The 56311-nt window shown below is 56.6% G+C and carries 57 protein-coding genes, 2 tRNA genes, 1 other RNA gene and 1 pseudogene (2 of these 61 cut by a window edge); 50 read left to right on the top strand and 11 right to left on the bottom strand.

All coding sequences use genetic code 11. From position 1 onward, the window contains the following. The 6 genes from V7747_RS15045 to V7747_RS15020 all read left to right on the top strand — a co-directional run. Positions 1-584, top strand: the 3' portion of a protein-coding gene (locus V7747_RS15045) for an efflux RND transporter periplasmic adaptor subunit (protein ID WP_335616832.1). Its footprint begins 571 nt before the window's first position; only the last 584 of its 1155 coding nucleotides appear in the window; its start codon lies beyond the left edge, outside the window; its stop codon occupies positions 582-584. A 16-nt stretch (positions 585-600) separates the two neighbouring features. After that, a complete protein-coding gene (locus tag V7747_RS15040) occupies positions 601-3735 on the top strand; it encodes a multidrug efflux RND transporter permease subunit (RefSeq protein WP_335616831.1) in 3135 nt (1044 codons plus the stop codon). After that, positions 3735-5171 carry an efflux transporter outer membrane subunit gene (locus V7747_RS15035; RefSeq protein ID WP_335616830.1) on the top strand — a complete coding sequence of 479 codons (1437 nt, stop codon included), beginning with the start codon at positions 3735-3737 and terminating at the stop codon, positions 5169-5171. Before V7747_RS15040 ends, V7747_RS15035 begins: the two co-directional genes overlap by 1 nt. Positions 5172-5991: 820 nt before the next feature. Then, positions 5992-6642, top strand: coding sequence for a GNAT family N-acetyltransferase (locus V7747_RS15030; protein WP_335616829.1), 651 nt, complete (start codon positions 5992-5994; stop codon positions 6640-6642). Further along, entirely contained in the window at positions 6642-7499 is an 858-nt protein-coding gene (locus V7747_RS15025) for an ImmA/IrrE family metallo-endopeptidase (RefSeq protein ID WP_335616828.1), read from the top strand. The genes V7747_RS15030 and V7747_RS15025 overlap by 1 nt, the downstream gene beginning before the upstream one ends. Next, positions 7499-8563, top strand: a complete 1065-nt coding sequence (locus tag V7747_RS15020; protein ID WP_335616827.1) for a beta family protein — start codon at positions 7499-7501, stop codon at positions 8561-8563. The genes V7747_RS15025 and V7747_RS15020 overlap by 1 nt, the downstream gene beginning before the upstream one ends. On the opposite strand, the gene V7747_RS15015 is transcribed toward V7747_RS15020, so the two are convergent. After that, on the bottom strand, positions 8556-9167 hold the full coding sequence (locus tag V7747_RS15015; protein ID WP_335616826.1) for a sce7726 family protein: 612 nt from the start codon (positions 9165-9167) through the stop codon (positions 8556-8558). The genes V7747_RS15020 and V7747_RS15015 overlap by 8 nt on opposite strands. A gap of 638 nt (positions 9168-9805) precedes the next feature. Here V7747_RS15015 and V7747_RS15010 point away from each other — a divergent pair. The 3 genes from V7747_RS15010 to V7747_RS15000 are packed head-to-tail and all read left to right on the top strand — an operon-like array spanning position 9806 to position 10414. Beyond that, a complete protein-coding gene (locus tag V7747_RS15010; RefSeq protein WP_335616825.1) occupies positions 9806-9964 on the top strand; it encodes a DNA-binding protein in 159 nt (52 codons plus the stop codon). 4 nt (positions 9965-9968) lie between these two features. Continuing rightward, positions 9969-10187: a hypothetical protein gene (locus V7747_RS15005; RefSeq protein WP_335616824.1), complete on the top strand. Its 219-nt coding sequence runs from the start codon at positions 9969-9971 to the stop codon at positions 10185-10187. Then, positions 10184-10414 (top strand): hypothetical protein, encoded by a 231-nt coding sequence (locus V7747_RS15000; protein ID WP_335616823.1) that lies wholly within the window; start codon positions 10184-10186, stop codon positions 10412-10414. Before V7747_RS15005 ends, V7747_RS15000 begins: the two co-directional genes overlap by 4 nt. Positions 10415-10440: 26 nt before the next feature. On the opposite strand, the gene V7747_RS14995 is transcribed toward V7747_RS15000, so the two are convergent. Beyond that, the gene (locus V7747_RS14995; RefSeq protein WP_335616822.1) at positions 10441-10602 is read right to left on the bottom strand and encodes a hypothetical protein; all 162 of its coding nucleotides are present in this window, start codon (positions 10600-10602) and stop codon (positions 10441-10443) included. 27 nt (positions 10603-10629) lie between these two features. Here V7747_RS14995 and V7747_RS14990 point away from each other — a divergent pair, with 27 nt between their 5' ends. The 10 genes from V7747_RS14990 (at position 10630) to V7747_RS14945 (ending at position 18209) form a co-directional block, all read left to right on the top strand. Then, positions 10630-11079: a hypothetical protein gene (locus V7747_RS14990; protein WP_335616821.1), complete on the top strand. Its 450-nt coding sequence runs from the start codon at positions 10630-10632 to the stop codon at positions 11077-11079. A gap of 151 nt (positions 11080-11230) precedes the next feature. Further along, positions 11231-11584, top strand: coding sequence for a hypothetical protein (locus tag V7747_RS14985; protein WP_335616886.1), 354 nt, complete (start codon positions 11231-11233; stop codon positions 11582-11584). A 20-nt stretch (positions 11585-11604) separates the two neighbouring features. Next, a complete protein-coding gene (locus tag V7747_RS14980) occupies positions 11605-11835 on the top strand; it encodes a hypothetical protein (protein ID WP_335616820.1) in 231 nt (76 codons plus the stop codon). Positions 11836-11861: 26 nt separating this feature from the next. After that, a complete protein-coding gene (locus V7747_RS14975) occupies positions 11862-12104 on the top strand; it encodes a major capsid protein (RefSeq protein ID WP_335616819.1) in 243 nt (80 codons plus the stop codon). 123 nt (positions 12105-12227) lie between these two features. Beyond that, positions 12228-13505 (top strand): attachment protein, encoded by a 1278-nt coding sequence (locus tag V7747_RS14970; protein WP_335616818.1) that lies wholly within the window; start codon positions 12228-12230, stop codon positions 13503-13505. Next, positions 13505-13855 carry a DUF2523 family protein gene (locus tag V7747_RS14965; RefSeq protein ID WP_335616817.1) on the top strand — a complete coding sequence of 117 codons (351 nt, stop codon included), beginning with the start codon at positions 13505-13507 and terminating at the stop codon, positions 13853-13855. The genes V7747_RS14970 and V7747_RS14965 overlap by 1 nt, the downstream gene beginning before the upstream one ends. A 1-nt stretch (position 13856) precedes the next feature. After that, positions 13857-15128: a zonular occludens toxin domain-containing protein gene (locus V7747_RS14960; RefSeq protein ID WP_335616816.1), complete on the top strand. Its 1272-nt coding sequence runs from the start codon at positions 13857-13859 to the stop codon at positions 15126-15128. 26 nt (positions 15129-15154) lie between these two features. Further along, the gene (locus V7747_RS14955) at positions 15155-16441 is read left to right on the top strand and encodes a hypothetical protein (RefSeq protein WP_335616815.1); all 1287 of its coding nucleotides are present in this window, start codon (positions 15155-15157) and stop codon (positions 16439-16441) included. Further along, positions 16441-17424 (top strand): phage integrase, encoded by a 984-nt coding sequence (locus V7747_RS14950; protein WP_335616814.1) that lies wholly within the window; start codon positions 16441-16443, stop codon positions 17422-17424. The genes V7747_RS14955 and V7747_RS14950 overlap by 1 nt, the downstream gene beginning before the upstream one ends. A gap of 152 nt (positions 17425-17576) precedes the next feature. Then, positions 17577-18209, top strand: a complete 633-nt coding sequence (locus tag V7747_RS14945; RefSeq protein ID WP_335616813.1) for a hypothetical protein — start codon at positions 17577-17579, stop codon at positions 18207-18209. Between the two features lie 93 nt (positions 18210-18302). Here V7747_RS14945 and ssrA read toward each other — a convergent pair. Together ssrA and smpB are read right to left on the bottom strand one after the other, a co-directional pair. Then, positions 18303-18691: a transfer-messenger RNA gene (ssrA, locus tag V7747_RS14940) on the bottom strand. A gap of 213 nt (positions 18692-18904) precedes the next feature. After that, a complete protein-coding gene (smpB, locus tag V7747_RS14935) occupies positions 18905-19387 on the bottom strand; it encodes an SsrA-binding protein SmpB (RefSeq protein WP_335616812.1) in 483 nt (160 codons plus the stop codon). A 183-nt stretch (positions 19388-19570) separates the two neighbouring features. Between smpB and V7747_RS14930 the strand changes: the two genes are divergently transcribed. Genes V7747_RS14930 through V7747_RS14920 form a run of 3 tightly spaced genes read left to right on the top strand, consistent with a single transcriptional unit; the run spans position 19571 to position 21723 of the window. Continuing rightward, positions 19571-20974, top strand: coding sequence for a sodium-dependent transporter (locus tag V7747_RS14930; protein ID WP_335616811.1), 1404 nt, complete (start codon positions 19571-19573; stop codon positions 20972-20974). 7 nt (positions 20975-20981) lie between these two features. Next, positions 20982-21416, top strand: a complete 435-nt coding sequence (locus V7747_RS14925) for a type II toxin-antitoxin system RatA family toxin (protein ID WP_335616810.1) — start codon at positions 20982-20984, stop codon at positions 21414-21416. Beyond that, the gene (locus V7747_RS14920) at positions 21409-21723 is read left to right on the top strand and encodes an RnfH family protein (RefSeq protein ID WP_335616809.1); all 315 of its coding nucleotides are present in this window, start codon (positions 21409-21411) and stop codon (positions 21721-21723) included. Before V7747_RS14925 ends, V7747_RS14920 begins: the two co-directional genes overlap by 8 nt. A gap of 108 nt (positions 21724-21831) precedes the next feature. Here the strand turns inward: V7747_RS14920 and V7747_RS14915 are convergent. Further along, positions 21832-22203: pseudogene (locus V7747_RS14915) on the bottom strand (outer membrane protein assembly factor BamE); the annotation flags it as partial. Between the two features lie 106 nt (positions 22204-22309). On the opposite strand from V7747_RS14915, the gene fur reads away from it, so the two are divergent. After that, the gene (gene fur, locus V7747_RS14910; protein ID WP_092288516.1) at positions 22310-22720 is read left to right on the top strand and encodes a ferric iron uptake transcriptional regulator; all 411 of its coding nucleotides are present in this window, start codon (positions 22310-22312) and stop codon (positions 22718-22720) included. A gap of 71 nt (positions 22721-22791) precedes the next feature. Here the strand turns inward: fur and recN are convergent, their stop codons facing one another. Then, complete coding sequence (gene recN, locus V7747_RS14905; protein ID WP_335616808.1) at positions 22792-24465, bottom strand: DNA repair protein RecN; 1674 nt, start codon at positions 24463-24465, stop codon at positions 22792-22794. A gap of 223 nt (positions 24466-24688) precedes the next feature. Between recN and grpE the strand changes: the two genes are divergently transcribed. The 4 genes from grpE (at position 24689) to dapB (ending at position 29366) form a co-directional block, all read left to right on the top strand. Further along, entirely contained in the window at positions 24689-25261 is a 573-nt protein-coding gene (gene grpE / locus V7747_RS14900; protein ID WP_092287687.1) for a nucleotide exchange factor GrpE, read from the top strand. Between the two features lie 89 nt (positions 25262-25350). Further along, positions 25351-27273 (top strand): molecular chaperone DnaK, encoded by a 1923-nt coding sequence (gene dnaK, locus V7747_RS14895; protein ID WP_335616807.1) that lies wholly within the window; start codon positions 25351-25353, stop codon positions 27271-27273. A 132-nt stretch (positions 27274-27405) separates the two neighbouring features. Continuing rightward, positions 27406-28545 (top strand): molecular chaperone DnaJ, encoded by a 1140-nt coding sequence (gene dnaJ / locus V7747_RS14890; protein WP_335616806.1) that lies wholly within the window; start codon positions 27406-27408, stop codon positions 28543-28545. 14 nt (positions 28546-28559) lie between these two features. After that, positions 28560-29366 carry a 4-hydroxy-tetrahydrodipicolinate reductase gene (dapB, locus tag V7747_RS14885; RefSeq protein ID WP_335616805.1) on the top strand — a complete coding sequence of 269 codons (807 nt, stop codon included), beginning with the start codon at positions 28560-28562 and terminating at the stop codon, positions 29364-29366. 65 nt (positions 29367-29431) lie between these two features. On the opposite strand, the gene V7747_RS14880 is transcribed toward dapB, so the two are convergent. Continuing rightward, positions 29432-30193, bottom strand: coding sequence for a hypothetical protein (locus tag V7747_RS14880; protein WP_335616804.1), 762 nt, complete (start codon positions 30191-30193; stop codon positions 29432-29434). A 384-nt stretch (positions 30194-30577) separates the two neighbouring features. On the opposite strand from V7747_RS14880, the gene carA reads away from it, so the two are divergent. The 4 genes from carA to V7747_RS14860 are packed head-to-tail and all read left to right on the top strand — an operon-like array spanning position 30578 to position 35845. Continuing rightward, positions 30578-31714 (top strand): glutamine-hydrolyzing carbamoyl-phosphate synthase small subunit, encoded by a 1137-nt coding sequence (gene carA, locus V7747_RS14875; protein WP_335616803.1) that lies wholly within the window; start codon positions 30578-30580, stop codon positions 31712-31714. A 34-nt stretch (positions 31715-31748) separates the two neighbouring features. Next, positions 31749-34964, top strand: a complete 3216-nt coding sequence (carB, locus tag V7747_RS14870) for a carbamoyl-phosphate synthase large subunit (protein ID WP_335616802.1) — start codon at positions 31749-31751, stop codon at positions 34962-34964. Between the two features lie 3 nt (positions 34965-34967). Next, on the top strand, positions 34968-35441 hold the full coding sequence (greA, locus tag V7747_RS14865; RefSeq protein WP_335616801.1) for a transcription elongation factor GreA: 474 nt from the start codon (positions 34968-34970) through the stop codon (positions 35439-35441). Further along, complete coding sequence (locus tag V7747_RS14860; protein WP_335616800.1) at positions 35438-35845, top strand: hypothetical protein; 408 nt, start codon at positions 35438-35440, stop codon at positions 35843-35845. Before greA ends, V7747_RS14860 begins: the two co-directional genes overlap by 4 nt. A gap of 32 nt (positions 35846-35877) precedes the next feature. Here the strand turns inward: V7747_RS14860 and yhbY are convergent, their stop codons facing one another. Further along, on the bottom strand, positions 35878-36192 hold the full coding sequence (yhbY, locus tag V7747_RS14855; protein ID WP_335616799.1) for a ribosome assembly RNA-binding protein YhbY: 315 nt from the start codon (positions 36190-36192) through the stop codon (positions 35878-35880). 77 nt (positions 36193-36269) lie between these two features. Between yhbY and rlmE the strand changes: the two genes are divergently transcribed. The 15 genes from rlmE (at position 36270) to pnp (ending at position 51545) form a co-directional block, all read left to right on the top strand. Further along, positions 36270-36890: a 23S rRNA (uridine(2552)-2'-O)-methyltransferase RlmE gene (gene rlmE, locus V7747_RS14850; RefSeq protein ID WP_335616798.1), complete on the top strand. Its 621-nt coding sequence runs from the start codon at positions 36270-36272 to the stop codon at positions 36888-36890. Between the two features lie 200 nt (positions 36891-37090). Next, the gene (gene ftsH, locus V7747_RS14845; RefSeq protein ID WP_335616797.1) at positions 37091-39031 is read left to right on the top strand and encodes an ATP-dependent zinc metalloprotease FtsH; all 1941 of its coding nucleotides are present in this window, start codon (positions 37091-37093) and stop codon (positions 39029-39031) included. Between the two features lie 7 nt (positions 39032-39038). Next, the gene (gene folP, locus V7747_RS14840) at positions 39039-39890 is read left to right on the top strand and encodes a dihydropteroate synthase (RefSeq protein ID WP_335616796.1); all 852 of its coding nucleotides are present in this window, start codon (positions 39039-39041) and stop codon (positions 39888-39890) included. A 53-nt stretch (positions 39891-39943) separates the two neighbouring features. After that, positions 39944-41287 (top strand): phosphoglucosamine mutase, encoded by a 1344-nt coding sequence (gene glmM, locus V7747_RS14835; RefSeq protein WP_335616795.1) that lies wholly within the window; start codon positions 39944-39946, stop codon positions 41285-41287. A 67-nt stretch (positions 41288-41354) separates the two neighbouring features. Next, positions 41355-42113, top strand: coding sequence for a triose-phosphate isomerase (gene tpiA, locus V7747_RS14830; protein WP_335616794.1), 759 nt, complete (start codon positions 41355-41357; stop codon positions 42111-42113). After that, positions 42113-42499, top strand: coding sequence for a preprotein translocase subunit SecG (secG, locus tag V7747_RS14825; RefSeq protein ID WP_335616793.1), 387 nt, complete (start codon positions 42113-42115; stop codon positions 42497-42499). Before tpiA ends, secG begins: the two co-directional genes overlap by 1 nt. Before the next feature lie 30 nt (positions 42500-42529). Continuing rightward, positions 42530-42614 (top strand) — tRNA-Leu (locus V7747_RS14820). Between the two features lie 101 nt (positions 42615-42715). Then, positions 42716-42792 (top strand) — tRNA-Met (locus V7747_RS14815). Positions 42793-42935: 143 nt separating this feature from the next. After that, positions 42936-43391 carry a ribosome maturation factor RimP gene (gene rimP, locus V7747_RS14810; protein ID WP_335616792.1) on the top strand — a complete coding sequence of 152 codons (456 nt, stop codon included), beginning with the start codon at positions 42936-42938 and terminating at the stop codon, positions 43389-43391. Between the two features lie 52 nt (positions 43392-43443). Then, the gene (nusA, locus tag V7747_RS14805) at positions 43444-44925 is read left to right on the top strand and encodes a transcription termination factor NusA (RefSeq protein WP_335616791.1); all 1482 of its coding nucleotides are present in this window, start codon (positions 43444-43446) and stop codon (positions 44923-44925) included. 62 nt (positions 44926-44987) lie between these two features. After that, positions 44988-47486 carry a translation initiation factor IF-2 gene (infB, locus tag V7747_RS14800; protein WP_335616790.1) on the top strand — a complete coding sequence of 833 codons (2499 nt, stop codon included), beginning with the start codon at positions 44988-44990 and terminating at the stop codon, positions 47484-47486. A 95-nt stretch (positions 47487-47581) separates the two neighbouring features. Beyond that, on the top strand, positions 47582-47968 hold the full coding sequence (gene rbfA / locus V7747_RS14795; RefSeq protein WP_335616789.1) for a 30S ribosome-binding factor RbfA: 387 nt from the start codon (positions 47582-47584) through the stop codon (positions 47966-47968). 3 nt (positions 47969-47971) lie between these two features. Beyond that, on the top strand, positions 47972-48892 hold the full coding sequence (gene truB / locus V7747_RS14790; RefSeq protein WP_335616788.1) for a tRNA pseudouridine(55) synthase TruB: 921 nt from the start codon (positions 47972-47974) through the stop codon (positions 48890-48892). Positions 48893-49080: 188 nt separating this feature from the next. Continuing rightward, entirely contained in the window at positions 49081-49350 is a 270-nt protein-coding gene (gene rpsO, locus V7747_RS14785) for a 30S ribosomal protein S15 (RefSeq protein WP_335616787.1), read from the top strand. 86 nt (positions 49351-49436) lie between these two features. Next, complete coding sequence (gene pnp, locus V7747_RS14780) at positions 49437-51545, top strand: polyribonucleotide nucleotidyltransferase (RefSeq protein ID WP_335616786.1); 2109 nt, start codon at positions 49437-49439, stop codon at positions 51543-51545. 67 nt (positions 51546-51612) lie between these two features. Here pnp and V7747_RS14775 read toward each other — a convergent pair whose 3' ends face one another. Then, complete coding sequence (locus V7747_RS14775; protein ID WP_335616884.1) at positions 51613-53067, bottom strand: catalase; 1455 nt, start codon at positions 53065-53067, stop codon at positions 51613-51615. 395 nt (positions 53068-53462) lie between these two features. On the opposite strand from V7747_RS14775, the gene V7747_RS14770 reads away from it, so the two are divergent. Continuing rightward, a complete protein-coding gene (locus V7747_RS14770) occupies positions 53463-53687 on the top strand; it encodes a pyridoxamine 5'-phosphate oxidase family protein (protein ID WP_335616785.1) in 225 nt (74 codons plus the stop codon). Between the two features lie 146 nt (positions 53688-53833). On the opposite strand, the gene V7747_RS14765 is transcribed toward V7747_RS14770, so the two are convergent. Next, entirely contained in the window at positions 53834-54022 is a 189-nt protein-coding gene (locus V7747_RS14765) for a hypothetical protein (RefSeq protein WP_335616784.1), read from the bottom strand. A 224-nt stretch (positions 54023-54246) separates the two neighbouring features. Then, on the bottom strand, positions 54247-54429 hold the full coding sequence (locus tag V7747_RS14760) for a hypothetical protein (protein WP_335616783.1): 183 nt from the start codon (positions 54427-54429) through the stop codon (positions 54247-54249). 203 nt (positions 54430-54632) lie between these two features. Between V7747_RS14760 and V7747_RS14755 the strand changes: the two genes are divergently transcribed. The 3 genes from V7747_RS14755 to V7747_RS14745 form a co-directional block, all read left to right on the top strand. Then, a complete protein-coding gene (locus V7747_RS14755; RefSeq protein ID WP_335616782.1) occupies positions 54633-55535 on the top strand; it encodes a LysR family transcriptional regulator in 903 nt (300 codons plus the stop codon). 109 nt (positions 55536-55644) lie between these two features. Then, positions 55645-56127, top strand: coding sequence for an ABZJ_00895 family protein (locus V7747_RS14750; RefSeq protein WP_335616781.1), 483 nt, complete (start codon positions 55645-55647; stop codon positions 56125-56127). Continuing rightward, positions 56124-56311: the beginning of a GNAT family N-acetyltransferase gene (locus V7747_RS14745; protein ID WP_335616780.1), read on the top strand. 412 nt of this gene lie beyond the right edge of the window; 188 of the gene's 600 nt are visible here — the first part of the coding sequence; the start codon lies at positions 56124-56126; the stop codon falls past the right edge of the window. The genes V7747_RS14750 and V7747_RS14745 overlap by 4 nt, the downstream gene beginning before the upstream one ends.

Below are 56311 nucleotides of genomic sequence, written 5' to 3'. Positions count from 1 at the left end.
CGCTGGTTTCGTCGACCGACGCCGCGCCCATGGCGCGGATTCAGCAGATCGACCAAGTGTATGTGGATGTGCGCCAGCCCGCCTCGGTTCTGGAGGTGCTGCGTCGGCAAGCCAGCTCGGAGGCACCGGATATGGTGATAGAGGTGCTGGGTAGCGACGGCACTCCACTTGGCATGCAGGGGCGCATTCTGTTTTCGGGCATTGAGGTCGACGCCGGTACCGGCGACGTGCTGCTGCGCATTCTTGTCGACAATCCGCAACGTCGCTTGCTACCTGGCCTGTACGTGCAGGCGCGGGTGCCGCGTGCGCATTACGCCAATGCCCTTAGCGTGCCCCAGCAGGCGGTGACGCGCATCGCTGGTCAGGCCAGCGTGTGGATAGTGGATGAGCAGGATCAGGTGCAGCAGGTGCCCATTGAGATCGGTGAGCTGGTTGAGCGCCGTTACCGCGTGGTGTCGGGGCTTAGCGCCGGCCAGCAGGTGGTTATTGAGGGGATCGAACGCCTCAGTCCGTCAGCGCAGGTCGCGGCTCGTCCGTGGCAGCCCGCGGTGAACAGCGCACAGCATAGCGCTGCTGCACACTGAACCTGGAGACGTCGAAATGCCCCAATTTTTTATTAATCGCCCGGTGTTTGCGTGGGTTATCGCGCTGTTTATCGTGTTGGTCGGCGTGATTGCCATCCCGCAGTTGCCAATTGCCCGCTATCCGTCGGTTGCGCCGCCTTCCGTGAGCCTCTATGCCTCCTACCCTGGTGCGACGCCGCAGACGCTTAACGACTCGGTAATTAGCCTGGTCGAGCGTGAGCTGTCCGGGGTGAAGAACCTGCTCTATTTTGAATCCTCGGCAGACACCTCGGGTAGCGCGCAGATCACGGCTACCTTCAAGCCAGGGACTGACCCAGAGCTGGCCCAGGTGGATGTGCAGAACCGCATCAAGGCGGTCGAGCCGCGGCTGCCGCAGGCGGTGCGGCAAAATGGCCTGCAGGTGGAGTCGGCTTCCTCGAGCTTTCTGATGATTGTTGGCATGACGTCGCCCAACGGCCAGTTCGATGAGGTCGCGCTGAATGACTACTTCGCACGCAACCTTGTTGAGGAACTGCGCCGTATTGACGGGGTAGGGCGGGTGCAAATGTTCGGTGCCGAGCAGGCCATGCGCGTTTGGGTGGACCCCAACAAGCTCACAGCGTTTGGGCTGACCATGACCGAACTGGCTGAGGCGATTGAGCAACAGAACGCACAGATTGCCCCAGGTCGGATTGGCGACGAGCCGGCGCTACCGGGCCAGCGTTTGACCGTGCCCTTGACGGTGCAGGGGCAACTGACGTCGCCTGAGGCTTTCGCTGCCATCGTCCTGCGCGCCGGTGCCGATGGTGCCAAGGTAACCCTTGGCGATGTTGCGCGGGTTGAGCTGGGCGCCGAGTCCTATGGTTTTTCCAACCGCGAGAATGGCGTGCCGGCTACCAGTGCTGCGATTCAGCTCTCACCTGGGGCCAATGCGGTACGCACGGCGGCAAAGGTGCGCGAGCGCTTGGCTGAGCTGGCGCCCAGTATCCCGGCGGGCATGGCCTATTCGGTGCCGTTCGATACGGCGCCCTTCGTCAAAGTGTCGATCGAGAAGGTGATCTACACCTTGTTCGAGGCGATGGCGCTGGTGTTTCTGGTGATGTTTATGTTCCTGCAGAACATACGCTACACCTTGATCCCGGCCATCGTCGCGCCCATTGCGCTGCTGGGTACCTTTGCAGTGATGTTGCTGGCCGGCTTCTCGATCAATTCGCTGACTATGTTCGGCATGGTGCTGGCAATCGGCATCATTGTTGATGACGCCATCGTGGTGGTCGAGAACGTCGAGCGGCTGATGGCCAAGCACGGTTTGTCGCCGAAGGAAGCGACCCGCCGAGCGATGCAGGAAATCACCGGCGCGATCATCGGCATTACTCTGGTGTTGACCGCTGTGTTTATCCCCATGGCCTTCGGTAGCGGCTCGGTCGGGGTGATTTATCAGCAGTTCACCCTGTCGATGGCAGTATCGATCCTGTTCTCTGCCTTCCTGGCGCTGACGCTGACGCCAGCGCTGTGCGCCACGCTGTTGCGTCCGGTCAGTGCCGATCATCAGCACAAACGCGGCTTTTTCGGCGCCTTCAACCGGGGCTTCGAGCGCCTCACTGAACGCTACGGCGCTCGGGTGGCGCGGCTGGTCGGGCGCAGCGGGCGGATGATGGCGGCATTTGCGGTGCTCTGTGCGGTGTTGGTTGTCGCCGCTCAGCAGCTGCCCTCTTCGTTCCTGCCGGAGGAGGATCAGGGCTACTTCATGACCTCCATTCAGTTGCCGACCGGCGCTACCAGTGAGCGCACGCTGGAGCTGGTAAAGGCCTTTGAAGCCCACGTGGCTTCGCGGCCGGCGCTGGATGCAAATATGGTGGTTCTGGGCTTCAGTTTTGCGGGGTCCGGACCCAATGCGGCAATGGCGTTTACCATGCTCAAGGATTGGGACGAGCGCGATGGTGCAACGGCGGCTGAAGAGGCAGAGCTGGCCCAGCAGGCCATGTCAGACAGCGTTGAAGGCACGGTGATGAGCCTGATGCCGCCGGCCATCGACGAGTTGGGAACGTCCTCCGGCTTCACCCTGTTCCTGCAGGATCGCGCCAATCGAGGCGAGGCTGCGCTGCTGGCGGCTCAGGCGCAGTTGCTGGAACTGGCCGCGCAGAGCAGTCTGGTCAGTGATGTGTACCCCGACGGTTTGCCGCCTGGCGAGAGCATCCGCCTGGAGATTGATCGGCAGAAGGCGGAGGCGATGGGGCTGTCGTTCAGTGCCGTAAGCGGCACGCTCTCGGCGGCCATGGGCTCGCTGTACGTTAACGACTTCCCGAATGCCGGACGCATGCAGCAAGTCATCCTCCAGGCTGACGCGGCAGCGCGCATGCAGCTGGATGATGTGCTCGGCCTGCGGGTGCGCAATGCCACCGGCGGTATGGTGCCGCTACGCGAGGTAGTGACGCCGATATGGAGCGAGTCGCCGCAGCAGATGATGCGTTTTCAGGGCTTTCCCGCGGTGCGTATTTCCGGTGGGGCTGCCCCCGGGGTGTCCAGCGGGGTGGCCATGGCCGAGATGGAACACCTAGTCGCGCAGCTTCCGCATGGGTTTGCGGTGGCCTGGACGGGGCAGTCGTTGCAGGAGCGCCAATCGGCAGCGCAGGCACCGCTGTTGATGCTGCTGTCCGCGCTCGTGGTCTTCCTGGTGCTGGCGGCACTCTACGAGAGTTGGAGTATTCCGCTGTCGGTGATGCTGGTAGTGCCGCTTGGCCTGCTCGGCGCGGTGGCGGCGGTGATGCTGCGAGGGATGCCTAACGATGTGTTCTTCAAGGTCGGGATGGTCACCATCATTGGCTTGTCGGCGAAGAATGCCATCCTGATTGTCGAGTTTGCCCGTCAGTTGCATAGCCAGGGGCATACGCTGGTCGACGCTGCAGTCACCGCTGCCCGCTTGCGGTTGCGCCCGATCCTGATGACCTCGCTGGCGTTCACCCTCGGCGTGATGCCGCTGATGCTGGCCAGTGGCGCCAGCGCTGAAACCCAGCATGCCATTGGCACCGGTGTGTTTGGCGGTATGCTCAGCGGCACGGTGTTGGCGGTGTTTTTTGTACCGGCCTTCTTTGTTTTCGTCATTGGCGCACAGGAGCGTTTCAGCGCCTGGCGTGCACAGCGGTCGGCGACACCGACCCAGGAGAATGCGTGATGCGCCTGCCCATCATTTTGCCGCTGGTCGTTTTTCTATCAGCGTGTTCGCTGAAGCCTGAGTTGCGGATGCCGCCTGCACCGGTGCCAGAGCACTTCCCGGTGCAGGAGCAGGCGCCTGCCTCGGTGCTGTCGGCCAGTGAGCTTGGCTGGCGTGAGATGTTCGCTGATCCCCGGCTGCAGCGCTTAATTGAGCTGGCGCTGGAGAACAACCGTGACCTGCGCCTAGCCGCTCTCAATGTTCAGGCGGCACAGTCCCAGACTGATATAGCGGGTGCGGCGCGCCTACCTGCGGTCGGGCTGGAGGGCACGCGCACCCGTGAACGCACAATCGATAGCGGCGGTAGCCGCTCCGGCGCCGGTGCGGTGAGTCAGCAGAATGGCTTGAACGTTGCGCTCAGCGCCTTCGAGCTGGACCTGTTCGGTCGCGTGCGTTCGCTCTCCGATGCTGCCTTCGCGCGCTATTTGGCTAGCCAGCATGGACGCGATGCGGCGCAGATCACGCTGGTGGGCGCGGTAGCCGAGGCGTACTTTGCCCAGCGTCTGGCAGACGAGCAGGTACAACTGGCCGAACAGACCCTGGCAGACTGGCAGCAGTCATTGGATCTGGCCCGTCTGCTCAAGCAGTCTGATCAGAGCAGCAGCCTGGATGTCGCCCAGGCTGAGAGCCAGGTGGCGCTGGCCGATGCGGAGCTTGAAGCGGGTCGCCGCAGACTGCTGCTGGCCAACAATGCACTGCAACTGGTGCTGGGCAGCCCGCTGCCCGCTGATTTGCCTCCGGCACCGCCGCTGGAGCGCCAACCGGTGATTGCCCATCTACCGGCCGGGCTGCCAGCGGATCTTTTGCTGAACCGGCCGGACCTGCAGCAGGCCGAGCAGGTGTTGGTAGCCGCCAATGCCGATATCGGCGCGGCACGGGCTGCGTTCTTTCCGCAAATATCGCTGACGGCATCGCTCGGTTACGCCAGCACGTCGCTCAGCAACCTTTTCGATCCCGCCTCTCAGGTCTGGCGTTTTGCTCCGCAGATCTCGCAGCCGCTGTTTCAGGGCGGGCGCCTGCGCGCAGAGCTGCGGTTGGCGGAGATTCGCAAGTCCGAGGCCGTCGCGCTTTACGAGCGCGCGGTTCAGGGTGCCTTCCGTGAAGTGGCTGACGCATTGGCCGGCACGGCCAGTTTCGACCGCCAGATCGACGCGCAGCTGCGCGCGGTTAAGGCTGCGGAGCGCCGTCTGCATTTGTCTGACCTGCGCTACCGGGCTGGCCTGGATGGCCGTCTGGAGCTACTCGATGCCCAGCGCCAACTGCAGGCCGCGCGCCAGGCCTTGCTGGAGCTGCGTGGTGCGGACATTGCCAACCGGGTAGCGCTGTACAAGTCCCTTGGCGGTGGCCTGCACGAGCGCGATGCCGAACAGCACAGCGCTGCTGCCGAGGTCCGTTAGCAGCGCACACGGGGCAGGCCAGGTTGGCGTTGCTCCGCTGCTGTTGGCGGTAGCGGGTAGTGGCTTTGCTGACAGGTATGGGCGAGCTTGAGCTGTTGCTCAATGCCAGGCTGGGGGTGACCTTCCGCCGAAACTACCGCTATAAACCCCGGCCCATGGCAGTGCTGGCTTTCATGGCTATGCCAATATGTATTCAGATGCTTTGGGTGCGGCGTTTTTAATCTTGGCTTCGGTGAGGCGTACAGCTTTAGCACTCACTCCTGGAATTACATCGGTGTCTTGGTATTCCAAAAATGCCAGAGGAGGGCGTGGAATACCATCTGGAATGCCAAGAAGCGTGGCTTCCCATAAGCGTTAATAGACGTCTTCGCATCGTAAGCTTTTGATTTTTATGTATTTCAGGCACAAAAAAGGACGTCCGTGGACGCCCTTGAATGTATATTTGGTGGAGCCGGGGGGATTTGAACCCGTTGTAGCTCTACTGCATTGCTACGCAATTTTTCGCTTTCCCTCTGAATTCAATATGTTAGCAACTTAAGCGCTTTGCGTTTTTCTGCATTGCGTCGCTATGTTTGCGACACTTTTTCGACAATCTGATTGCAGGTCACGCCCTATCTAGGGGAGCAATGCTGCTTGCACTTGCCCCTGCAAGGACAAAATTTTTATCTCATGCTATAGTGTCAACCTAATATTCCCTTCCCTTTTTGGAAGGGGTAGTGTGCCGCTCGCTCCAGACAAACCGGTGAGACACGGGCACCCTGTAAAATCTTATAAGTGCTCTCTGTATCTAAAATAATGGACGCTCGTTTTTGGAGGCTGGATGCCCGACTTGCCCGACCCTAATACCCATCTTATTTGCAATAAAACCGGCGCGCATGTCGAATATGTAATTAAGGATGGCTACAATTTTTCAGATATTGAAAGCATGCACGCTGACTGGACTAGTGCCCAGAACGAGGTTATTTCTGATTTGATAAGGGAACACGGTGATCGGTTGGACGATCCCGATTTTTCTTGCCAAATAATAGAACAGTATAGCCTGGCTGATCGTCACTGGAATTGGCTTAATAAAGCCTTTTTGTGTCGTTCAGGTGGATATATCTGGTTTTTGTTGATAGCTGAAAATAAGGTGCAGGGTGCTTGCGTTATTTACCATCCTAAGAAAAGCAGGTTGGATGAAGAAGAAATTTTCTATGTCGATTACGTTGCCTCTGCATATTGGAATAGAGACCGGCCCGGTTATAAAAAGCAATTTTCCGGGATAGGACGAAAGCTGCTGGCGCACGCTAGTCAGTTTATTAAGCAGAAATTCGGGTATAGATTTGGGTTCGGTCTTCACGCTCTGCCAACTGCCGAAAGTTTTTATTCGGGGATTGGCATGGTGGCGTATGAGCAAGATCCTGAAAAAGAGAATCTCAGATACTTTGAAGCGGGCTTGGATGCAGCTATGCAGATAGCGGGAGGTGTCTAATGGTCGACGAATTTGATATTGATAGCTCCGATTTTTTTGTAACTCCGCTGCTTAATGAAAGACAGTCTAATTTCTATGGCTCCTACAAGAGCTTGCGTGAAAATATTCAACCAGCTCAATTGCGAGAGCGCATTCCACCAGGGCAAAGCTCCGACGACTTTCTTCTACGAGTGGCGCGTTATACTGATCAAAGTTTTGGTGTTAAGTACAGAAAAAATCGTTCCGCGGATGAGTACAAGAGCCTTGTGTGGATGTCGCTCGTTAGGGATAAGGCTTACCGGCATGTAATTGCACGTCAGGTAAAAAGCTTTAAGTTCTTATCTCCTCGCAATTTGAGGGAGTTTGCGCGATTAAGTGTCGATCCCGGCAATATATCCAATTTGTCTGAGCATCTTTGGGATGAGTACGGCATTGTTTTTGTGGTTGAAAAGGCTCTTCCTGGCATGAAGGTAGATGGTTGTGCTTTTTTGTTGGAAGATGGAACCCCTGTTGTATCTGTGAGTACTAGATACAATAGGTATGATAACTTTTGGTTTACTCTTTCTCATGAGTTATCGCATATCGTTCTTCATTATGATTTGCTTGAGAATCCAATACTCGATGATCTTGATGAGGAACCAGACTCTGAGATTGAGGTTGAGGCAAATAGACTTGCCACTGACTCTTTGGTTCCCCGCGATATTTATAGGAAGCTTATCCTTTATTCCGATGTACCATCAAAGGTTTTGGAATTAAGTGGTCAGGCTGGTACTCATGCCGCTATTGCTGCTGGGATGATAAGGCATCATACCAAGAATTGGAAAAAATACGCTGATTTGGTTAGTTTTATGGATGTCAGAAAGGAATTCGATATCTAATGGTAAAATATTCTCCTTTTCTTAAAATGAAACAAAATGAAGTCCAGGCTATAAGGGAGCTAAGTGGCGATGTGTCTCTTGATATTAGGCCTGTTTTTGATATTCCAAGAGAGTCCAAAGAGCAAACTCTAGACGGGATAAAGGATCGGCTTAGGAAGGGGAAAAAAGAAGTTGCTGCATTGTTCAAGGGACGCAATGTTATTGAGTTCTACTTAGATAATTACGACCTTGATGACTCAATCTATATAGATGGGTCGCCGCAATACGGCTTCATTCTAAATGATTTCCGTCAATTTTATCCTATACCTGTTCTAGCTTTTGATAGAGATGCTACGCATAACGCTGAAGCTATACGATACGTCAGCGAAATGCGCAGCTCCGCCGCTATCCGGCTTCAGCGCGCCGATGTTGAAAGTTATAGGCTTGCAAGTTCAAATTTGCAGGATTTAATGAAAGATTTGTCGGAAGCTGGTTGTCGATCAGTTCACTTACTTATTGACCTTCGTGTATCTACTGACCCTCATGCTGATGCTGGTTTGGTCTCTGCCTTTATTGGACGTATTGCTGCCGACTTTGAATTTCATGTTATTGTCGTTTCAGCCTCGGTTATCCCTGCGGGTATTAATGCGCTTTTGAGTACAAATTCTCAGATTACTGTTCTTCGTAGTGAGAAAGTGATATGGGATTTTATTTCTGCAGAGCATAATGTTCTTTATGGCGACTATGGCGTGGTTAGCCCGGATTACTCTGACATTGATTTTGACCCGAGGTTCTTGAGGAGGTTTGCTGCCCCTAAGGTGTTTTATACGCACGGCGATCATTTTAGTGTTTTAAGGGGGGCTGCTTTCGATAGTCATCCAAAGGGTAATGGTCAATATTTTGATATAGCTGATGCGCTTGTTGCAATGCCTTTTTTTCGCTCAGTCGGTGCTTCTTACGGAGAGAAATATATTTACGATCGAAGTCATCTTGCCGCGGCTCGTCCAGCTAAAGCTGGAAATCCAGGCTCTTGGATCAAGGCGACCCTCGCCTCTCATATATCTTACATCGTTGCTACTATTTAGGCTGTCTTGATATAAGAGCGGCTTTGATCGATTTTATTGTTTCTGACTTTTTTAGCCTCTCTCCCATAAGGGACGCCAGCTCCAGTCTCGTTGCTTTTTTGCTTGTCTTTATTTCTATTTTATCTCTGGCTATCTCTAGTAACTCTTCTCTCCATAATCCCATGAGCGCCTTTTTCTTATCAAAGTCTGGGTTTGTTTGAGCTTTCCGTATGTGCCTTAGTTTGACGTTCTCACTGACGGCCTCTGCAACTATTATCCCCCAATATTCTGGCAGATTTTTTGTGGCCCATCTGACGTGGTTTTTTGTTATTACCGCCGTTACTCTAGGGAAAGTTTGGTTGTATATTTCTGCTTGTCTTGTAAGTCTTGATATGCTGTCTGTTTGCCCCTTTATTTCGTAGCAGTGAGTTTCTTTATAGAACGCAACTACGTCGGCTATAGCATTTCCATTATGAACTCTGACCTCTTCCATGATTTTTTCAACAGCCGGCTTTCTCCTTCGTATATGCTCTATCAGCGCTGTCCTTATTTCTTTGTCTTTTAGCATTTCTTCTTTTAGCTCAAATTTTACTAAGTTTGCTTTTGGCCTTTTATTCTTGGCCATACTTCGAAACTTGGTTCGCCAGTTTTTGCTTAAGTTTAGAGTTGAGTTCTTAGGCTATACTGTTGGCTGTTTGTGTTTAGAGCAATGCGAAACATGCAACCTGTTGCAGTGTCTTGACCTCTTAATTAACTATTTACCCTATGGAACCGGGAAAACCAGCGCCTAGCTGCTTCTTGAGTGATCGCTATCCCGCGTTGTGATTGGGTAACTTTGAGTTCGCCTCGTCGTATTCAGGGCTAGTTTGCCCTATTTCTGGTGCTGTTTGGCCACTGGCCAGCCATAGGGCGTACTGAGGAAACACTTTCACCAGAACGTCCAGTTCTTCAGTTGTTACACGAACTGCGCCTTTGCTGACGCTTTTCCACCTGTCGTGATCCCCGCCGCCTTTCTCGCTGGCTTTCTTCGGGCCAACCTTCTTTATCAATAATCTTGCTCTATCAGCGGAAGTTTCCATATAGAAATAAACAACCAATTAAATTGGGGGATATTATTGCCCTTAAATTCTTATGGGGATATAGTTACCCTAACCAGGGAGGTAATTGCCCTGAGCTCAGTCTTCTAATGCGGGATATAGTGGAACAAAGCGTATGGATATGGAAGGTTTCGGACCAGAAAACTTGATTGGAGCACCACCCATCATGCCGTGGCCCAAGTTTGCCGACTGGATCGGCATGGGCGATGAACCCCGCGTAGTCGAATCGTGGGTTCAACGCGGCTACCTCCCGACCAAGAAAGTCGGTAAGCGCGTCATGATCAATGTCGCTTTGCTGGTTCGTCAGTTGCTGGAAGAGGAGTAGGGCGATGAGTGAAACCATCTCTTACAGCATTCCTGACCCTTACTGTTCCGGCAACGTGATTGAGGTTTTCGCCGAGTCTGGCGGTGGTTGCTTCGACTTCAGGTTGGTACGCCAAGATCGCCGCGTTCTTTATTGCTCCGATGTCGGGTATGGCATTGCCGCAATTGCGCTTCGCGATGCTCTTGACCTGTTCACCTCAGATGATTTTGAGGTTGCGGCATGAACGCCATCCGTAACTACAAGCCCCAACATGAACCCGGCTGCCGCTGCGTCGTCTGCACCACTGCCGAGTTCGTCGCCACCATGCGCACCCGTGCTGAGGCTCGCCAGAAGCGTGTGCACGAGATCATGAACAATCCCTTTGGTACTCGCCGTGACTCCATCGGCTGGAAAGAAGAACGCCCAGCCAAGCCCATTGATTACCGCAAAGCCTCTGAAGGTGAGGTGTAACCATGACCTGCAACAGTGACCGCCAATTAACCGATGGCTATGTGCTCTGCCAAGAGTGCGGCCACGTTGAGGAATACACCCAACAGCGGGCGGAAGGTCATGAAACCTGCGTCCGTTGCGGGGCCAAGTTCTGCGGTTGCGCCTGTTGTGATGGTCTGGCCCGGCTGAATCTGCAGCTGAAAATCCATGAAGTTACTGACGGAGAGGGCTGATCTATGTCTGCTTGGGATTTGACCGCTATTGGCCTGACCTCGTTGTTTGGCGTCCTTCTGCTCTATGTCGTCGGGTGTCACGCCCTGCGCTTTGTGTTGGCCTATTCACCCTGGCCGATCACGGCTCAATCCGGTTCATCTGATAAACCGGTCTCGCCCTCTGAATTCCGAGTGAAACGCTATCTAGTCGCGCTCCTTTGGCACTGGACGTTTCCTTTCATGATCGGCGCTGTCACTGCTTCATTAGTGTCCGCCCTTGGCATTCAGCATGCCGTTGACTCTGTGGGTCAGGCTCTTGATGCCTCGATGCAACGAATGATCGACAGCTGTACCACCGAAGCCACCGAGACGGCGGAAATTAGCGGAGCAACGCGGAGTCTGTTTCCGCTGGCTCGGGGGCCAACAAGCCCAACGGGCGCGTTAGCCACGCACCCACGAATACCACTGTTGTAACGCACCCAGCCCGCGCAGTGGCTGACCCGTAAAACCCCAGCAACACCGAGAACAACCCTCGGGCGAAAAATCACAATTCGCCTGTGTGGATTCGCTCGGCCTGCTGAAAGGCAATCGCGCAATCAAGCGCACCACAAGTGAGGTACTACCAATGGCACGTTCAACTATGGAAGTCGCATTTCTGAGCACCCAAAAACTGGAATTCACCGGCAGCAATGGCCACGTCAAACAGGTGAAAGTCTTCTACGGCGACGAGCCAGACGGCGAAACCGAAAACGGCCTGTCCATCGTCAGCATGGATGTTCCGCCAGAAGTGGCCGACGAAATCTTTGCCGCCGGTGCCAACATCGCCCCGCTCGAGCAGGTCCGCATCACCTTTGAAATCGCTCGTGCTGGAAAGCAGAAGGGCAACAATCTGTGCCTGCACATTGAGCCTGTGAAAGCTCGCACCGAGAAGCCAGCAACACCGGCCGCCGCCAACACCCAGGGCAAACCCAGTAACTGATTTTTGAAAAGGGGTAGGTCATGGGGCCGCAAGTTTACGTTCAGGTCTGTTCCACCTTTGACCAAGCCGGTCAGTGCGTGGAATCGGTCTGGCAACTGGCCTACCTCGCTTCCGACTCTACCGAGTTTGAAGCCTTCACCGCATTCGATCCCGAGGCCTTTTGGTCTGGGTTCGGGTACACGCTGACCTTCTTCGCCATCGGTTTTGGCGTCGGTCTGCTCGCTGCAGTACTCCGCAAAGCACGCGGATAACCCCAACCATGAAAGAGGTAATACCCATGAAAGATATGACTGCTGTACGCCGTTTCGGCTCCAAGTTCGGCACTGCTGCCCGCAATGCTGCCATCGCTGTATCTGTGCCGGTTATGGCCAGCCCCGCGTTTGCTGCACTGCCGGAAGAGGTCACCACCCAGATGACCACTGCCAAGGCAGACGCCACCGAGGGCGGCGGTTTGATCATCGGTGCAATCGCTGTGGTCGCCGGTATCGCACTGGTTATCGCGATCTTCCGCAAGGCCTGATCGTGCTCTGGTCATTGGCACTGGGCGTCTTCATGGCCTCGGCGTTCATTGCGGGAATTAAAGTCGGCCAGTATCAATGACATCTAGGGGCCTACGGGCCCCTTTCTTCTTGGCGGTTTGCTGATGCGTATTTTTCTTTTCTTCATTCTGCTGGTTTCAGGCTCTGCTTTCGCTGAGCCCTATCTCTGGTATCAAGGCGCCATTTCCACAGGTCTGTATGACAGTCCTATGGCTGCGTGTGCTGGTTACGTTAGTAGGAATTCCCAGCCTGTCGGCACTCCAAACACAAAAAATTATCGAAACCCACGTATTGAGCCTTATACAGAAAGGCAATTTAAGTGTTTTTTCGAGTACCTGCAGACATATAGCGACGGCTCTTACGGTGATACTTATAGCAATCAGAGTCTTTACGTCACCCGCGTAGGCGACTCATGCCCTAACCCTGATGACACATACAATCCTCAAACCGGCGAGTGTGAAAAAAACTGTGATGACACGGTAGGTGAAACCCTGCTCGCCCGGGGCAATGATAGCGTCGTGGTGAACTACAACGGACGGAATATCGTTGCCTCCAGTGCGCCGGAAAGCGTTTGTTCAGTTAGCTGTAAGTACACTCCCGTTTCCTCTTATGAAGCGTCCTGCTATTTGCTACCCGGCTCAACCGATACCGGCTACTGCAACTACATCGTGGAAGGCACTGGTGACAGTTGCTCCGGCTCCAACCTCACTCCCGGCGACCTCGGCGGCGATCCTCTCAATCCTCCCCCTGAACCTGAAGAGCCCGGCCCGGAACCCGATCCGTGTCATGGCGTTCCCGGTTATGAGTGGGATGGTTCAACCTGCGTTAAATCGGGTGGCGGCAGTGATGGTGGCGGTGATGGGGGTGGTGACGGCGGCGGGGATGACGGCGGTGACGGTGGTGGCGGTGGTGGCGGTGGTGGTGATGGCGGCGGCGAAGGTGGCGGAGAGGGTGGTGGAGAAGGCGGCGGTGAAGGCGGTGGAGAGGGCGAAGGCGGCGGCAATGGTTCTGGCGGCGGCAACGGCGGCGGTGAAGGTGAAGGTGACTGCACTGGCGACGACTGCGGTGAGGGTTCCGGTCTTGCCGAGCCGGAGAAAGGCACCTTCGAGGATGCCATCACTGAGTACCAACTAAAGATCGACGAAACCTTAGCGGACATACAAACCAAATCGGGTCAGTTCAGTGACCTGATTGTGCAGAAGCTCGATGTGCAAATGTCCTCTGGTAACGCTGCGCTGCCGTGCTTTAGCGCCACCATAAGAGGCGAAAAAATCAACCTGTGCTTTTCGGACTACACCGAGGAGCTGTCGATTATGCGCAACCTGTTGCTGTTCTTGGCTTCCGTCATCGCGCTTTACATTATTTTCCGGGAGGACAAGTAATGGACTTTCCCTTCATTGGCGACATTCTCGAATTTTTCCAATCGATTTGGGATTGGGTTTATTCAGGCATTTACGACTTCGTGAAGGAGGCCTTTGTACTGGCCACCAAGGTAGCTATCTACTCCTACTTTCAGGCCTTACTGTTCGCTCTCGACGTGGCCTTTCAGGTGTTCCAGGAACTGGTCAGCGAGATTGGTATTAGCGATGAAATCCAGCGCTACTACAACATGCTCAACGCCGACATCCGGGGTGCCCTCGCCTTCTTCGGCATCCCTGATGCGTTCATGATCATCTTTTCTGCTATCGGCACCCGGTGGGCGCTGAAGTTCGTGCCGGTCGTGGGGCGCTGATATGGCCATTAAAATTCACCACGGCCCGAACGGCTCCTACAAAACCTCCGGCGCAATTCAAGATGATCTCATTCCGGCTTTGATGGCCGGGCGTCACATCATCACCAACATTCGTGGCCTCACACGCGAACGGGTGTTTCAGGTTTTTCCCGATCTGCCGTCCTCCGTTGAGGTGGAAAACCTCGATCTAGAAGACCTTGATGATCTGGAGAAAATGCGCACCTTCCCGCAATGGGCACCGCGGGGCGCGTTCATCATCTTTGATGAAACCCAACTGATCTTTCTCAAATCGTGGCGTGAGACTGACCTGCGCAAGTTCGATTTCCCGGGTGGCTCCAAGGCCGCCAAAGAGGCAGACCGGCCGATTAACTGGCTAGACGGCTGGACCCGCCACCGGCATTGGAACTGGGACATCATCCTGACCACGCCGAACATCGGCTACATCCGCGACGATATCCGCCTTACCGCTGAAAAGGCCTACCTGCATTCAAATCTGGCCGTCATCGGTATTAAGGGTCGTTACAAAGAATCGCAGCACGCCGCCACCGACAACAAGCCCCCCATGAAAGGCTCGCTCGTGTCGGTCAAGAAGATCAACAAGAGGACGTTCAAACTCTATGACTCAACAGCAACCGGCACCGTCAGCGACACCATCGCGGGTAAGAGCCTGTTTAGAGATCCTAAGGTTCTTCTACTTCTGGCACTTCCGGCCATCGTGTTTGGCAATTTTCTACTTGGTGATGGATTCAGCTTCTCTCAGCGTTCGACTGATACTGCAGCTGATCAGCGCTCTATGGCGGATCGTTCGTCCGCCGCTGGTGATGGTGGTTCGTTACATTCTCGTCCGCCTGGTGGTCCTTCTACTGTTCCTGTATCTCGGCAGCAAAATTATCAGTCTGCTGGTCTAGAGCACCCCTTCCAAGGCCACACCATCGCCATCAAGGCGGCTTTGCTTGGCAGCAAACATGGACTGCGGCTTTACCTCTTCGATGTCATCAGCCAGTCCGGTGAGCGGTTTCAGGTCAACAGTCGTCAAATCCTGCAAAGCGGCTACACCCTCTCAGAAGCGGCTGATTGCTCTGTGCGGCTCACGTTCAAGCAATGGTCATCTTATGCAGTCTGTACGGGCGTTGCGCAGCGCACGGCGGAGCGGCTCGTCTCGGAGCGAAGCAGTGCGCCCAGCAGCGCCCCCGAAAAACGCTACGTCACCGTTGTAGCCGAAACGCCGCATGACGTCCCTGTAACACGTCATATAAACCGAACTAACGATTAGCAATAACACGCAATGGAGCGCTATAAATGGTTCGTCCTGTTGATCACATTAGACTGAATCACCTCACGGCAGAAGATGATGAAAAAGGCCGTCTGTTTGCTGATCGGTCTACCCATCAGATAACTGATTTGTCAGGTGTTCGTCTCCTGCGTTGTGGCGTTGATACTGTCCGCCAACTCTATCGGGGTCTGATCAGGGTCGGTGTTCTGGCCCTTTTCGAGAAACCCGGCACCATTGTCGATTTCGCTGGCCAGCGCTGGCACTCCGGTCGTGTTGGCCGTGATTCCGGTTATCAGTTCAAGCTGCAGAATGCTGACCTTGGCTTTGTTTTGCTGATCAAGAATTTCAACGCCAAGGCGGAATCGATCGGGCCACACCTGAAAATTGAAGTCTCTCCGCACGCGATCGACAGCCTGTCGCCCGATCGGCTGCAAGCCAGAATGGATTTCTACGCCTCGCAGCTACTCGATAATGTGGAAGTAAACCAGTGCGCGGTTCACCTCGCCCTTGATCTGCAAGGCTGGCAACCGCCTGCCGATTTGGTCGCCCGCATGCACTGCCGAGCACGCAATCATCGAGACATTAGCGGTATCAACTCGCTGAACTGGGCTACCAAGTCCAGCGTTTACGGACGGGGCGAAACCTCTATGTTCGGCTCTGCCAACGGCATTCAGCTGTGTATCTACAACAAGACCGAGCAGGCCAAAGCCACTGACAAACTGGACTATTGGCAAAGCGTCTGGCGTCGCGGTGATGATCCGTTTGATCCTGATTGCCTGGGCAACTATGACGCCGATCAGGAAGTGTGGCGCATTGAGCTGCGCTATCACCATTCGGTGATTCAGCAGTTCGCTGCTGGCTCTGTAGACGTCAACTCCGGCCAAGCCATAGAGACGCACACCTTTGAGGCCTTCTCGGCCCATCTGGACGGACTGTGGCGCTACGGCATGAATCAATTCAAGCTGCTGAGAACCCCCCGTTATTTTGATCCCTTCTGGACTCTCATCCGTGATGATGTCCGGGTCGATCTGCCGGTTGAATCACTGATCGATGACACTGAGTACAAACGCTACTACAAAACCGCCAAGGGCTTTTCCGGTAAGAACGTCGAGCTATTCTTGGGAAACTTCGTCAGCCTGCTGGCACGGGAGCGAGTAGGCGCTACTAAAGCCTTTGACCGTCTGAGGGAATGGGAATGCTGGCCTGTGATTCGTGATCACTATGCAGCTAAAGATATGACCGAACGGGATATCTATCGGCATATACGCGACCTGCTGGAAGAGCGGCAGGTGCGATGGGGTAGGGCGGTCTGATGGCGATCACACAGTTAGCTGATGGGCGATGGAAAGTCGATATCGAGCCAATCAAGGGCACTCGTTATCGGCGAACCTGTAAAACCAAGGCTGAGGCCCTACGCTTTGAGGCTACCTGCCGTTCCAAGGTGATCGACAATCCTGATTGGTCTCCGCGTCAGGCTGATAGCCGAAAACTAAGCGTGCTGATCTCTCTCTGGTTTGATCTGCATGGTCATGGCTTGCGTGATGGCCTGCGGCGGCGCTCTAAGCTGGATTTGCTGGCGAAGCGCTTGCACAATCCGGTTGCCGCCAAGCTGTCCTCTCATGCCTATGCGGCAGATCGGAGGGTCAGGCTTGAAGGTGGCGTTTCTGCGAAGACCCTGAACAACGAGTTGGGCTATCTCCGGGCCGTTTATAACGAACTCCGGGGGCTTGGCGTCATTGCGTATGAAAACCCCTTGGCTCTTGTTAAACCGCTTCGTCTGCAGGAACGTGAGTTGTCCTGGCTGACCTCCGAGCAGATCGCCGAGTTGCTTGAGTCCATCCGTACCCGCTGCGATAACCCGCACGTTGAACCCATCGTGCTGATTTGCCTTGCGACCGGTGCCCGCTGGTCTGAGGCTGAAAAGCTCAAGCCCACTAGCGTGCGTAAGGGTGTCATTACTTTCAGTGGCACGAAAAGCGGGAAGGTGCGATCTATCCCTATTTCGGCGGAACTCGAAGCCAAGCTGATAAAGCACTGGAAGCAGTACGGGCAATTCACCTCTGCTATCACTGCTTTTCGGCGGGCTTTGGCTAGGACTAGCATCAGGCTCCCAAAAGGGCAGGCGGCTCATGCTTTGCGGCATACCTTCGCTAGTCACTTCGTTCAAAACGGCGGCAACATCCTCACGCTGCAGAAAATTCTCGGTCATTCCACCGTGGTCGTTACCATGCGTTACTCCCACCAAGCTCCCGATCATCTTCAAGACGCCATCCTTTTGGGTCCTCCGCTCCCATAGCGCTCGTTGGCATCCTTAGTATTCGATTAGTGATAGCTTAGTTTTGATCTAGCCTATATTCAGTGTTGCATGTTATTTCAGTTAGTGTTTATATAGTCACCATCTAGTGATTGGCTAGTAATTTTTCCTAAATGCTAAGCAAGGAGTTTTTTATGTCTCTGAATCGAGATATTAGTAACGAGCGCTGTGTTGTTGTTTTCACTTGTCGTGGCAAGGAGCGCATGATGAGAGAGCGGGGGTCTCAGGCTTGGCGGATAGACGCTGCTAGAGCTTCGAAATGTCAGTACCTGATTTGTGTTCAGAATCGGAATGAGACCTGGGGGCAGCCTTCTGCCCCTCACAAACACGCGTTTCTTATTGCTAGGATTTCCCGGGTCGAGGAGGTTGGTGATGAGGGCCGGCACGCCATAAAGTTTAACTCCTGTGCCGATATTAACGTTCCCAATTCATGGGGCGGTAACCGTAATCCGGTTGCGTATGGGCGTTTAGGCGATTTTGGGATTAATACTGAGGAGGATATCGAGGATCTGTCCTTCACCCGTCTTGGTACGTCTCTCTATTTGAGCGAAACGGGTGAAATGAGTGACATGGGTGACGCCGAGTTTATTCTGTCTGAGGGCGATGATTATGAAGCTGCTGCAGCCGCATCCTCGGATGAGCAAACCTCCTGTTCGGGGCAATCTGTCCAGGACCGAGCTGGTATCAGTTTTGATGAGGCTAGGCAGGGGTTATCGGTTCGCTATGGCGTCCGGCCTGAGCAAATAGAAATTCTAGTCAGGGCGTAATGGTTCATGTCTCTCCAGTTATGGGTTTTCGACACTTTATCGACACCCATAAAGAAAAAACCCCGAAAACTGTAACGTTTTCAGGGTTTTATTTGGTGGAGCCGGGGGGATTTGAACCCCCGTCCGCCAGTCCGCCGCTATTGGGTCTACATGCTTAGCCAGCTCTACTGAGTTAACTCCTCACCGCCCGAGTGGCAGGGTGCTTGGAGCGAGTTGTGTAATGTTTAGCCGCGTCGTCCACAACGTACTAGGCGGCGATCCTGTTCTATCTGACAATCACTTCGAGTTTACAGGCATCCTCTAATGATCGCTGGAGCCGAAGCTACCAGAAGTGCTTTCTAGGCTGCTTACGCAGCTAGTTGAGCACCATAATTGTCGTCATTGGCAATTATATAGGTTTGCAACAGTGGATTTACGAGTTCTGTTACCAACTCGGCATGCCCCTCCAGTTTTGTAACCGTCGTCGAATCCAAATCGGCCCCAAAGCTTTCAGGTGTATTACTGAGACGCGATTGTACGCGAAAGGTTCCGCCTTACAAGGGCGGGTCGAAACGCGGGCAAAAAAATACCCTGACGAGCAGGGTATAGGATCTTGCTTGCTTTAAACCATAAACCGGACTGGTGGAGCGGACCAGCCCTGTTAATAACTCTGACGCGACTGGTTTCAATTGGTTCAAAAAAAATCAAAAAATTTTTCAGCGCTGGTTGTCTCGGACGACTCGCTGCTTCTCACGGTCCCAATCGCGCTCTTTCAAGGTTTGGCGTTTGTCGAAATCTTTCTTGCCGCGTACCAGGGCAATCTCGCATTTCACCAGGTGGCCTTTCCAGTACAGGGCGAGAGGTACGCAGGCGAATCCTTTCTGTTGCACGCCGGTGATCAGCTTGTCGATCTCGCGTGCGTGCAGCAGCAGCTTGCGGGTGCGGGTAGGGTCGGCGACGACGTGGGTGCTGGCTGTCATCAGCGGGGAAATGTGTGCGCCGAGCAGGAAGGCTTCGTTGTTTTTCAGCAGCACATAGCTGTCGACAAGTTGCACCTTTCCTTCGCGCAGGCTTTTGACTTCCCAGCCGGTCAGGGTCAGGCCTGCCTCAAAGCGGTCTTCGATGAAGTAGTCGTGTTTGGCCTTCTTGTTCAGCGCGATGGTGCCGCTGTTGGCCTTGGCGTTTTTTTGCTTGCTCATAGGCGGCGCATTATACCTATATTTATCGGTAAATCAGGTGTCCTTTGCTGTATCACTGACCTGTTGAGCGAGACAAAGTGCCCTATTTCCGGTGTGAGCTTTTGGTGTTGGCTACTCTGGCTTGTGGCGGCTGATCAAAATCTGGACAATGCCGTTCTTTTTTAGGGCTGACCTGGAACGGATATGACCAACGAGAAGGTATCGATTCACGGGATCTGGGCAAGTCGCTGGGTATTCATTCTGGCGGCGACCGGGTCGGCCGTGGGGCTGGGCAATATCTGGAAGTTTCCCTATATGGCTGGCGCCTATGGCGGCGGCGCTTTCGTTCTGGTGTATTTGTGCTGCATCGCGCTCATTGGTTTGCCGGTGATGCTCGCGGAAACACTGCTGGGAAGGCGCGGGAGGCAGAGTCCGGTCAATACGCTGCGCAGTCTTGCTCGGCAGTCTGGCGCGTCCGAGCGTTGGTCCTGGGCAGCCATGATGGGCATGCTTGCGGCGCTGCTGATTCTTTCATTTTATAGCGTGGTGGCGGGCTGGGCGCTGGATTACATTCTGGCGATGGCGCGGGGAGATTTTAACGGTATTGATGGCGCGGGTGCGGGAGCGCGCTTCGACGCGCTGACTGCGGATCCTTTGCGGCTGACGCTTTGGCATACGCTATTCATGCTGCTGACTGCCTTTATCATTGGACGCGGGGTGGTGGCTGGGTTGGAGCGTAGTCTGCGTATCCTGATGCCGCTGTTGTTCGTATTGCTGGTCGTGTTGTTGGGTTACAGCCTGACCACAGGGCACTTCATGGAAGGCGTGCGCTTTCTATTTCACTTTGACCTTGCCAAGGTGCCGGAAGGCATTCTGGCGGCGATGGGGCACGCATTTTTCACCCTTAGCGTGGGGGTGGGGTCAATCATGGTGTTTGGTGCCTACATGCCGCGCAAGGCGTCACTGGGCTCAACCATTATTACTGTTGGATTGCTGGACACGGTGGTGGCCCTGACGGCCGGCATGGCGCTGTTTCCGGTGGTCTTCGCTGCGGGTCTGGAGCCTAGCGCAGGCCCGGGCTTGATGTTCGTCACTCTACCCATCGCTTTCGGCAATATCAGCATGGGGATGTTGTTCGGCGTAGTGTTTTTTGTGTTGGTGGCGATTGCCGCCTGGAGTTCGGCGATTTCCATGCTGGAGCCTGCGGTAGCTTACTGGGTTGAGCGAAGCGGCAAGAGCAGGCCGGCGGTTACTGCAATAATGGCGCTGTTCTGCTGGATCGTAGGGCTGGGTACTGTGCTGTCCTTCAACGTGTTGGCAGAGGCGCGGTTTTTCGTTACCAATGCTGACGGCTGGCACTTTTTTCTCTGGACGTCTGAGGGAGGCAAGACTTTCTTTGAAAGCATTGATTATCTGACCAGCCGTATCTTCCTGCCGCTAGGCGGTCTGCTGTTTGTGATCTTTGCTGGCTGGGTGCTGGATCGGGAGGTCTTTCGCGGCGAGCTGGCGCTGAAGTACCCGCGCCTGTTCCCGTTGGTGTATTGGCTGTTACGCTATCTGGCCCCTGCAGGTATTCTGATCATATTCATTACAGAGCTGAGTAAGTGATAACCGCATGACGCACATACAACGTTCGGCCTTACTGCCCTACCCGGCGAGCCGTTTATATGACCTGGTCAATCGGGTGGAGCATTACCCCGAGTTCTTGCCCTGGTGTTCCAAGGCGGAGATTCTTGGCGAAAGCGACGTAGAGATGTGCGCGGAGCTGACGGTATCCAAGGCGGGCTTTTCACAAGCCTTTACCACGCGCAATACGCTGATACCCAATGAGCGCATTGCCCTGCACCTGGTTGACGGCCCTTTCAGTGATCTGCAGGGCGTATGGGAGTTCAAGGCACTGGGTGAGGCGGCATGCAAAATCACTCTGGATCTGAAGTTCGACTACTCGGGGCCGCTGGTGAAAGCCACCTTGGGGCCGCTGTTCAATCAGGCCGCCAATACTCTGGTGGATGCTTTTTGTCAGCGTGCCAAGGAGTTGTACGGTGGCTGAAAAAACCATGGTGGTAGAGGTCGCTTACGCGTTACCGCACAAGCAGAAAATTATTAGCCTAAACGTGCCGGAAGGCACCAGCATGATTGATGCGGTGTCGTTGTCGCGGATGGATGAACACTTTCCTGAACTGGACCTGGCGACTTGCCCGCTAGGTATCTTTGGCAAGGCTGTGCCGAAACCGGCCGAGCGAGTCTTGCAAGCGGGTGAGCGTGTCGAGATTTACCGGCCGCTGATCGCTGACCCCAAGGAAGTGCGCAAGCAGCGCGCGGCCAAGGCCAAAGCCGCCAAGGAAGAAGAGTCCTAAGGGGGTAATAAAAAAGGCGCCCGATAGGCGCCTTTTTTGTCGCAGCAACTTTTACTCGCCGGTGCCCAATGGGGCGCCAAGGTCAACCGGATAGCTCTCGGTGCCCTCAGCGTTGCTGTTCTCTTGCTCGCCCATGATTTCTTCATCGGTGCTGGTGCCTGGCATGAAGTCGCCAGACAGTCCTACCAGACGATTGTCTTCAAAGTTCAGGCTAATACGCTCTTGCACGCGATCACTGCGGCCCGATTTCATGCTGTAGAGGTAGTCCCAGCGGTCAGGATGGAAGGTGTCTTGCAGTAGCGGCGTACCCATGATGAAACGCACTTGACGTTGAGTCATGCCGGGGCGTAGCTGGTCTACCATTTCCTGTGTGACGACGTTGCCCTGTTGGACATCGATCTTATACACCCCGGGGATAAAGCCGCAGCCGCTGAGGCTGATAGAGAGAGTGCATAACAACAGCAGTAGTATTTGATTAATGCTTTTTGGCGTCACGTGGTAACATCCACTATCTTGAAATGGCTGAATGGCCTTGAATCATACCCGACTGATCCCGCCCTGCGAAGCGCTGAACGAGAAAGTAACCATGGTAGAAAATCAAGAACTCCGCAAAGCCGGCCTGAAGGTAACCTTGCCTCGGGTTAAGATTCTGCAAATGCTCGATGGTTCACAAGAGCGCCACATGAGTGCTGAAGATGTCTATAAAGCGCTGATGGAGGCCGGTGAAGATGTCGGCCTGGCGACGGTGTATCGCGTTCTGACCCAGTTTGAGTCTGCCGGTTTGGTGGTACGTCACAACTTTGATGGAGGTCACGCTGTTTTCGAGCTGGCCGATGGCGAGCACCACGACCATATGGTCTGTGTCGATACTGGCGAGGTGATCGAATTCTTCGACCCTGAAATCGAGCGTCGCCAACGTGAAATCGTCGAGAAGCACGGTTTCGAAATGGTTGATCACAATCTGGTGTTGTACGTGAAGAAAGCTGGCGGCAAGTAAGCGCTGGCATCACCTGCAATATTACGCAAAGCCAGGCCCTTGGGTCTGGCTTTGCGCGTTTCAGGGTGTGCTTAGCTCACTGCCGATAACAGTTTACGGGCGTGCGCCAAGGATTCATCGGTAAGGTCAATGCCGCCGAGCATGCGCGCCACTTCCTGCACCCTGGCCTGCTCATCGAGTTGATCGATACAGGTGCGGGTTTCATTCTTGCTCTGCTGTTTGCGCACAAACAGGTGTTGGTGCCCCTGTGCCGCTACCTGTGGTAGGTGCGTCACGGTGAGCACCTGCCCGCGCGCGCCGAGTTGGCGCAATAGTTGCCCGACGATCTCGGCCGTCGGGCCACCGATGCCTACGTCTACTTCGTCAAACACTAGGGTTGGCACGCGCGAGGTCTGCGCGGTAATCACTTGAATGCCGAGGCTGATGCGCGAGAGCTCGCCGCCGGAAGCTACTTTTGCCAATGGCTTGGCGGGTTGCCCCGGGTTGGCGCTGACCAGAAACTCGACCGTCTCCAGCCCGGTCACCGGGTAATCGTCCGCCGGCAGCGCGCTTAGCTGCAGTTCAACGCGCCCGCCCGGCATCCCCAGTTGTTGTATCTCTTTGCTGACGGCCTTGCTGAGTCGCACCGCATCTTTCTGCCGAATGCTGGACAGCTTGTCCGCCTGCTGACGGTAATGGGTCCGGTAGGCCTCAAGCTCTTCCTGTAGCTGTTCAGCATCGGCGCCACGCTGCTGCTGAGCTTCCAGCTCATCGATCAGCTGCTGCTGCAGGGCGGGCAATTCCTGGGGGGTAATGCGGTGTTTGCGAGCCAGCTCGAAGATCGCACTGAGGCGCTCCTCTACGTACTGCTGACGTTCGGGGTCGGCTTCAAAGTGATCCAGGTAACGGGTCAGTTCGCCTACTGCCTCTTCGATCTGTATTTGCGCGCTGGCCAACAGGTCATTGGCTTCACGCAGCTGCGGGTTATGGTTCTTGAAACTTTCCAGTCGATGCAGACTGGCGCTCAAGGCCTCCAGCACGCTGCCGGCGTCGTTCTCGCTGCAGACGTTGATGACCTGCTGGCAGGAATGCAGTATCTGGTCGGCGCTTGCCAGCTCGCGTTGCTCGTTCTCCAGTGCCTCGAGCTCGCCTTCCTGCAGGCTGAGGTTTTCCAGTTCATCCAACTGATAGGCCAGCAATTGCTGGCGGGCTGCTTGTTCATCACCCTGTTGGCTGACCTGCCGCAGGGCTTTCTCGGTCTGTTTGCAGCGCTGTGCAGCCAGTTGCACCTGGCGCGCGAGCTCGCTGGCGCCGGCAAATTCATCCAGCAGGCGGCGATGAGTATCGGTCTTCAGCAGTGACTGATGTTCATGCTGGCTGTGTATGTCGATCAGCATCTCGCCCAGTGCACGCAGGTCCTGCTGCGGGCAGGGGGTGCCATTGATGTAGCCGCGCGAACGACCTTCGGCGGTAATCACGCGGCGCAAAATGACCTGGTTGTCATCCTGTTGCAGGTCGCGGCTACTTAGCCAGTCGCGTGCTTCGGCGATGTCGCTGACGTCAAAGGTGGCGAGTATGTCGGCCTTGTCGGTACCCGGGCGCACCGCGCCACTGTCGGCCCGGTCGCCCAAGGTCAGGGCCAGGGCATCCAGCATGATGGACTTGCCGGCCCCGGTTTCCCCGGAAATCACGCTCATGCCGCCGCGCAGCTCCAGTTCCAGATGATCGACGATGGCGTAATTGTTGACCGCAAGGTGTACCAGCATGGCCCGCGCTCCCAGATAAAGTGTCTGGTTGTTTATACAGTAGTTTGCGCTTTGTCGACAAGAGTCCGCGCGAAAACCGTCAGACTTGCCTAATACCCCTTGAAGCCTCGAATTGCGACCCCATATAGGTTGCCAGCAAGGCTTTATATAGACCCGGGCCGGGCGGTGCGCACTTTTACCTGTTCTCGCCGTACGCCCCTTTTTTGCATGACAGGAGAAACAGATGGCTGATGAACAGAGACCCGATCTGCAGGATCAGGATGACCTGGTAGACGAGACCCTGGATACGCCTGAAGGTGATCTTGCGGCACGCGTGGCCAGTCTGGAAGAACAGTTGGCAACCGCGCAGGATCAGGCATTGCGCGCTGCTGCCGATGTGCAGAATGCGCGTCGCCGGGCAGAGCAGGAGGTCGAAAAGGCGCACAAGTTTGCGTTGGAGCGCTTTGCCAATGATCTGCTGCCGATTCTGGATAGTCTTGAGCGCGGTATGGAGTTGTCCGACGCGGATGATCCGGCAATCAAGCCGATGCGCGACGGGATTGACCTCACGCTGAAGATGTTTGCCGACACCTTGGCGCGTTTCCAGGTTGTGCCGGTGGTGCCGGAAGGCGAGCCCTTCAATCCGGAATTTCATCAGGCGATGGCGATGGAAGAAAGCGCCAACGTTGAGCCAAACACAGTGCTCAAGGTGTTCCAGAAGGGTTACACCCTGAGCGGTCGTCTGCTGCGTCCCGCGATGGTGGTGGTCAGCAAGGCGCCCTCAGCGCCCGCCCCGTCGATTGATGAGCAGGCTTGAAAAACTTTTTGATGACCCCATTTAGGGTTCATACACAGACTAAACCTCGCCGCTGACTGTACGCGGCAGCAAGACTCGGAGAAGCAAATATGGGCAAGATTATCGGTATTGACCTGGGGACCACCAACTCCTGTGTCTCCATTCTGGAAAACGGCACCGCCAAGGTGATCGAGAACGCCGAGGGCGCGCGCACTACGCCTTCCATCGTGGCTTACACCAATGACGGTGAAACTCTGGTAGGTCAATCCGCCAAGCGCCAGGCGGTGACCAATCCGCACAACACGCTGTACGCGGTAAAGCGTCTGATCGGCCGCCGGTTCGAAGAAGACGTTGTGCAAAAAGACATCAAGCTGGTGCCTTACAAAATCGTCAAGGCCGACAACGGTGACGCCTGGGTTCAGGTGAACGACGAGAAGATGGCACCACCGCAAGTGTCAGCCGAAGTGCTGAAGAAAATGAAGAAAACCGCTGAAGACTATCTTGGCGAGCCAGTGACTGAGGCCGTGATCACGGTTCCAGCCTACTTCAACGACAGTCAGCGTCAGGCTACCAAGGACGCCGGCCGCATCGCCGGTCTGGAAGTCAAGCGCATTATCAACGAGCCGACCGCGGCCGCTCTGGCCTACGGTATGGACAAGGCGCGTGGCGACTCCACCATCGTGGTGTATGACCTGGGTGGCGGTACCTTCGACGTCTCTGTTATCGAAATTGCCGAAGTGGATGGCGAGCACCAGTTTGAAGTGCTGGCAACCAACGGTGACACCTTCCTGGGTGGTGAAGATTTCGATATGCGCCTGATCGACTATCTGGCGGATGAGTTCAAGAAGGAAAACAGCGTTGATCTGCACAACGATCCGCTGGCGCTGCAGCGTCTGAAAGAAGCTGCCGAGAAGGCCAAGATCGAGCTGTCTTCCAGCCAGCAGACCGACGTGAACCTGCCATACATCACGGCGGATGCGACTGGTCCCAAGCACTTGAACGTCAAGGTTACCCGCGCCAAGCTGGAATCGCTGGTAGAAGACCTGATCAAGCGCAGCATCGAGCCATGCCGTGTGGCCATGCAGGACGCCGGCCTGGATGTCTCCGAGATCAATGAGGTCATCCTGGTTGGCGGTCAGACCCGCATGCCGCTGGTACAGAAGACCGTCTCCGAGTTCTTCAACAAGGAGCCACGCAAGGACGTTAACCCGGATGAAGCCGTTGCCATCGGTGCCTCTATCCAGGGTGCGGTATTGGCTGGTGACGTGAAGGACGTACTGCTGCTGGACGTTACCCCGCTGTCGCTGGGTATTGAAACCATGGGCGGCGTCATGACTGCGCTGATCGAGAAGAACACCACCATCCCGACCAAGAAGTCGCAGGTGTTCTCGACCGCTGACGATAACCAAACCGCCGTGACCATTCACGTGCTGCAAGGTGAGCGTAAGCAGGCCGGCCAGAACAAGTCGCTGGGTCGTTTCGATCTGGCTGATATTCCTCCGGCGCAGCGCGGCGTGCCGCAGATCGAAGTTAGCTTCGATATCGACGCCAACGGTATCCTCAACGTGTCGGCCAAAGACAAGGCGACCGGCAAGGAGCAGTCCATCGTGATCAAGGCCTCTTCCGGCCTGTCCGATGAAGAGATCGATCAGATGGTGCGTGACGCCGAGGCCAACGCCGAGGAAGATCGCAAGTTTGAAGAGCTGGTAACCACTCGCAACCAGGCCGATCAGTTGGTTCACGCAACGCGCAAGACTCTGACCGAGGCGGGCGACAAGGCTACCGAAGAAGAGAAGGCTGCCATTGAAACTGCGCTGAGCGATCTGGAAGCGGCGATCAAGAGCGACGACAAGGAGGCTATCGAAGCCAAGATCAACGCTTTGTCCGAGGCTTCCGGTCCGCTGGTACAGAAGATGTACGCTGAGCAAGCGCAGGCTGGTCAGCCAGGTGCGCAGGGTGCTGATGCCGACGCTGGCAATGACGCCGACGACGTTGTCGACGCCGAGTTCGAAGAGGTCAAGGACAACAAGTAAGTCCTTGATGAACCGCGGTTTTGCGCCGCCAGCGCGATAGTGTCTGGCGGTGTGGGCCGACTCTGCCAGGCAACGCGGGAGCTTCTCCCGCGTTGCCGTTTGTGCCGAGCGAATGTGAAGGAAGCCGAATAAATGTCCAAGCGTGATTATTATGAAGTGCTGGGTGTCGAGAAAGGTGCCAGCGAAGCCGAGCTGAAAAAGGCTTATCGCCGCTTGGCGATGAAGTTCCATCCGGACCGTAATCCAGATGACGAAAAGGCGGATGAGAAGTTCAGGGAAGCCACTGAGGCCTATGAGATTCTGACCGACGCCAACAAGCGTGCCGCCTATGATCAATACGGCCATGCCGGCGTTGATCCGAATATGGGGGCTGGTGGTGCAGGTGGATTTGGCGGCGCCAACTTCTCCGATATCTTCGGCGATGTATTTGGCGATATCTTTGGTGGCGGCGGCGGTGGGCGTGGTCGTTCCAGCGTGCAGCGCGGCAGTGACCTGCGCTATACGCTTGAGCTGGATCTTGAGGAGGCCGTGCGCGGCACTTCAGTGACCATTCGCGTGCCGACCCTCGTGGGCTGTGAAACCTGTGATGGTAGCGGCGCCAAGAAAGGCACTACGCCAACCACCTGTTCCACCTGTGGTGGTCATGGTCAGGTGCGCATGCAGCAGGGTTTCTTCTCTGTGCAGCAAACCTGTCCGCGTTGCCACGGTACCGGCAAGATGATTACCGATCCGTGCAAGGATTGTCACGGTGAAGGGCGCGTCGAAAAAGAGAAGAATCTCTCGGTCAAGGTGCCAGCAGGCGTCGATACTGGTGATCGCATTCGTCTTGCCGGTGAGGGTGAGGCTGGCGTCAACGGTGGTCCGGCAGGTGATCTCTACGTGGTGGTGTCGGTGCGCGAGCACAAGATCTTCCAGCGCGACGGCAAGAACCTGTATTGCGAAGTGCCGATCAGCTTTGTAGATGCTGCCCTGGGTGGCGAGCTGGAAGTGCCCACTTTGGATGGCCGCGTCAAACTCAAAATTCCTGAGGGAGCGCAAACCGGTAAGCTGTTTCGTCTGCGCGGCAAGGGTGTGACGCCTGTGCGTGGTGGCTCAGCCGGTGACCTGCTATGCCGAGTGGCGGTGGAAACACCGGTCAACCTGACCAAGCGTCAGCGCGAGCTGCTGCAGGAGTTGCGTGAGACCCTCGAAGAGGAAGGCTCCAGCCAGTCGCCACGCGCCAAAAGCTGGTTTGACGGCGTGAAGAACTTCTTTGAAGACATGAAATTCTGAAGCGGGAGCGCAAGATGAGACGGATTGCGGTAATTGGCGCTGCCGGGCGCATGGGCAAAACGCTGATTGAAGCCATTGGCCAGGCCGAGGGTGCTTCTCTCACCGCTGCTATCGAGCGCCCCGATAGTTCACTGGTCGGGGCAGATGCTGGCGAGCTGGCTGGCGTTGGGCGTCTGGGTGTAGCGATCAGCGGCAGTCTGCAGCAGGTGTTGGATGACTTCGATGTGTTGATCGACTTTACCCATCCGACTACCACCTTGCTCAATCTGGACATCTGTCGCACGGCGGGTAAGGCGATGGTGATCGGCACTACCGGCTTCAGCGAAGCAGAAAAGGCGCAGCTGGCCGATGCTGGCAAGCACATCCCTATCGTGTTCGCTCCCAACTTCAGTGTGGGGGTCAATCTATGTCTCAAGTTGCTGGATATGGCGGCACGAGTGATGGGTGATGAGGCCGATATCGAAGTTATCGAGGCGCATCACCGGCACAAGGTGGATGCGCCTTCCGGTACGGCTCTGCGCATGGGAGAGGTAGTGGCTAACGCCCTGGGTCGCGATCTGGCCAAGGTGGCCGTGTACGGCCGTGAAGGTCAGACGGGTGCACGTGATCCCAATACTATCGGTTTTGCCACGGTGCGCGCCGGTGACGTGGTGGGTGATCATACGGTGCTTTTTGCCACCGAGGGTGAGCGGGTAGAGATTACCCACAAGGCATCCAGCCGCATGACCTTCGCCAAGGGGGCGGTGCGCTCAGCGCTGTGGCTGGCGGGTCGCGAGGCGGGTTTGTTCGATATGCAGGATGTTCTCGCCCTCAAGGACTGAGCAGGTGGAAACAAAAAAAAGCGCGTGAGACCTTAGGTGTCACGCGCTTTTTTATTGGGCGGCGCTTAGTTTTCGCTGTTCTGCGCCAGGTTCGCTTGTTCGCTGGACAGGGTATCGAGGGTCTCGATGTTCTTGTGTAGGTAGAACGCGGCGATTGTCGGTACCCAGTCGGTGTGGTGGTTGATCAGCCGAGGTTCAATGAAGCCATACTGCTTGTCCAACTGATTGAAGGTGTCCTGATGCTCTGGAAGCAAGGTCTTGAGCTCGGCTGAGCCTTGCTTGATACGAGCATCCAGGGTGTCAAAAATGCCTTCTTGTGTTTGGATGAAGTAGACGCCAACAGAGCTGAACATGTTGTTTTCATATAGCAGCAGGATGCGGCTGGTCTCAATACTCTGGTTGTGCAGCGCCAAGAGTGGTGCGGTGCTGCCCTCGGTCTCTGCATTGTAGAGTTCGGCGGCCGCGTTCTCTAGTTTGCCGTGGGCCATCATGATGCGGTTTACCGTCGCCAAACCGTAGTAAGCCTGTTCTCCTTCCGGTAGTTGCTCCAGCTCCCGGACCAGGCCGACAAAGTCGTTATAGAGGGGGCGCAACTCGCCGGGGTCGCCCATCTGGCGCAACAGGCTGTCCATGTTGCCCAGGGCGTCGCGGTAGATTTCACGGTTGCCGGGTTCGCGCACGCGCTCAAACAGGTTGTTATCGATGAGCAGGTAGGTGCCGGCAAGGAAGCCTTGGCTGCGAAACTCGTGCAGTTGTTGCAACCGCTGTACATCAGCGTGGGCGAGCGGTGCAAGGAACAGTAACGCCAGCACAAGGATGCGTTTCAAGTGCAATACCATGGTGGAAGATCCCCGAGTCCATTTTTGTTTTTGTTGTGTAGCTCAGGTTGCTGCGGTGCCTACCTGAAAAGACGATCTATGTCGTCTATGTCGGGCGCTGGCCCGGCTACGAATGTCCCAAGCCGTGTTTTAACACAGAAGCAGATGAGAATGAAGTCACGTTCCGAGGCATTAGGTCGCATCATCCTTTAATGTTGGGGTGGTCTCGGAGGTGGATATTTTGGGGTCGAGTCGTTAAACTAATGCGCTAATCTGTCTATTCAGCGCGTATCTGACAAAGCCTTTGCGAGCGGGATGTTGTGTTCCACACTACATTCCCGCTTTTGTGCAGCCCGCGTTTGGTGAAACGTGTCAGTTCTTTCGGAGGTTTTCTTGTCCAAGCCAGCCATTCTCGCACTCGCCGACGGTAGTATCTTCCGTGGTGAGTCCATCGGCGCCGACGGCTCCAGCGTCGGCGAGGTCGTTTTCAATACGGCCATGACCGGTTACCAGGAGATCCTTACTGATCCCTCCTATGCACGTCAAATCGTTACCCTCACTTATCCTCATATCGGCAATACCGGCGTAACGCCGGAAGACGTCGAGTCTGACAAGGTTCAGGCTGCCGGCCTGGTCATTCGTGACCTGCCTTTGCTGGCCAGTAACTGGCGCAGCAAGCAGTCGCTGGATGAGTATCTGAAGGATAATGGCATTGTAGCCATCGCCGGCATCGACACCCGTCGCCTGACGCGCATCTTGCGTGAAAAGGGGTCTCAGAACGGCTGCTTGCTGGCCGGTGATGACATCTCCGACGAGCAGGCGCTGGAGCTGGCACGCGGCTTCCCGGGTCTGAAGGGAATGGATCTTGCCAAGGAAGTGTCGGTCAAGGAGTCTTACCAGTGGCGCTCAAGCGTTTGGGCGCTGGAGACTGACAGCCATGCCGAACGCACCGATGCCGAGTTGCCATACCACGTCGTGGCCTATGACTACGGAGTCAAATTCAACATCCTGCGCATGCTGGTGGCGCGTGGTTGCCGCCTGACAGTTGTGCCGGCGCAGACACCTGCGGCCGAGGTGCTGGCGTTGAATCCCGATGGGGTGTTCCTGTCCAACGGACCTGGCGATCCGGAGCCCTGTGACTACGCGATTGAGGCGATCAAGGCGATCCTGGAAACCGACATTCCGGTGTTTGGTATTTGTCTCGGTCATCAGTTGCTCGCACTGGCCTCGGGTGCCAAGACGGTGAAGATGGGTCACGGCCACCACGGTGCCAACCACCCGGTTCAGGACCTGGACAGCGGTGTGGTGATGATTACTAGTCAGAACCACGGCTTTGCGGTCGATGAATCTACGCTGCCTGGCAACCTGCGTCTCACCCACAAATCGCTGTTTGACGGCACTTTGCAGGGTATCGAACGCACCGACAAGGCTGCGTTCAGCTTCCAGGGTCACCCTGAAGCCAGCCCTGGCCCGCACGATGTGGCCCCGCTGTTCGATCGTTTCATCGATGCTATGAGCAAGCGCGCCTGAGCCCCGGAACATCCAAGGATTTGTTGAAAAGACTATGCCAAAACGTACTGATATCAAAAGCATCCTGATCCTCGGCGCCGGCCCTATCGTGATCGGTCAGGCCTGCGAGTTCGACTACTCCGGCGCCCAGGCCTGCAAAGCGCTGCAGGAAGAAGGTTTCCGCGTCATTCTGGTGAATTCGAACCCCGCCACCATCATGACCGACCCTTCCATGGCGGACGCCACCTACATCGAACCGATCAAATGGCAGACGGTCGCCAAGATCATCGAGAAGGAGCGCCCGGACGCGTTGCTGCCCACCATGGGTGGCCAGACCGCACTGAACTGCGCGCTGGACCTTGAGAAGTACGGCGTGCTGGAAAAGTTCGGCGTCGAAATGATCGGTGCCAATGCCGACACCATCGATAAGGCTGAAGACCGCTCGCGTTTCGACAAGGCGATGAAGTCCATCGGCCTGGAATGCCCGCGCTCCGGTATTGCTCACACCATGGCCGAAGCCTATGGCGTGCTCGACCAGGTTGGCTTCCCCTGCATTATCCGCCCGTCGTTTACCATGGGCGGCACCGGTGGCGGTATTGCCTACAACCGCGAAGAGTTTGAAGAGATCTGCACCCGCGGTCTGGATCTGTCGCCAACCAATGAGCTGCTGATCGACGAGTCGCTGATCGGCTGGAAAGAGTACGAGATGGAAGTGGTCCGCGACAAAAAGGACAACTGCATCATCGTCTGTTCAATCGAGAACTTCGACCCGATGGGCGTGCACACCGGCGACTCCATCACTGTTGCGCCGGCGCAAACGCTGACCGACAAGGAATACCAGATCATGCGTAACGCCTCCCTGGCGGTACTGCGTGAGATTGGCGTCGAGACCGGTGGCTCCAACGTGCAGTTCGGTATTTGCCCCGACACTGGCCGCATGGTGGTGATCGAGATGAATCCGCGGGTATCCCGGTCCTCGGCCCTGGCGTCCAAGGCAACGGGCTTCCCGATTGCCAAGATCGCCGCCAAGCTGGCGGTGGGTTACACCCTGGATGAGCTGCAGAACGACATCACTGGCGGTCGCACGCCGGCGTCCTTCGAGCCGTCGATCGACTACGTGGTTACCAAGATTCCGCGTTTCGCCTTTGAAAAATTCCCCAACGCCGATGCGCGCCTGACTACGCAGATGAAGTCAGTTGGTGAGGTGATGGCCATCGGTCGTACCTTCCAGGAGTCGGTGCAGAAAGCACTGCGCGGCCTGGAAGTGGGTGCCTGTGGGTTTGATCCCAAGGTCGATCTGACGGCCGCTGACGCGCAGACCGAACTCACCCGTGAGCTGACCGTGCCGGGCGCCGACCGTATCTGGTATGTGGCTGATGCCTTCCGCTCCGGCATGAGCATGCAGCAGATTTTTGAGCTGACGAAGATCGATACCTGGTTCCTGGTGCAGATCGAAGATCTGATCAAGGAAGAGGAGAAGATCAAGACCTTGGGCCTGGCCGACGTCGATTACAGCCTGATGTTCCGCCTCAAACGCAAGGGCTTCTCCGACACGCGTCTGGCGCAGCTGCTTGCCGTAAGCGAGAAAAGCCTGCGTCGCCATCGTCACAAGTTGAACATTTTTCCGGTCTACAAGCGCGTTGACACTTGCGCGGCCGAGTTTGCGACCGATACGGCTTATATGTACTCAACCTATGAGGAAGAGTGCGAAGCCAACCCGTCCGGGCGTGACAAGATCATGATTCTGGGTGGCGGTCCTAACCGTATCGGCCAGGGTATCGAGTTCGACTACTGCTGCGTCCACGCCGCTCTTGCCATGCGCGAAGACGGTTACGAAACCATCATGGTCAACTGCAACCCGGAAACCGTTTCTACCGATTACGACACGTCCGATCGCCTGTATTTCGAACCGGTGACCCTGGAAGATGTGCTGGAAATCGTCCGCGTCGAGCAGCCCAAGGGCGTAATCGTGCAGTACGGCGGGCAAACGCCGCTGAAATTGGCGCGTGCGCTGGAAGAGGCTGGCGTGCCTATCATCGGTACCAGCCCAGAGGCAATTGACCGCGCCGAAGACCGTGAACGCTTCCAGCAAATGGTTGAGCGTCTGAACCTGCTGCAGCCGCCGAATGCGACTGTGCGCAGTGAAGAAGAGGCGATTCGCGCCGCCAACAAGATTGGCTACCCCTTGGTCGTGCGTCCGTCCTATGTATTGGGTGGTCGTGCAATGGAGATCGTCTATCAGGAAGACGAACTCAAACGATACCTGCGCGATGCGGTTAAAGTCTCCAATGACAGCCCGGTGCTGCTGGATCACTTCCTGAACTGCGCGATTGAAGTTGATATCGATGCGGTATCTGACGGTAAGCAGGTTGTCATCGGCGCCATCATGCAACACATCGAGCAAGCCGGCGTGCATTCAGGTGACTCCGCCTGCTCGCTGCCGCCATACTCGCTGCCGGCTCACGTGCAGGACGAGATGCGCGATCAGGTCAAGCGTATGGCGCTGGAGCTGGGTGTGGTGGGTCTGATGAACGTGCAGCTGGCGCTGCAGGGTGATCGCATTTACGTCATTGAGGTTAATCCACGTGCTTCGCGTACCGTCCCGTTCGTGTCCAAGTGCATCGGCGAGTCGCTGGCCAAGATTGCGGCGCGCGTGATGGCTGGCAAGACCCTGGAAGAAGTTGGCTTCACCGAAGAAGTGGTGCCGAGCTACTACAGCGTCAAGGAAGCGGTGTTCCCGTTTGCCAAGTTCCCGGGCGTTGACCCCATTCTTGGGCCGGAAATGAAATCGACCGGCGAGGTTATGGGGGTAGGCGACAGCTTCGGCGAAGCCTTCGCCAAGGCGCAGCTGGGCTCGGGCGAGATACTGCCCACCAGTGGTAACGTCTTTATCAGTGTGCGTGAAGACGATAAGCCGTTCGTGGTAGACGTGGCGCGCGACCTGATCGACCTCGGCTTTCAGATTGTTGCCACCAGCGGCACCGCCAAGGTGGTCGAAGCTGCCGGCTTGGCAGTACGCCGCGTAAACAAGGTGACCGAGGGTCGCCCGCATATCGTGGACATGATCAAGAACGATGAAGTCGCGCTGGTGATCAATACCACCGAAGGTCGTCAGTCGATTGCCGACTCTTACTCTATTCGCCGTAACGCACTGCAGCACAAGGTTTATTCCACCACCACATTGGCGGGTGGTGCTGCGGTCTGTACAGCACTGAAATTCGGTCCGGAGCGCGCCGTGCGCCGCCTCCAGGATTTGCACAAAGGAATTTGATCGATGAAATACCCGATGACCAAGCAGGGCGCTGAAGCCCTCGAAGTCGAACTCAAGCACCTCAAGACCGAGCTGCGCCCACAGATTACCCAGGCCATCGCCGAGGCGCGTGAGCTGGGTGATCTGAAGGAAAATGCCGAATACCACGCCGCCCGTGAGCAGCAGGGCATGGTTGAGGCACGCATTCGCGATATCGAAGGCCGTCTTTCCAACGCTCAGGTCATTGATGTGACCACTATCGCGCCGACCGGCAAGGTGATCTTCGGCACTACAGTGACTATCGCCAACGTCGATACCGATGAAGAGGTGGTTTACCAGATCGTTGGTGACGACGAGGCCGATATCAAGCAGCGCAAGATATCCGTCAGCTCGCCCATTGCCCGCGCCCTGATCGGCAAGGAGGAAGGGGAGATCGTTGCGGTGAAAACACCGGGCGGGGTCGTTGAGTACGAAATCGTCGAGGTGACTCACAAGTGATAGCGGCGGCCGGCCGCCGCGGTCGGGTGGTCTGGCAGTTGGCGCTAACGCTCTGGGTGGGCGGCGTATGGTCCGCTCACTTTGTGCTGCTGCCGGCCCTCAAGCACATTGGGCTGGCACCGCTGTTGGTAGAGGATGTGAGTAACCTGTTGCGTCCGATCATGCTCGGCTTTGCGGCGGTTTGCGCCGTGCTGCAGTTGTTGGTGCTGCTGGGCTACGAAGGGCGCCGGTTCTGGCGTGACATGCGCGGGCAACTGCTGCTGGTCGTATTGGTGGCGACGGGCTGTTACGTACTGGCTGCCCAGCTGCCCCAGGGCTTGTTTCTATCGCTGTTCTGCTATCTGGTGGTTGCCTTCGCGGGCTTGGGGTTGATACTGCAGCCTCGACCAGACGAGGGGCGTTAGCATTTAGCTAGTGCCCCTTGTGCTCACAGCGCTTAGAAATCCTTGTAGCGCTTTAGGTTGGACAGGTTGTCGTTGGGCTTCTTGGCACGGCGCAACAGTATCGCCATCTTGCCAATCACCTGAACCAGCTCGGCACCGCTTTGCTTGCAGGCATCGGCTATCAGGGCCTGCTTGGCCTCGCGATCGCTTACGGTGACGCGGATCTTGATCAGTTCATGATCGTTCAATGCCCGATCCAGTTCTGTCAGCACACCTTCGCTGACTCCCTGTTCACTGATGATGACGATCGGCTTGAGATGGTGGCCGATACGTTTAAGATCTTTTTTCTGTGCGGAACTGAGCGCCATAATGGTCCGTATGATGATTTAATGAGTGTAAAGACACTAGTTTAACCGGCGGCGCGTCCCGCTGCACGAGGTATTCCGTGGCACAATCAAAGACCAGTAAGCGCTGGCTGAAAGAACACTTCGACGATCCTTTCGTCAAAAAGGCCCAGAAGGATGGTTACCGCTCGCGTGCGAGCTATAAGCTGCTGGCCATTCAGGAGCGTGATCGCATCCTCCGGCCGGGCATGACGGTGCTTGATCTCGGATCCGCCCCCGGCGGCTGGTCTCAGGTTGCGGGCCGGCTGATCGGCGAGAAGGGACGCATCATTGCTTCCGACATCCTGCCGATGGATAGCATTCCGGACGTCAACTTCATTCAGGGCGACTTTACCGAAGATGCGGTGTTTGAGCAGATCCTCGCGGCGATCGGCGATGCTCCTGTAGACCTTGTTATTTCCGATATGGCCCCCAATATGAGTGGTACGCCTGAAGTGGATCAGCCGCGGGCCATGTATCTGTGCGAGCTTGCGCTGGATATGGCGGGGCGTGTTTTGCAGCCCGGTGGCGATTTTTTGATCAAGGTGTTTCATGGTGAAGGCTTTGATGACTATTTCCGCCTGATGCGGGGGCAGTTCGACAAGCTGGTTACCCGCAAGCCGGACGCCTCGCGTGGCCGCTCTCGGGAGACCTATCTGCTGGCACGAGGCTTCAAGGGCTGATTCGGCTCTTGATACCAAGCTGACGCGGGTCTGAACTGTCCTGGATAGCGACGGTCTGTTCAGGGTCAAGCGACACAGGGCGTTACACAGCGCTGACTGCCGGCACCGGCTAAACTGGTGTAAGGTAGTCAACTGGAAAAAGACTCAGCGAAGCTCCCGCCAACGTGGCGATGGGGCAAGAGGGTAATGATTTGAACGATATGGCGAAGAACCTCATCCTGTGGTTGATCATCGCGGCAGTGCTGGTCACGGTGATGAACAACTTCAGCAAAACCAGCGAGCCGGACGCGCTGAACTACTCCCAGTTCCTGGAGTTGGTGAAGGATCGCCAGGTCGAGCGAGTCACCGTGGATGGTTACATCATCACCGGTAAGGAGCGTGGCGGTGAGACCTTCAAGACGGTCCGTCCCGCGATTCAGGACAACGGTCTGATTGGCGACCTGCTGGAAAATGATGTCATCATCGAGGGCAAGCAGCCAGAGCAGCAAAGTATCTGGACTCAACTGCTGATCGCCAGTTTCCCGATCCTTATTATTATCGCCATTTTCATGTTCTTCATGCGGCAGATGCAGGGCGGCGGTGGCGGTCGTGGCGGCCCTATGAGCTTTGGCAAGAGCAAGGCGCGCATGCTGTCGGAGGACCAGGTTAAAACTACTTTTGCGGACGTCGCTGGCTGTGATGAAGCCAAGGAGGATGTCAGTGAGCTGGTCGAGTTTTTGCGCGATCCTGGCAAATTCCAGCGTCTGGGTGGGCATATCCCCCGCGGCGTACTGATGGTCGGTCAGCCTGGTACCGGTAAGACCCTGCTGGCCAAGGCGGTTGCCGGTGAGGCCAAGGTACCTTTCTTTACTATCTCGGGCTCTGACTTCGTCGAGATGTTCGTCGGCGTGGGTGCATCCCGCGTACGCGACATGTTTGAGCAGGCCAAGAAGCATGCTCCCTGCATCATCTTTATTGACGAAATCGACGCGGTCGGCCGTCACCGTGGCTCCGGAATGGGCGGCGGTCATGACGAGCGCGAGCAGACGCTGAACCAGTTGCTGGTCGAGATGGACGGCTTTGAGCCTAACGACGGCATCATTGTGGTGGCTGCAACCAACCGCCCGGATGTGCTCGACCCGGCTTTGTTGCGCCCAGGCCGCTTTGATCGCCAGGTCGTGGTCGGTCTGCCTGATATTCGTGGTCGTGAGCAGATCCTCAAGGTGCACATGCGCAAGGTGCCCATGGGTGATGATGTTGTGCCTGCGCTGATTGCTCGCGGCACGCCAGGCTTCTCGGGGGCTGATCTGGCCAACCTGGTGAACGAAGCTTCGTTGTTTGCTGCGCGCAACAACAAGCGCTTGGTGGAGATGCATGAGTTCGAGATGGCGAAGGACAAGATCATGATGGGCGCCGAGCGCAAGTCGATGGTCATGTCTGATAAGGAAAAGCTGAATACGGCTTACCATGAATCCGGCCATGCAATCGTCGGTCGCTTGGTGCCTGAGCACGATCCAGTCTACAAGGTGACAATCATCCCGCGCGGTCGTGCGCTGGGTGTCACCATGTTCCTGCCGGAGGAGGATCGCTACAGCCTCTCCAAGCGTGCGTTGATCAGTCAGATCTGCTCGCTGTTTGGTGGTCGTATTGCCGAGGAAATGACACTGGGCTTTGATGGTGTGACCACGGGTGCGTCCAACGACATCATGCGTGCTACCCAGTTGGCCAAGAACATGGTGACCAAGTGGGGGCTTTCCGAAAAGCTTGGTCCGTTGCTGTACGGCGAAGATGAAGATCAGGGCTATTTGGGGCGTGCTGGCGGCGGCGGAGCTTCTGGTGTGTCGGGTGAAACCGCTAAGCTGATTGATGAAGAGGTACGCAGCATCATTGATGAGTGCTATGCCACTGCACGTCGCTTGCTTGAAGAGAATCGCGACAAGCTCGATATGATGGCCGAAGCGCTGATGAAGTACGAAACCATCGATACTAAACAGATCGACGATATCATGTCTGGTCGTCCGCCCCGTGAGCCGAAGAACTGGCAGGGCGATGACAAATCCGGCCCGGGCGCCGTGATTACCCCGGACGATGCTACCGACAGCAAGCCCGATCAGCCGCCGAAAGATAGTGGTGTGATTGGTGGGCCTGCCGGGGAGCACTGATTCTCCAATGAGCGTCCCGCTAAAAAGCTCCCGTCTGCCTTGCGGCAGTCGGGAGCTTGATCTATCCCGTGCCCATGTCATGGGTATTCTCAATGTCACTCCTGACTCTTTCTCCGACGGTGGGCGCTTCAATCGCCTTGATGCGGCGCTACTGCATGTTGAGAGCATGCTGCAGGCAGGCGCAACGCTGATTGATGTGGGTGGTGAATCAACGCGGCCAGGCGCGCTGCCGGTTTCCGGTGAGGAGGAGCTACAGCGCGTGGTGCCCGTTGTGGAGGCGATTGCGCAGCGCTTCGATGTGGTGATTTCGGTCGATACCAGTACGCCTGCAGTGATGACCGAAAGCGCGGCGGCGGGGGCAGGCATGATCAACGACGTGCGGTCCCTGGAACGTGATGGTGCGCTCCAGGCCGCCGCCGCGACAGGGCTGCCAGTATGTCTGATGCATCGCCAGGGTGAGCCTGACAGCATGCAGAATGCGCCTGCTTATACGAGTGTCCTGGATGAGGTCAATGCCTACCTGGTTGCTCGCGTCGCGGCTTGTGAGGCTGTTGGGATCGCCCGCGAGCGGTTGTTGCTTGATCCGGGGTTTGGCTTTGGAAAGTCGCTTGCGCACAACCTGCAGTTGTTTGCGCGCATGTGTGAGCTGCGTCCGGAAGGGTTGCCATTGCTGGTCGGTGTGTCACGCAAAAGCATGATTGGCCAGGTTCTTGATCGGTCTGTGGATCAACGCTTATATGGCAGCCTGGCTTTGGCGGCGCTGGCCGTAAACGCCGGCGCCTGCATTATTCGCGCCCATGACGTGGCTGAGACCGTGGACGTGGTGCGTATGACCAGCGCGGTGGTTCAGGCGCGTTGAACGCCGATAGCCAGTACAAAACAATTAGTAATTAGTTAACAGGCAGGTAGGCAATGGATAAACGCTACTTTGGCACGGATGGTATTCGTGGTCGTGTCGGCAGTGCCCCAATTACTCCTGAGTTCATGCTGAAACTGGGCTGGGCTGTGGGTATGGCGTTCAAGCACCACGGTGCCTGCCGCGTGCTGATCGGCAAGGACACTCGTATTTCCGGCTACATGTTCGAGTCCGCGCTGGAAGCGGGTTTGTCGGCTGCGGGTGCTCATGTGCAGTTGCTCGGGCCCATGCCAACACCGGCAATTGCCTACCTCACGCGTACCTTTATGGCTGATGCAGGTATCGTGATCAGTGCTTCACACAACCCGTTTTACGATAACGGTATCAAGTTCTTCTCCGCCTCGGGAAGCAAGCTGCCAGACAGTCTGGAGCTGGAGATAGAGCGGCTGGTTGAGGCGCCCATGAGCGTGGTGGATTCGGCGGCGCTGGGCAAGGTAACTCGGGTGGAGGACGCCCCCGGTCGTTATATCGAATTCTGCAAGAGTAGTGTGCCAACCAGTACCAGTTTCAAGGGGCAGTCGTTGGTGCTCGACTGCGCGCATGGTGCCACCTACAAGGTGGCACCCAGCGTGTTTAGAGAGCTGGGTGCTCAGGTCAGTGTTATTGGTGCTGAGCCGGATGGCCTGAATATCAATGCCGGGGTGGGGTCTACGGATACCAAGGCGCTGCGTGAGGCGGTGTTGCAGCGAGGCGCCGCTCTGGGTATCGCCTTCGATGGTGACGGTGATCGTGTGCTGATGGTGGATCACGAAGGCCTTGAGGTCGATGGTGATGAGCTGCTCTACATCATGGCGGTGGACCTGCATCAGCGCGGTTTGCTCAAAGGTGGTGTGGTTGGAACGCTGATGACCAACCTAGGTCTGGAGTTGGCGCTGAAGGAGTTGGGCATTCCTTTTGTGCGGGCCAAGGTTGGTGATCGTTATGTGATGGCTGAGTTGCGCGAGCGAAATTGGCTGTTGGGTGGTGAGTCATCCGGCCACCTGGTTTGCCTCAGTCACACCTCAACTGGCGACGGCATCATTGCCGCGCTGCAGGTGCTTAAGGCGTTGCAGCGCTCAGGTCAGAGTCTGTCTGAAGCGCGCCAGGGGATGCGCAAGTGTCCGCAGAAACTGATCAACGTGCGTTATGTGCCGGGCGCGGTATCACCTATGGATGACGCTGGCGTGCAGGCGGCGGTAGCTGAAACTGAGGCGCGCATGGGGGACGCCGGACGCGTGTTGTTGCGGCTGTCAGGTACTGAGCCTCTGGTGCGGGTGATGGTTGAAGGTCAGGATGCTGTGCTTGTTGAGCAGGAAGCTGCGCGTCTTGCTGAAGTGGTTGCTAAGACCTTCGCGGAATAAAAAAGGCTGTTGTGTAGCCGTTGCAACTTGGTTAAGATTGGCGCCCGCTTGGGTAGAGAGGTTAGGCATGCGTCGTCCGCTAGTCGCCGGAAACTGGAAAATGCATGGTTCACGGCAGTCGGTAGAAACGCTGCTTGAACAGCTTGCCTCGCAAGACTGGCCGGATCAGGTCGAGTTGATGGTGGCGCCGCCAGCACTGTTTATCAGTCAGTGCAATGAGCGCCTGCAGTCGACACCGATTCGTGTAGCAGGGCAGACCTGTGCTACTCAAGCTGAGCCTGGCGCCTTGACTGGCGAGATATCGCCAGCGCAGCTGCGAGATGCTGGATGTGAATTTGTACTCGTGGGTCATTCCGAGCGCCGAGCGCTGTTTGGTGAGACCGATGAGGTGGTGTGCAAGAAGTTTGCCGCAGCCTTGGCTTGTGGTTTGCGTCCAGTGCTCTGTGTTGGTGAAACCCAGGCCGAGCGCGACGCCGGTGAGACGACCACTGTGGTTGCTCGCCAGTTGCAGGCGGTGCTCGACACCTTTGGTGTGGGTGGTCTGGCGATGGGCGTAGTGGCTTACGAGCCGGTCTGGGCTATAGGTACAGGCCTTACCGCCACGCCGGAGCAGGCGCAGGAAGTGCACGCAATGATTCGCGCCCGATTGGCCATGCTGGATGATGAGCAGGCGCGCAAGGTACAGATTGTATACGGCGGTAGTGTCAAGGCGGAAAACGCTGAAGCGCTGTTTGCCATGCCGGATATCGATGGGGGGCTGGTGGGTGGTGCCTCTCTCAATGCAGATGAATTTGGCGCGATAGCACGTGCCGCGGGACGAATGTAATGATTGAGACCGTAATTGTGGTGCTGCACCTGCTGGTAGCCATCGGCCTGGTTGGGTTGGTGTTGATGCAGCAGGGTAAGGGTGCCGAAACCGGTGCGTCCTTTGGTTCTGGTGCCTCTGGTACTGTTTTTGGTAGCCAGGGTTCGGGCACCTTCCTTAGTCGCTTGACGGCGATTCTGGCGACAATTTTCTTTCTGACCTCGCTGGGTCTGGCTTATTATGCCAGCCACAAGGCGAGTGCGGTCCAGGAAGCGGGCTTACCTGATCCTGCGCTGCAGATCGAACAGACTGCTCCAGCGCCCGTGCTGAGCGAAGATGTTCCGGTCATTGAAGAAGATGTTACACCTGTGCCTGCTGGAGAAGATGTTCCGCCAGCGGCGGAGTGAAGCAGGGATAGTTCCTCGGTAAACAGTTTTGCGGAAGTGGTGGAATTGGTAGACACGCTATCTTGAGGGGGTAGTGCCTTAGGGTGTATGGGTTCGAGTCCCATCTTCCGCACCAATCAATAAGGGCCTGTGTCAGCAGGCCCTGTTCTTTTCAGGGGTGATTGCACCGGTTGTCTTGTTTGGCTTCCGGGCGTATAATTCACGCTCTAGATTCGACGCGGGGTGGAGCAGTCTGGTAGCTCGTCGGGCTCATAACCCGAAGGTCGTAGGTTCAAATCCTGCCCCCGCAACCAGTCAAAAGCCCCTTTTTAGGGGCTTTTTGTTAGGGCGCTTGCTGCAAGGCAGGTGTCATTCTGGACTTGATTGCGATCAAGTGGCCAGAGGCACGATGGGCTATAGGCCCATTTTTTATTCATGGATCAAAAGGGCGGTGAACGTGTCCGGCAAAGTATCTGAGTTGGAGAGCCTGCTGGTCCCGGTTGTCGAAGCATTGGGCTATAACTGCTGGGGCATTGAATACCTGTCCCAAGGGCGGCATACGCTGCTGCGGGTGTACATTGATCACCCGGACGGCATCAGTGTGGAAGCTTGCGCTGCGGTCAGCCGGCAAGCCAGTGCAGTATTGGACGTGGAAGATCCGATTTCCGGTGATTACACCCTGGAAGTCTCGTCCCCAGGTATGGATCGTCCACTGTTCCGGCTTGAACAGTACGCTGACTATGTTGGCGAGCAAGCCAAGATCAGGCTGCGTGCGCCCTATGAGGGGCGTCGCAATTTTCAGGGTGTGATTCGCGGAATCGAAGGTGACGACGTCATCCTGCAGGTAGAGGATCACGAGTACCTGCTGCCGATCGATTCGATCGACAAGTGCAATATTATTCCGCGTTTTTGAGCATATTTCGGGCTCTTGCAGCCCCAATGGATGGCGTTAGGCGAGGCATACGATGAGCAAAGAAGTGTTGCTGGTTGTGGAATCCGTTTCCAACGAGAAGGGCGTTCCGCCCGATGTGATCTTTGAAGCGCTGGAGTTGGCGTTGGCAACCGCCACCAAGAAGCGCTACGAAGATGAAGTGGATGTCCGCGTGGCGATCAATCGCCATACCGGCGATTACGAGACGTTTCGGCGCTGGACTGTCGTGGCTGACGAGAATTTTGAAGAGCCCGATATGCAGCTGACGCTGGACCAGGCTCAAGAGCGCGATCCGGCTCTCGCTATCGACGACATGATCGAAGAAAAGATCGAGTCGGTCGAGTTTGGTCGTATCGCCGCGCAAATTGCCAAACAAGTTATTGTGCAGAAGGTTCGTGAAGCTGAGCGCGCACAGGTTGTAGACGCTTACCGCGACCGCCTGGGTGAAATCATCAGCGGTACGGTCAAGAAGGTCACGCGCGACAGCGTTATCGTCGACCTGGGTAACAACGCCGAAGCTGTATTGCCACGTGAAGAGATGATCCCTCGCGAGACTTTCCGCACCGGCACGCGTATCCGCGCTCTGTTGAAAGACATTCGCACCGAGAACCGCGGCCCGCAACTGGTTCTGTCGCGCAGCTGCCCAGAAATGATCATCGAGCTGTTCCGCATCGAAGTGCCGGAAATTTCCGAAGAGCTGATCGAAGTCATGGGCGCGGCACGTGACCCTGGCTCACGTGCCAAGATCGCCGTGCGCTCCAAGGACAAGCGTATTGACCCGCAGGGCGCCTGTATCGGTATGCGTGGTTCGCGCGTGCAGGCAGTATCCGGTGAGCTTTGTGGTGAGCGTGTCGATATCGTGCTGTGGGACGACAACCTAGCGCAGTTCGTGATCAACGCCATGGCGCCTGCGGAAGTGGCTTCTATTATCCTAGATGAAGACACACACGCGATTGATCTGGCTGTTGCCGAAGACAATCTCGCACAGGCCATCGGGCGTAATGGGCAGAACGTACGTTTGGCCAGCCAGTTGACCGGCTGGACTCTTAACGTAATGACTGAAGACGATATTCGCGCCAAGCAGGAAGCCGAGACCGGCGATATCCTGCGTAACTTTGTCGACGAGCTGGATGTTGAGGAAGAAGTGGCGCAAATGCTGGTGGAGGAAGGCTTCACCACGCTGGAAGAAATCGCCTATGTGCCGATGGAGGAAATGCTCGATATCGATGGTTTTGACGAGGATATCGTCAATGAACTGCGCGCACGGGCCAAGGATCGTCTGCTTACCAAGGCGATTGCCAACGAAGAGAAGCTGGAACAAGCACAGCCTGCCGACGACCTGTTGAATATGGATGGAATGGACCGCGCACTGGCTTTCCAGCTGGCGAGCAAGGGTATTCTGACAATGGAAGATCTGGCTGAACAATCCGTCGACGACCTGCTCGATATTGAAGGTATCGACGAAGCCCGCGCTGGCACCCTGATCATGGCTGCCCGTGCCCCCTGGTTTGAATAACCGGTCGGATTAGGCGACATCACCCTGCGGTAACGCATGGAACCGACTGAGGAGAGAAGTGAATGGCGGAAGTGACGGTCAAAGAATTGGCTCAGGTAGTAGGTACACCCGTGGAGCGCCTGTTGCAACAGATGCGCGAAGCCGGCTTGTCCCAGACTACCCCAGAGCAGGCAGTGAGTGACGATGAAAAGCAGACTCTGTTGACGTTCCTCAAGAGCGCCCACGGTGACTCCGGCTCAGAGCCGCGCAAGATCACACTCAAGCGCAAGACAGTCAGCACCTTGAAAGTGGCGGGCAGCAAGACAGTCAACGTTGAGGTTCGCAAAAAGCGTACCTATGTCAAGCGCGAGCCAGCTGATCTGGAAGCTGAACGCCAGCGCGAGCTGGAAGAGCTGCGTGCAGCTGAAGAAGCGCGCCAGAAGGCGGCTGAAGCGGAAGCACAGCGTGCGGCTGAAGAGGCAGCGAAGAAGGCTGCCGAGCAGAATGCCAAGACCGCAGAACCTGCGGCGCCGCAAGAGCCTGCTCCAGTGGTTGCCGCTGAACCGGTAGCACCAGTTGCTCCGGTGGTTGAGCCGGTGCCTTCGCCTGCTGAACAGCACAAGAAGAAAGAAGAAAGCCGTCGCAAGGCACGCGAAGACGAAGAAGAGCGTGGTCGCAAGCGCGCTGGCGGCCACGGCAAGGATAAGGGGCGTCATGCGCCGCGTATCAACGACGAAGACGATGCCTCTCGTCGCCGCGGCGGCGGTGGCAAACTCAAGGCGAACAAAAAACGCAACCAGCACGGCTTCGAGAAGCCGACAGGACCGCTTGTGCGAGAAGTTGTAATTGGCGAGACCATCACCGTGGCCGAACTGGCCCAGAAGATGTCGGTGAAGGCTGCCGAGGTCATCAAGTACATGTTCAAGAACGGCAACATGGTGACCATCAATCAGGTGCTTGATCAGGATACGGCAACCATCCTCGCTGAGGACATGGGCCACAAGGTCAAGCAGATGAAGGAAAGTGCGCTGGAGGACAGTCTGGTTAAGTCCATGGCGCACGAAGGCGAAGAAATGAGCCGTGCACCGGTGGTGACCGTTATGGGCCATGTTGACCACGGTAAGACCTCGCTGCTCGACTATATCCGTCGTGCCAAAGTGGCCTCGGGTGAGGCGGGGGGGATTACCCAGCATATCGGCGCCTACCACGTCGAAACCGATCGCGGCATGGTGACTTTCCTGGATACCCCGGGTCACGCCGCCTTTACTGCCATGCGTGCTCGTGGTGCCAAGGCGACCGATATCGTGATTTTGGTCGTCGCGGCCGATGACGGCGTGATGCCACAGACCGAAGAGGCCGTGGCGCACGCCAAGGCTGCCGGTGTGCCGCTGGTGGTTGCGGTGAACAAGATCGATAAGGAAGATGCTGATCCGGATCGTATCAAGAACGCCTTGGCGGCTCTGGATGTAATTCCGGAAGAATGGGGTGGCGACACCATGTTCGTCCACGTATCAGCCAAGGTGGGTACCGGTGTTGAAGAGCTGTTGGAGGCCGTGTTGCTGCAGGCTGAAGTACTGGAGCTGAAAGCCCAGCCGTCTGCACCTGGTCGTGGCGTGGTGGTTGAGTCGCGCCTCGACAAGGGTCGTGGTCCGGTCGCAACCGTACTGGTACAGAACGGTACACTGCGCCAGGGCGATATCGTTCTGGCCGGCGTCAACTATGGCCGCGTACGCGCCATGCTTGATGAAAATGGCAAGACCATCAAGGATGCTGGCCCCTCGATTCCGGTCGAAATTCTGGGTCTGGATGGTACACCGGATGCCGGTGATGAACTGACCGTTGTACCGGATGAGAAGAAGGCACGCGAAATCGCCTTGTTCCGTCAGGGCAAGTTCCGTGAGATCAAGTTGGCGCGTCAGCAGTCGGCCAAGCTTGAAAACATGTTCGAGAACATGGGCCAGGACGAGAAGAAGACTCTCAACGTGGTGCTCAAGGCGGACGTGCGCGGCTCGCTGGAAGCGCTGCAGGCATCGCTTACCGAGCTGGGCAACGACGAAGTGCAGGTCAAGATCGTCTCCGGCGGCGTGGGTGGGATCACCGAAACCGACGCCAACCTGGCGCTGGCCTCGAACGCGGTAGTCTTTGGCTTTAACGTGCGGGCTGATGCGGCTGCACGCAAGATCATCGAAGGCGAAGGCCTGGATCTGCGTTACTACAGCGTGATCTACGAGATCATCGACGACGTTAAAAAAGCCCTGGGCGGTATGTTGGGTAGCGACGTTCGCGAGCAGATACTGGGTGTTGCCGAGGTGCGCGATGTGTTCCGTTCGCCCAAGTTTGGCGCCATCGCCGGCTGTATGGTGATCGAGGGTACCGTATACCGTAACCGTCCGATCCGTGTACTGCGTGAAGACGTGGTGATCTACGAAGGCGAGCTGGAATCCCTGCGTCGCTTCAAGGATGACGTTGCCGAAGTTCGCAATGGCATGGAATGTGGTATCGGCGTGAAGAACTACAATGACGTGCGCAGCGGCGACCGCATCGAAGTGTTCGAGCGTGTACAGGTTCAGCGTAGTCTGTAACCCGTCAGCGCTGGCCGGGTCCGGCCAGCGCCTGAATTTTGCACCGAACTCCGGCCTGTTCAGCAGTCCGGAGTTTGTTGCTTGAGGTAGGTAATATGGCAAAAGAATACAGTCGTACCCAGCGGGTGGCCGATCAGATGCAGCGCGAGCTTGCCTTGCTGATTCAGCGAGAAGTACGTGATCCGCGCTTGGGTATGGTGACGGTGACCGCAGTAGAGGTCAGCCGTGACCTGTCCCATGCCAAGGTGTTCGTCACTCTGATGAACAAGGATAGCGCTGAAGACATCGCGCTGAATCTGGAGATTCTCAAGGATTCGGCAGGTTATCTGCGTATGTTGCTGGGCCGCTCGATGAAGCTGCGTAGCGTTCCCTCGCTGCATTTTCATTACGATGAAAGCGTACGCCGCGGTGCGCACCTGTCTTCTCTGATCGAGCGGGCCGTGGCGGAAGATAGCCAGCACGCCGAAGACAAAGAGGACTGAAGCGTGGCGGGTGCCAAGAAACAACGCCGCGCGATCGACGGCATTCTGATTTTCGACAAGCCGCTCGGCATGAGTTCCAATCAGGCCCTGCAAAAGGTGCGCTGGCTGTTCAATGCCAACAAGGGTGGCCACACCGGTAGCCTGGATCCGCTGGCCAGTGGCGTGTTGCCGTTGTGCCTGGGTGAGGCCACCAAGTTCTCGCAGTACCTGCTGGACGCCGACAAGGCATACATAACTGAAGCGCGACTGGGCATGACCACCACCACCGGCGACGCCGAGGGCGATGTGCTTGAAATCAAGCCGGTCGATATCAGTCTTGAGCAGGTGCAGGCTTGCCTACCGCAGTTTACCGGTGACATCGAGCAGATTCCGCCGATGTACTCGGCGCTGAAGCACGAAGGTCAGCCCTTGTACAAGCTGGCGCGCGCAGGTGAAACGGTTGAACGCAAGGCGCGTGCCGTGACCATCTCGAAGCTGATGGTCCTCGGCCTGGAAGGTGATCGCTTGCAGCTGGAAGTGCATTGCAGCAAGGGCACTTATATACGCACCCTGGTTGAAGACATGGGCGCTGCGCTGGGTTGCGGTGCGCATGTCGCCTCGCTGCGTCGCAGCATTGCCGGCCCCTTCGACCTGAGCCAGTCGGTGACGCTTGAAGCCCTGGAAGCGCTGCACGCCGAAGGCGGGCCGGAAGCGCTGGATCATTTGCTGCTGCCCATGGATAGCGGTCTGGAAGATTGGCCTGTTCTGGAGCTGACCGAGCAGACGGCTTACTACCTCAATCATGGTCAGGCGGTACGCGTCCCGGGTAGTCCTGCCTTTGGCAAGGTACGCCTGAAGGACGCTGAGGGACGCTTTCTCGGCATTGGCGAAATGACCGAAGATGCCAGGGTGGCGCCGAAGCGCTTATTGCGCTTCAATGCATGATATTTTTCACCATCCGCGCTGGCGGATGCGGTGCAGAATCAAGGTTGGGGCGGCCCTCTGGGCGGTTTCGATCCACAAGTTGACCCGATAGCGGGTCACCACGAGGGTGGCTGTCAACAGGCACGGTCATTCCTCGATTTAAAACACGGGACACTGGTCCCGGCCTGTTACCTCAGAGGAAATACGAGATGTCACTGAGTGTTGAAGAAAAAGCTGCAATCGTTGGCGATTACAAGCGCGCTGAAGGCGATACCGGTTCTCCTGAAGTCCAGGTAGCTCTGTTGACTGCAAACATCAACAAGCTGCAGGGTCACTTCAAGGACAACAAGAAGGATCACCATTCACGTCGCGGTCTGATTCGTATGGTTAACCAGCGTCGCAAGCTGCTGGACTACCTGAAGTCGAAGGACCTGTCTCGCTACAGCGATCTGATCAGCCGTTTGGGTCTGCGTCGCTAAGACCAGCCCCGTTTGGACATGGTCGGGTCCGAATCCCGGCCATGCCCAGAGTTTCCCCCAAAGGCAAAAAAGAGAGAGAAGACACCGTGAAACCGGTCATCAAGCAATTCAAACTAGGCAACAGCACCATCACTATGGAAACGGGCCGTATCGCCCGCCAGGCTACTGGTGCCGTACTGGTCAGCATCGATAACGCTGTCAGCGTTCTGGTCACCGTCGTGGCCGCCAAGCAACCCGAAGCTGGCCGTGATTTCTTCCCTCTGTCTGTGCACTACATCGAAAAGACCTACGCAGCCGGCCGTATCCCTGGTGGTTTCTTCAAGCGTGAAGGCCGTCCTTCCGAGAAAGAGACCCTGACCTCGCGCCTGATCGACCGTCCGATTCGCCCGCTGTTCGCTGATGGCTTCATGAACGAAGTCCAGGTCGTCTGTACCGTAGTGTCTACCGACAAGACTACCGATCCAGACATGGCTGCCATGCTGGGTACTTCTGCCGCCCTGGCAATCTCCGGTGCGCCCTTCAATGGCCCCATCGGTTGCGCCCGCGTCGCCTTTGACGACGAGAAGGGTTACGTGCTCAACCCCAACTACGAACAGCTGAAAGGCTCACGTCTGGACATGGTTGTTGCCGGCACCGAAGACGCCGTACTGATGGTTGAATCCGAAGCACAGGAACTGACCGAAGACCAGATGCTGGGCGCCGTACTTTTCGCCCATATGGAATTCCAGCCTGCTATCCAGGCGATCAAGGAGCTTGCCGCCGAGGCTGGCAAGCCCAAGTGGGATTGGCAGCCAGAGCCAGAAAACACCGCTCTGCTGGAGGCCATCAAGAGCCAGTTTGGTGCCGGTATTGCCGAAGGCTACACCACCACCGACAAGCAGGCGCGTTACAACCGTTTGGGCGAGCTGCGTGACGCCGCCATCGCTGCGCTGGCTGGTGACGAGGACGGCAAGTTCTCTGCCGGTGAGGTAAAGGACGGGTTCAAGGAAATCGAATACCGCACCGTGCGTGAGAGCATTGTTAACGGTAATCCGCGTATCGACGGTCGTGACACCAAGACCGTGCGTCCGCTGAACATCGAAGTGGGCGTGCTGGACCGTACCCACGGTTCTGCGCTGTTCACCCGTGGCGAAACGCAGGCATTGGTCGTTACCACTCTGGGTACCGCGCGTGACTCGCAGCTGCTGGATCAGCTGGAAGGCGAACGTAAGGAACCCTTCATGTTCCACTACAACTTCCCTCCCTATTCAGTGGGCGAGTGTGGTCGCATGGGCGGTACCGGTCGCCGCGAAATCGGCCACGGTCGGTTGGCGCGTCGCGGTATTCAGGCTGTTATGCCTGATATGGAGCAGTTCCCGTACTCCATCCGCGTCGTATCGGAAATCACCGAATCCAATGGTTCCAGCTCCATGGCGTCCGTGTGTGGTGCTTCCCTGGCGCTGATGGACGCGGGTGTGCCGATGAAGGCGCCGGTTGCGGGTATTGCCATGGGTCTGGTCAAGGAAGGCGACAAGTTCGCGGTTCTGACCGACATCCTGGGTGACGAAGATCACCTCGGCGACATGGACTTCAAGGTAGCTGGTACCGAGAAGGGTGTTACTGCTCTGCAGATGGACATCAAGATCAACGGCATCACCGAAGAGATCATGGAGATCGCGCTGCATCAGGCCCACGACGCTCGCCTGAGCATCCTCAAGCAGATGAACGAAGTGCTGCCGGCCTCGCGCAAGGAAATCTCTTCCAACGCGCCGACCATGATCAGCATGAAGATCGATTCCGACAAGATCCGCGACGTGATCGGCAAGGGTGGTGCGACCATTCGCAGCATCTGCGACGAGACTGGCGCCTCCATCGACATCACCGACGACGGCACTGTGAAGATTTTCGCTGCCAGCAAGGAAGCGGCTGACGCTGCCAAGGCGCGCGTTGATGGCATCACGGCCGAAGCCGAGATCGGCAAGGTCTACACCGGCAAGGTTGAGCGTATCGTCGACTTCGGCGCATTCGTCAACATCCTGCCTGGCAAGGATGGTCTGGTTCACATTTCGCAGATCGCCAACGAGCGTATCGAGAAAGTGACCGACGTGCTGCAGGAAGGCCAGGAAGTCAAAGTCCTGGTACTGGATGTCGACAATCGCGGCCGCATCAAGCTGTCGATGAAAGATGTCGAGTCTGCCGAGGCCAGCGGCGTTTAATCGCGGCTGTTCGGTAACAACAAAAACCCGGCTTTCGCCGGGTTTTTGCTTTGTTGATGGCCTGGTTTTAGCTGTCCTTCATTCCCTTGGCGATGCGATCGCCGATATCCTGATCAATCTTGCGCCAGTACTCCAACGCCCGTGACAGCACCGGCCCTTGTACGCCATCACTCAGATGTCCGACCACGTTGTTCACTAGTCGTTCTCTGGCGGCATCGTCCATCACCTCACGTACCAGCGTGCCAGCCTGGCCAAAATCGTCGTCTTCGGCGTGCAGGGTGTAAGCCTTGCGCACCATGTCTCCGCTGGTCTGCCATGTATCCACTGGTGGGTTGAGTGACGGATCCGCTGCTGGTCCGCCCTTGGAGTTGGGCGCATAAACCGGGTCGGTGACGTTGTCCATGCGCATTGCGCCGTCCTTGCTGTAGCTGTGCACCGGTGATTGCGGGCGGTTGACTGGGATCTGCTTGTAGTTCACCCCCAGGCGTGCGCGGTGTGCGTCGGCGTAAGCGAATACTCGCCCCAGCAGCATCTTGTCAGGGCTGACCCCAATGCCCGGCACCAAGCTGTTCGGCTCGAAGGCGGCCTGCTCGATTTCGGTGTGGTAATCGGTAGGGTTACGATCCAGTGTCAGCTTGCCGACGGGAATCAAGGGGTAGTCACCGTGCGGCCAGACCTTGGTCAGGTCGAAGGGGTTGAAGCGGTAGTTGTCGGCGTCGGCAAACGGCATTATCTGCACGTGTAGCGTCCAGCTGGGGTGGTCGCCTTTTTTCAGCGCTTCATAGAGGTCGCGAGTGTGGTAATCGGCGTCCTGGCCGGCCAGTTTGTCTGCTTCTTCCTGAGTCAGGCATTCGATGCCCTGATCGGTCTTGAAGTGGTACTTGACCCAGAATTTTTCCCCTTGGGCGTTAACCCACATGTAAGTGTGGCTGCTGTAGCCATTCATGTGCCGCCAGGATTTAGGGATGCCGCGGTCGCCCATGAGCCAAGTGACCTGGTGCGCTGACTCAGGGGACAGCGACCAGAAATCCCACTGCATATCGTGGTCACGCAGGTTGGTGTCGGCACGGCGCTTCTGTGAGCGAATGAAGTGCTGAAACTTCATCGGATCGCGGATAAAGAACACCGGCGTGTTGTTACCCACCATGTCGTAGTTACCCTGGCTGGTGTAGAACTTGACCGCGAAGCCGCGCGGGTCACGCCAGGTGTCGGGGCTGCCACGCTCGCCCGCCACGGTGGAAAAGCGCATCAGTACATCGGTTTTGGTGCCGGGCTGGAAAACAGCCGCTTTGGTATAGGCACTGACGTCGTGGGTTACCTGAAAGTGGCCAAAGCCGCCACCGCCCTTGGCGTGGGGCTGGCGCTCGGGAATGCGTTCGCGGTTGAACTGGGCCATCTGCTCGATCAGATAATGGTCGTGCAGCAGAATCGGGCCGTCGGGTCCGACGGTGAGGGAGTGCTCATCGCTGGATACCGGTATCCCGGCGTCGTTGGTGGTCGGTTTTACGTTGTTATCGGTCATCATCAGGCCTCCACTATCGTTGTGCCGGCATGCGTTCGCCTTGCCGGCTTTTCGTATCTCGACTGTTCGCAGGCGCGATAAACGTCGCTTGCAGGTGCTACCTTATTGGATGAGTCTGATCGGTATAGTTCAGTGTGGTGCCGTCAACAAGGCACAGCCGATGGCGCATCTCTATCGGGGCGATTGAGAGATTGCATGCGTGAAGTGCCGTGGGGTAATCATCAAACGCCCGGTTTTCAGGGGCGTGTGCGCTAAATTGCCTACAGCCTTGGCGCGAGCGATGATCCGCATAAGAAGCGTCGGATGCAGGTACAGAATATGGAGGAACTGCGCAGCATGCTGGGAAAGCCGCGCCCGCTCACGGCGAGAAAATCTGTGTTCACTTGAATCCGAGCATGTGTAACTTTATCGCGCAGTCGCCGTTGTTGATGATGTCTACTGTGGATGCCGGCGGTTTTCCTACGGTCTCGCCCAAGGTAGAGGATGAGCTGCGTGCGCTGATCCTCGAGCGCAAGGTCAACACAATGGCGCTGTCGTTCGCGAATCTTATTAACGGCCTGCGTCCGGGTTTGCTATTTCGGGTGCCGAGGGTAAGAGAGGTGCTACGGGTGCAGGAGTAGGCCGAGATGCTGCTGGCGTTTAACGTCCGGCGGTCGGCGGCGAGTTGCTTGTTGCTTATGCTGGCCCGGTTCGGGACGCCAAGCCCTAAGTTACCTGTACGCTGAGTCCAGGTCAGCCCTGCCTCGCGGGCAGGGCTGAGGGCATGTCAGGCAGGCTTGTGTTCATCCTTCACGGATTCTTCTTTCTCGTTCTTAGCGAGGCCTGCAGCGCTGGAGGTTGTACTGCTCTGGCTGTTGCCTTGCAGGTTGTTCACGCGCTCCTTGCTGTCATCCGCCTGAGCAATCGGGCTGGAGGCAAGAAAGGATGCAACTATCAATGCAGAAAGATTTCTCATGGTGCTCTCCTAAGGTGTAAAGCTACCCCTGAGTGACACTGGGTACGCGCTTGAAATATTATGAAACTGTTTCCTGTGCAAGGATTGACAGAAAACGGGCCTCAACACGCAAGTCGCGCTGAATCAGGGGCTGATGTCCACTATAGGCAGCGGCAAAGTGTCGCAGTAGCACTCTGTTTTGCTACACAGAGTTTCACTATTGGAAACAGTTTTCCTTATTCGCGCTAGCTTTTGGCGTGTTCGTGACGGCTGGCGGTGTGTTGCTGTTGCTGGGCGTCGTCGGCCTTGTCGGTTTGGCTGTTCACGCGTTCGAGCATCTGGTTGTAGTGATCAGTGCCGTCTTCCGCTTGTGCGAGAGGAGTGGCAGCAATAAAAGAAGCGATGACCAAAGCGGATAAATTTCTCATGGTTTTCTCCTGTTGGGGAAAGATGGGTAAAGCAGTTGGTTGGATGTTACTGTTTCCCTTTCGAACTATGTGCGTAGAAGCGCGAGGCGCTAAAAGCTATTGATTTAGGCCTTTGATGGCTATTGTAGGCATTAGAGGGGGGCTTCTGTAGGCTATGATCTCCCTACTCATCGTTTCTTATATGGAAACAGAAAGGGGGTGTAATGCAGGACTTGAACGATTTGATCTGCTTTGCCCGGGTAGTGCGTTTTGGCGGGTTTGCTGCGGCAGAGCGTGCTACCGGTGAACGTAAATCCAAGCTCAGCAAGCGTGTTACCCGGCTGGAGCAGTATTTCGGGACGCGCTTGATTGAGCGCTCGACGCGCAGTTTTCGGGTGACCGATATGGGCCGCGAGGTTTATCGCCAGTGTGAGGCGATTGTCGACCGTCTGGAGGCGACGGAGGCTTTGGCAATGACCGCCAAGGACGAGGTGCGCGGGACGGTGCGCGTGAGCTGCTCCTCCGGGATGATGGAGTACCTTGGTCGCGAGGCGCTGGTGGATTTTATGCGGCGTTACCCGCAGGTACGCTTGCAGTTGCTGCTGTCGAGCCAACGAGTGGATCTGATCAACGAACGTATCGACGTTGCGTTTCGCGTGGCGACCCGCTTTGATACCGATCAGTCTCTGGCCATGCGTTCGCTGGGTGTCAGCGCGCGTATTCTGGTAGCCAGCCCTGAGTTGTTGTCAGCGCATGGCGGTGCGCCTCTAAGCCTTGAGCAACTGACTGCCTTTCCCACGCTCTCAGTGGGTGAGTTACTGGAGCGCGATCGTTGGGAATTTGCCAATGATAGCGGCGAGACGCGAACGCATGCCCACGTGCCGCACTTCAGCTGCGGAGACATGCAATTGCTTTGCGAGTCGGCAGTCGCAGGTATGGGCGTGGTGCTGCTGCCTGAGCACGTCTGCGGGCCGGAACTGAAACGCGGCCGGCTGGTGCATATCCTGCCGGAGTGGCATGCGGTGGAAGGCAATATTCACATGGTGTTTACCACACCCAAGGGTATGTTGCCGCCGGTGCGAGCCTTTATCGACCACTGTGTCGAGTTGTTTGCCGAGCGACGCTGACGCCTTTTTTAGTGCCTGGCTCGCAGGTGTCTGTGTACAGGTTTACGTTGGCTGCCAGGTGCTGGCAGGCTGGGGTAGCGGGGCATTGAATCTGATCTGGAGAAAAAGCATGCAAGGGGCCTTACCCTGGGTGCGCTGTACGTTGCGCTATATCGGCGTTCACCTGTTGCTGGCATTGGCCATGGGCGCCATTCAGGTTTTTTTTGACTTGAATCTTGGTAGCGGCGCGACGGCCGCCACGCTGGCTGCGGCGACTATTTATGCCGCTACTTGGGTGGTCCGGGAGCGGAAACAAGCGCTCAGCGCAGGAGAGGCTCTGGTGCTGTCGCTCTGCGCGCTGGCATCGACTGCGGTGGTCAGCGGATTGGTCATTGGCGGTTTGCTAATGGTCTTCATGGATCAGGTGCGGGATTTTATGGCGATGCTTGACCCCGGCACTCTGCAGTATGTTTTGCAGCTGTTGGCGGCTTATCTGGTACTGCTATTGCTGCTGCAATGGGCGCTGTTTTACGCGTTTGGGCGGTTGCAGTACCGTGCCTTGCGCAAGCAGCATCCGGTCGCCGCTGACCCTTCCAAAGGAGACAAAGTATGAGTTGGTTGCAGGAAGTAGAGTTACACACTGAGCTGGTGCAGCTGCGGCCCTTGCGGGCAGCAGACAAGCCGGCCTTGCTCGAGGCTGCAGCCGATGGCCGTCTGTGGGAGTTGTGGTACACCCAGGTGCCCGGTGCCGACACGCTGGACGCCTATGTTGCTTACGCTTTGAGCGAGCAGGCCGC

The sequence above is a fragment of the Halopseudomonas sp. genome, assembly GCF_036960865.1.
Taxonomy (GTDB): domain Bacteria; phylum Pseudomonadota; class Gammaproteobacteria; order Pseudomonadales; family Pseudomonadaceae; genus Halopseudomonas.
This window is presented reverse-complemented; position numbering and strand designations above follow the sequence as displayed.

Bases quoted from the DNA above. Each gene is read 5' to 3' on its own strand.
- V7747_RS15040 (WP_335616831.1), top strand. From the start codon at position 601: ATGCCCCAATTTTTTATTAATCGCCCGGTGTTTGCGTGGGTTATCGCG.
- secG (WP_335616793.1), top strand. From the start codon at position 42,113: ATGATTGAGACCGTAATTGTGGTGCTGCACCTGCTGGTAGCCATCGGC.
- rpsO (WP_335616787.1), top strand. From the start codon at position 49,081: ATGTCACTGAGTGTTGAAGAAAAAGCTGCAATCGTTGGCGATTACAAG.
- ftsH (WP_335616797.1), top strand. From the start codon at position 37,091: ATGGCGAAGAACCTCATCCTGTGGTTGATCATCGCGGCAGTGCTGGTC.
- V7747_RS15015 (WP_335616826.1), bottom strand. From the start codon at position 9,167: ATGGCCAAGAATAAAAGGCCAAAAGCAAACTTAGTAAAATTTGAGCTA.
- V7747_RS15005 (WP_335616824.1), top strand. From the start codon at position 9,969: ATGAGTGAAACCATCTCTTACAGCATTCCTGACCCTTACTGTTCCGGC.
- V7747_RS15000 (WP_335616823.1), top strand. From the start codon at position 10,184: ATGAACGCCATCCGTAACTACAAGCCCCAACATGAACCCGGCTGCCGC.
- V7747_RS14945 (WP_335616813.1), top strand. From the start codon at position 17,577: ATGTCTCTGAATCGAGATATTAGTAACGAGCGCTGTGTTGTTGTTTTC.
- V7747_RS14775 (WP_335616884.1), bottom strand. From the start codon at position 53,067: ATGACCGATAACAACGTAAAACCGACCACCAACGACGCCGGGATACCG.
- V7747_RS14980 (WP_335616820.1), top strand. From the start codon at position 11,605: ATGGGGCCGCAAGTTTACGTTCAGGTCTGTTCCACCTTTGACCAAGCC.
- dapB (WP_335616805.1), top strand. From the start codon at position 28,560: ATGAGACGGATTGCGGTAATTGGCGCTGCCGGGCGCATGGGCAAAACG.
- V7747_RS14990 (WP_335616821.1), top strand. From the start codon at position 10,630: ATGTCTGCTTGGGATTTGACCGCTATTGGCCTGACCTCGTTGTTTGGC.
- V7747_RS14950 (WP_335616814.1), top strand. From the start codon at position 16,441: ATGGCGATCACACAGTTAGCTGATGGGCGATGGAAAGTCGATATCGAG.
- V7747_RS14755 (WP_335616782.1), top strand. From the start codon at position 54,633: ATGCAGGACTTGAACGATTTGATCTGCTTTGCCCGGGTAGTGCGTTTT.
- V7747_RS15010 (WP_335616825.1), top strand. From the start codon at position 9,806: ATGCCGTGGCCCAAGTTTGCCGACTGGATCGGCATGGGCGATGAACCC.
- V7747_RS15020 (WP_335616827.1), top strand. From the start codon at position 7,499: ATGGTAAAATATTCTCCTTTTCTTAAAATGAAACAAAATGAAGTCCAG.
- V7747_RS14930 (WP_335616811.1), top strand. From the start codon at position 19,571: ATGACCAACGAGAAGGTATCGATTCACGGGATCTGGGCAAGTCGCTGG.
- V7747_RS14770 (WP_335616785.1), top strand. From the start codon at position 53,463: ATGTGTAACTTTATCGCGCAGTCGCCGTTGTTGATGATGTCTACTGTG.
- V7747_RS14995 (WP_335616822.1), bottom strand. From the start codon at position 10,602: ATGGATTTTCAGCTGCAGATTCAGCCGGGCCAGACCATCACAACAGGC.
- V7747_RS14750 (WP_335616781.1), top strand. From the start codon at position 55,645: ATGCAAGGGGCCTTACCCTGGGTGCGCTGTACGTTGCGCTATATCGGC.
- V7747_RS14985 (WP_335616886.1), top strand. From the start codon at position 11,231: ATGGCACGTTCAACTATGGAAGTCGCATTTCTGAGCACCCAAAAACTG.
- V7747_RS14955 (WP_335616815.1), top strand. From the start codon at position 15,155: ATGGTTCGTCCTGTTGATCACATTAGACTGAATCACCTCACGGCAGAA.
- tpiA (WP_335616794.1), top strand. From the start codon at position 41,355: ATGCGTCGTCCGCTAGTCGCCGGAAACTGGAAAATGCATGGTTCACGG.
- greA (WP_335616801.1), top strand. From the start codon at position 34,968: ATGAAATACCCGATGACCAAGCAGGGCGCTGAAGCCCTCGAAGTCGAA.
- V7747_RS14760 (WP_335616783.1), bottom strand. From the start codon at position 54,429: ATGAGAAATTTATCCGCTTTGGTCATCGCTTCTTTTATTGCTGCCACT.
- grpE (WP_092287687.1), top strand. From the start codon at position 24,689: ATGGCTGATGAACAGAGACCCGATCTGCAGGATCAGGATGACCTGGTA.
- V7747_RS15035 (WP_335616830.1), top strand. From the start codon at position 3,735: ATGCGCCTGCCCATCATTTTGCCGCTGGTCGTTTTTCTATCAGCGTGT.
- V7747_RS14960 (WP_335616816.1), top strand. From the start codon at position 13,857: ATGGCCATTAAAATTCACCACGGCCCGAACGGCTCCTACAAAACCTCC.
- V7747_RS14970 (WP_335616818.1), top strand. From the start codon at position 12,228: ATGCGTATTTTTCTTTTCTTCATTCTGCTGGTTTCAGGCTCTGCTTTC.
- V7747_RS15025 (WP_335616828.1), top strand. From the start codon at position 6,642: ATGGTCGACGAATTTGATATTGATAGCTCCGATTTTTTTGTAACTCCG.
- V7747_RS14975 (WP_335616819.1), top strand. From the start codon at position 11,862: ATGAAAGATATGACTGCTGTACGCCGTTTCGGCTCCAAGTTCGGCACT.
- glmM (WP_335616795.1), top strand. From the start codon at position 39,944: ATGGATAAACGCTACTTTGGCACGGATGGTATTCGTGGTCGTGTCGGC.
- recN (WP_335616808.1), bottom strand. From the start codon at position 24,465: ATGCTGGTACACCTTGCGGTCAACAATTACGCCATCGTCGATCATCTG.
- rbfA (WP_335616789.1), top strand. From the start codon at position 47,582: ATGGCAAAAGAATACAGTCGTACCCAGCGGGTGGCCGATCAGATGCAG.
- nusA (WP_335616791.1), top strand. From the start codon at position 43,444: ATGAGCAAAGAAGTGTTGCTGGTTGTGGAATCCGTTTCCAACGAGAAG.
- carB (WP_335616802.1), top strand. From the start codon at position 31,749: ATGCCAAAACGTACTGATATCAAAAGCATCCTGATCCTCGGCGCCGGC.
- fur (WP_092288516.1), top strand. From the start codon at position 22,310: ATGGTAGAAAATCAAGAACTCCGCAAAGCCGGCCTGAAGGTAACCTTG.
- folP (WP_335616796.1), top strand. From the start codon at position 39,039: ATGAGCGTCCCGCTAAAAAGCTCCCGTCTGCCTTGCGGCAGTCGGGAG.
- V7747_RS15030 (WP_335616829.1), top strand. From the start codon at position 5,992: ATGCCCGACTTGCCCGACCCTAATACCCATCTTATTTGCAATAAAACC.
- V7747_RS14765 (WP_335616784.1), bottom strand. From the start codon at position 54,022: ATGAGAAATCTTTCTGCATTGATAGTTGCATCCTTTCTTGCCTCCAGC.
- dnaK (WP_335616807.1), top strand. From the start codon at position 25,351: ATGGGCAAGATTATCGGTATTGACCTGGGGACCACCAACTCCTGTGTC.
- infB (WP_335616790.1), top strand. From the start codon at position 44,988: ATGGCGGAAGTGACGGTCAAAGAATTGGCTCAGGTAGTAGGTACACCC.
- V7747_RS14925 (WP_335616810.1), top strand. From the start codon at position 20,982: ATGACGCACATACAACGTTCGGCCTTACTGCCCTACCCGGCGAGCCGT.
- V7747_RS14965 (WP_335616817.1), top strand. From the start codon at position 13,505: ATGGACTTTCCCTTCATTGGCGACATTCTCGAATTTTTCCAATCGATT.
- yhbY (WP_335616799.1), bottom strand. From the start codon at position 36,192: ATGGCGCTCAGTTCCGCACAGAAAAAAGATCTTAAACGTATCGGCCAC.
- dnaJ (WP_335616806.1), top strand. From the start codon at position 27,406: ATGTCCAAGCGTGATTATTATGAAGTGCTGGGTGTCGAGAAAGGTGCC.
- smpB (WP_335616812.1), bottom strand. From the start codon at position 19,387: ATGAGCAAGCAAAAAAACGCCAAGGCCAACAGCGGCACCATCGCGCTG.